Source organism: Pseudoduganella sp. jia 9, assembly GCF_055502615.1.
On sequence record NZ_JBUPWE010000022.1, the window covers coordinates 57,672 to 113,011 of the forward strand.

At 62.6% G+C, this 55,340-nt stretch carries 63 protein-coding genes (2 of these 63 cut by a window edge); 53 read left to right on the forward strand and 10 right to left on the reverse strand.

The features are described from left to right. On the reverse strand, positions 1–834 hold the beginning of the coding sequence (locus ACY34H_RS25700) for a phosphoethanolamine transferase (protein WP_464980304.1). The gene continues 999 nt to the left of window position 1, outside the view; only the first 834 of its 1,833 coding nucleotides appear in the window; its start codon is at positions 832–834; its stop codon lies beyond the left edge, outside the window. A gap of 338 nt (positions 835–1,172) precedes the next feature. Between ACY34H_RS25700 and rpsL the strand changes: the two genes are divergently transcribed. From rpsL to rpsJ, 5 genes are all read left to right on the forward strand, one after another. Further along, a complete protein-coding gene (gene rpsL / locus ACY34H_RS25705; protein WP_130186567.1) occupies positions 1,173–1,556 on the forward strand; it encodes a 30S ribosomal protein S12 in 384 nt (127 codons plus the stop codon). Between the two features lie 126 nt (positions 1,557–1,682). Then, positions 1,683–2,153, forward strand: coding sequence for a 30S ribosomal protein S7 (rpsG, locus tag ACY34H_RS25710; RefSeq protein WP_130186566.1), 471 nt, complete (start codon positions 1,683–1,685; stop codon positions 2,151–2,153). A gap of 99 nt (positions 2,154–2,252) precedes the next feature. Then, positions 2,253–4,358 (forward strand): elongation factor G, encoded by a 2,106-nt coding sequence (fusA, locus tag ACY34H_RS25715; protein ID WP_464980305.1) that lies wholly within the window; start codon positions 2,253–2,255, stop codon positions 4,356–4,358. 76 nt (positions 4,359–4,434) lie between these two features. Then, the gene (gene tuf, locus ACY34H_RS25720) at positions 4,435–5,625 is read left to right on the forward strand and encodes an elongation factor Tu (protein WP_464980306.1); all 1,191 of its coding nucleotides are present in this window, start codon (positions 4,435–4,437) and stop codon (positions 5,623–5,625) included. 158 nt (positions 5,626–5,783) lie between these two features. Then, positions 5,784–6,101, forward strand: coding sequence for a 30S ribosomal protein S10 (rpsJ, locus tag ACY34H_RS25725; protein WP_050409777.1), 318 nt, complete (start codon positions 5,784–5,786; stop codon positions 6,099–6,101). A gap of 116 nt (positions 6,102–6,217) precedes the next feature. On the opposite strand, the gene ACY34H_RS25730 is transcribed toward rpsJ, so the two are convergent. Next, complete coding sequence (locus ACY34H_RS25730) at positions 6,218–6,562, reverse strand: hypothetical protein (protein ID WP_464980307.1); 345 nt, start codon at positions 6,560–6,562, stop codon at positions 6,218–6,220. Positions 6,563–6,812: 250 nt separating this feature from the next. On the opposite strand from ACY34H_RS25730, the gene rplC reads away from it, so the two are divergent. The 29 genes from rplC (at position 6,813) to dsbD (ending at position 22,920) form a co-directional block, all read left to right on the forward strand. Then, the gene (rplC, locus tag ACY34H_RS25735; protein ID WP_464980308.1) at positions 6,813–7,469 is read left to right on the forward strand and encodes a 50S ribosomal protein L3; all 657 of its coding nucleotides are present in this window, start codon (positions 6,813–6,815) and stop codon (positions 7,467–7,469) included. A 3-nt stretch (positions 7,470–7,472) separates the two neighbouring features. Next, entirely contained in the window at positions 7,473–8,093 is a 621-nt protein-coding gene (rplD, locus tag ACY34H_RS25740) for a 50S ribosomal protein L4 (protein ID WP_131148100.1), read from the forward strand. Then, complete coding sequence (gene rplW, locus ACY34H_RS25745) at positions 8,090–8,404, forward strand: 50S ribosomal protein L23 (protein WP_131148099.1); 315 nt, start codon at positions 8,090–8,092, stop codon at positions 8,402–8,404. The genes rplD and rplW overlap by 4 nt, the downstream gene beginning before the upstream one ends. After that, complete coding sequence (gene rplB / locus ACY34H_RS25750) at positions 8,404–9,231, forward strand: 50S ribosomal protein L2 (protein WP_131148098.1); 828 nt, start codon at positions 8,404–8,406, stop codon at positions 9,229–9,231. Before rplW ends, rplB begins: the two co-directional genes overlap by 1 nt. Positions 9,232–9,240: 9 nt before the next feature. Then, positions 9,241–9,516 carry a 30S ribosomal protein S19 gene (gene rpsS / locus ACY34H_RS25755; protein ID WP_093556914.1) on the forward strand — a complete coding sequence of 92 codons (276 nt, stop codon included), beginning with the start codon at positions 9,241–9,243 and terminating at the stop codon, positions 9,514–9,516. Next, entirely contained in the window at positions 9,513–9,845 is a 333-nt protein-coding gene (rplV, locus tag ACY34H_RS25760) for a 50S ribosomal protein L22 (protein WP_175425006.1), read from the forward strand. Before rpsS ends, rplV begins: the two co-directional genes overlap by 4 nt. A gap of 9 nt (positions 9,846–9,854) precedes the next feature. Next, entirely contained in the window at positions 9,855–10,643 is a 789-nt protein-coding gene (gene rpsC, locus ACY34H_RS25765) for a 30S ribosomal protein S3 (RefSeq protein ID WP_131148097.1), read from the forward strand. A 14-nt stretch (positions 10,644–10,657) separates the two neighbouring features. Continuing rightward, on the forward strand, positions 10,658–11,077 hold the full coding sequence (rplP, locus tag ACY34H_RS25770) for a 50S ribosomal protein L16 (RefSeq protein ID WP_056337588.1): 420 nt from the start codon (positions 10,658–10,660) through the stop codon (positions 11,075–11,077). Between the two features lie 12 nt (positions 11,078–11,089). Beyond that, positions 11,090–11,281: a 50S ribosomal protein L29 gene (gene rpmC / locus ACY34H_RS25775; protein ID WP_130186550.1), complete on the forward strand. Its 192-nt coding sequence runs from the start codon at positions 11,090–11,092 to the stop codon at positions 11,279–11,281. Continuing rightward, complete coding sequence (gene rpsQ / locus ACY34H_RS25780; protein WP_130186549.1) at positions 11,278–11,550, forward strand: 30S ribosomal protein S17; 273 nt, start codon at positions 11,278–11,280, stop codon at positions 11,548–11,550. Before rpmC ends, rpsQ begins: the two co-directional genes overlap by 4 nt. Positions 11,551–11,809: 259 nt before the next feature. Next, positions 11,810–12,178 carry a 50S ribosomal protein L14 gene (gene rplN, locus ACY34H_RS25785; RefSeq protein ID WP_130186548.1) on the forward strand — a complete coding sequence of 123 codons (369 nt, stop codon included), beginning with the start codon at positions 11,810–11,812 and terminating at the stop codon, positions 12,176–12,178. Between the two features lie 9 nt (positions 12,179–12,187). Further along, the gene (rplX, locus tag ACY34H_RS25790) at positions 12,188–12,502 is read left to right on the forward strand and encodes a 50S ribosomal protein L24 (RefSeq protein WP_131148095.1); all 315 of its coding nucleotides are present in this window, start codon (positions 12,188–12,190) and stop codon (positions 12,500–12,502) included. A gap of 6 nt (positions 12,503–12,508) precedes the next feature. Next, on the forward strand, positions 12,509–13,048 hold the full coding sequence (rplE, locus tag ACY34H_RS25795; protein ID WP_130186546.1) for a 50S ribosomal protein L5: 540 nt from the start codon (positions 12,509–12,511) through the stop codon (positions 13,046–13,048). Positions 13,049–13,054: 6 nt separating this feature from the next. Continuing rightward, the gene (gene rpsN, locus ACY34H_RS25800) at positions 13,055–13,360 is read left to right on the forward strand and encodes a 30S ribosomal protein S14 (RefSeq protein ID WP_130186545.1); all 306 of its coding nucleotides are present in this window, start codon (positions 13,055–13,057) and stop codon (positions 13,358–13,360) included. A gap of 14 nt (positions 13,361–13,374) precedes the next feature. Beyond that, positions 13,375–13,770 (forward strand): 30S ribosomal protein S8, encoded by a 396-nt coding sequence (gene rpsH, locus ACY34H_RS25805; RefSeq protein WP_131148093.1) that lies wholly within the window; start codon positions 13,375–13,377, stop codon positions 13,768–13,770. Positions 13,771–13,780: 10 nt separating this feature from the next. Beyond that, positions 13,781–14,314, forward strand: a complete 534-nt coding sequence (rplF, locus tag ACY34H_RS25810) for a 50S ribosomal protein L6 (protein WP_131148092.1) — start codon at positions 13,781–13,783, stop codon at positions 14,312–14,314. A gap of 13 nt (positions 14,315–14,327) precedes the next feature. Beyond that, entirely contained in the window at positions 14,328–14,690 is a 363-nt protein-coding gene (rplR, locus tag ACY34H_RS25815) for a 50S ribosomal protein L18 (RefSeq protein WP_130186542.1), read from the forward strand. A 10-nt stretch (positions 14,691–14,700) separates the two neighbouring features. Further along, complete coding sequence (gene rpsE, locus ACY34H_RS25820; protein ID WP_050409755.1) at positions 14,701–15,219, forward strand: 30S ribosomal protein S5; 519 nt, start codon at positions 14,701–14,703, stop codon at positions 15,217–15,219. Between the two features lie 4 nt (positions 15,220–15,223). Next, on the forward strand, positions 15,224–15,406 hold the full coding sequence (gene rpmD, locus ACY34H_RS25825; protein WP_130186541.1) for a 50S ribosomal protein L30: 183 nt from the start codon (positions 15,224–15,226) through the stop codon (positions 15,404–15,406). 27 nt (positions 15,407–15,433) lie between these two features. Continuing rightward, entirely contained in the window at positions 15,434–15,865 is a 432-nt protein-coding gene (gene rplO / locus ACY34H_RS25830; protein ID WP_137315744.1) for a 50S ribosomal protein L15, read from the forward strand. Between the two features lie 27 nt (positions 15,866–15,892). Further along, positions 15,893–17,227 carry a preprotein translocase subunit SecY gene (gene secY, locus ACY34H_RS25835; protein WP_464980309.1) on the forward strand — a complete coding sequence of 445 codons (1,335 nt, stop codon included), beginning with the start codon at positions 15,893–15,895 and terminating at the stop codon, positions 17,225–17,227. A gap of 14 nt (positions 17,228–17,241) precedes the next feature. Then, a complete protein-coding gene (gene infA, locus ACY34H_RS25840) occupies positions 17,242–17,460 on the forward strand; it encodes a translation initiation factor IF-1 (protein ID WP_005663428.1) in 219 nt (72 codons plus the stop codon). A 33-nt stretch (positions 17,461–17,493) separates the two neighbouring features. Continuing rightward, positions 17,494–17,607: a 50S ribosomal protein L36 gene (gene rpmJ / locus ACY34H_RS25845; protein WP_005663407.1), complete on the forward strand. Its 114-nt coding sequence runs from the start codon at positions 17,494–17,496 to the stop codon at positions 17,605–17,607. A 14-nt stretch (positions 17,608–17,621) separates the two neighbouring features. Continuing rightward, positions 17,622–17,987: a 30S ribosomal protein S13 gene (gene rpsM / locus ACY34H_RS25850; protein WP_130186538.1), complete on the forward strand. Its 366-nt coding sequence runs from the start codon at positions 17,622–17,624 to the stop codon at positions 17,985–17,987. 14 nt (positions 17,988–18,001) lie between these two features. Continuing rightward, positions 18,002–18,406, forward strand: a complete 405-nt coding sequence (gene rpsK, locus ACY34H_RS25855) for a 30S ribosomal protein S11 (protein WP_028101645.1) — start codon at positions 18,002–18,004, stop codon at positions 18,404–18,406. A 294-nt stretch (positions 18,407–18,700) separates the two neighbouring features. After that, entirely contained in the window at positions 18,701–19,324 is a 624-nt protein-coding gene (gene rpsD, locus ACY34H_RS25860; protein ID WP_189442138.1) for a 30S ribosomal protein S4, read from the forward strand. A 117-nt stretch (positions 19,325–19,441) separates the two neighbouring features. Beyond that, a complete protein-coding gene (locus ACY34H_RS25865) occupies positions 19,442–20,419 on the forward strand; it encodes a DNA-directed RNA polymerase subunit alpha (RefSeq protein WP_137315746.1) in 978 nt (325 codons plus the stop codon). A 124-nt stretch (positions 20,420–20,543) separates the two neighbouring features. Beyond that, the gene (gene rplQ, locus ACY34H_RS25870; protein ID WP_464980310.1) at positions 20,544–20,942 is read left to right on the forward strand and encodes a 50S ribosomal protein L17; all 399 of its coding nucleotides are present in this window, start codon (positions 20,544–20,546) and stop codon (positions 20,940–20,942) included. 109 nt (positions 20,943–21,051) lie between these two features. Beyond that, complete coding sequence (gene dsbD / locus ACY34H_RS25875; RefSeq protein WP_464980311.1) at positions 21,052–22,920, forward strand: protein-disulfide reductase DsbD; 1,869 nt, start codon at positions 21,052–21,054, stop codon at positions 22,918–22,920. 183 nt (positions 22,921–23,103) lie between these two features. Here the strand turns inward: dsbD and ACY34H_RS25880 are convergent, their stop codons facing one another. Next, positions 23,104–23,565 (reverse strand): Spy/CpxP family protein refolding chaperone, encoded by a 462-nt coding sequence (locus ACY34H_RS25880; protein WP_464980312.1) that lies wholly within the window; start codon positions 23,563–23,565, stop codon positions 23,104–23,106. Between the two features lie 216 nt (positions 23,566–23,781). On the opposite strand from ACY34H_RS25880, the gene ACY34H_RS25885 reads away from it, so the two are divergent. The 5 genes from ACY34H_RS25885 (at position 23,782) to ACY34H_RS25905 (ending at position 31,499) form a co-directional block, all read left to right on the forward strand. Beyond that, a complete protein-coding gene (locus ACY34H_RS25885; protein WP_464980313.1) occupies positions 23,782–24,507 on the forward strand; it encodes a response regulator in 726 nt (241 codons plus the stop codon). 51 nt (positions 24,508–24,558) lie between these two features. Then, complete coding sequence (locus ACY34H_RS25890; RefSeq protein ID WP_464980344.1) at positions 24,559–25,914, forward strand: ATP-binding protein; 1,356 nt, start codon at positions 24,559–24,561, stop codon at positions 25,912–25,914. Between the two features lie 136 nt (positions 25,915–26,050). Beyond that, a complete protein-coding gene (locus ACY34H_RS25895; RefSeq protein WP_464980314.1) occupies positions 26,051–27,229 on the forward strand; it encodes an efflux RND transporter periplasmic adaptor subunit in 1,179 nt (392 codons plus the stop codon). Next, complete coding sequence (locus ACY34H_RS25900) at positions 27,226–30,345, forward strand: efflux RND transporter permease subunit (RefSeq protein WP_464980315.1); 3,120 nt, start codon at positions 27,226–27,228, stop codon at positions 30,343–30,345. The genes ACY34H_RS25895 and ACY34H_RS25900 overlap by 4 nt, the downstream gene beginning before the upstream one ends. Before the next feature lie 227 nt (positions 30,346–30,572). Continuing rightward, positions 30,573–31,499: a hypothetical protein gene (locus ACY34H_RS25905; protein WP_464980316.1), complete on the forward strand. Its 927-nt coding sequence runs from the start codon at positions 30,573–30,575 to the stop codon at positions 31,497–31,499. Positions 31,500–31,506: 7 nt separating this feature from the next. Here the strand turns inward: ACY34H_RS25905 and ACY34H_RS25910 are convergent, their stop codons facing one another. Beyond that, the gene (locus tag ACY34H_RS25910; protein ID WP_464980317.1) at positions 31,507–32,715 is read right to left on the reverse strand and encodes an MFS transporter; all 1,209 of its coding nucleotides are present in this window, start codon (positions 32,713–32,715) and stop codon (positions 31,507–31,509) included. A 181-nt stretch (positions 32,716–32,896) separates the two neighbouring features. Between ACY34H_RS25910 and ACY34H_RS25915 the strand changes: the two genes are divergently transcribed. Continuing rightward, on the forward strand, positions 32,897–33,823 hold the full coding sequence (locus ACY34H_RS25915) for a LysR family transcriptional regulator (protein ID WP_464980318.1): 927 nt from the start codon (positions 32,897–32,899) through the stop codon (positions 33,821–33,823). 125 nt (positions 33,824–33,948) lie between these two features. On the opposite strand, the gene hemB is transcribed toward ACY34H_RS25915, so the two are convergent. Continuing rightward, entirely contained in the window at positions 33,949–34,962 is a 1,014-nt protein-coding gene (hemB, locus tag ACY34H_RS25920) for a porphobilinogen synthase (protein WP_464980319.1), read from the reverse strand. A 13-nt stretch (positions 34,963–34,975) separates the two neighbouring features. Beyond that, positions 34,976–35,689 carry a ribosome biogenesis GTP-binding protein YihA/YsxC gene (gene yihA, locus ACY34H_RS25925; RefSeq protein ID WP_464980320.1) on the reverse strand — a complete coding sequence of 238 codons (714 nt, stop codon included), beginning with the start codon at positions 35,687–35,689 and terminating at the stop codon, positions 34,976–34,978. A gap of 158 nt (positions 35,690–35,847) precedes the next feature. On the opposite strand from yihA, the gene ACY34H_RS25930 reads away from it, so the two are divergent. The 5 genes from ACY34H_RS25930 to ACY34H_RS25950 all read left to right on the forward strand — a co-directional run bounded on the left by ACY34H_RS25930 (position 35,848) and on the right by ACY34H_RS25950 (position 41,909). Next, positions 35,848–36,507, forward strand: coding sequence for a c-type cytochrome (locus ACY34H_RS25930; protein WP_464980321.1), 660 nt, complete (start codon positions 35,848–35,850; stop codon positions 36,505–36,507). Positions 36,508–36,672: 165 nt separating this feature from the next. Next, positions 36,673–38,775 (forward strand): cytochrome c biogenesis protein ResB, encoded by a 2,103-nt coding sequence (locus tag ACY34H_RS25935; protein ID WP_464980322.1) that lies wholly within the window; start codon positions 36,673–36,675, stop codon positions 38,773–38,775. A 72-nt stretch (positions 38,776–38,847) separates the two neighbouring features. Next, a complete protein-coding gene (ccsB, locus tag ACY34H_RS25940) occupies positions 38,848–40,173 on the forward strand; it encodes a c-type cytochrome biogenesis protein CcsB (RefSeq protein ID WP_464980345.1) in 1,326 nt (441 codons plus the stop codon). A gap of 121 nt (positions 40,174–40,294) precedes the next feature. Next, complete coding sequence (gene msrP / locus ACY34H_RS25945) at positions 40,295–41,272, forward strand: protein-methionine-sulfoxide reductase catalytic subunit MsrP (protein ID WP_464980323.1); 978 nt, start codon at positions 40,295–40,297, stop codon at positions 41,270–41,272. Between the two features lie 13 nt (positions 41,273–41,285). Beyond that, positions 41,286–41,909, forward strand: a complete 624-nt coding sequence (locus tag ACY34H_RS25950) for a protein-methionine-sulfoxide reductase heme-binding subunit MsrQ (RefSeq protein ID WP_464980324.1) — start codon at positions 41,286–41,288, stop codon at positions 41,907–41,909. A gap of 128 nt (positions 41,910–42,037) precedes the next feature. Here ACY34H_RS25950 and lysA read toward each other — a convergent pair whose 3' ends face one another. Then, positions 42,038–43,315: a diaminopimelate decarboxylase gene (gene lysA, locus ACY34H_RS25955; RefSeq protein WP_464980325.1), complete on the reverse strand. Its 1,278-nt coding sequence runs from the start codon at positions 43,313–43,315 to the stop codon at positions 42,038–42,040. 42 nt (positions 43,316–43,357) lie between these two features. Beyond that, a complete protein-coding gene (lptM, locus tag ACY34H_RS25960) occupies positions 43,358–43,543 on the reverse strand; it encodes an LPS translocon maturation chaperone LptM (RefSeq protein WP_464980326.1) in 186 nt (61 codons plus the stop codon). 39 nt (positions 43,544–43,582) lie between these two features. On the opposite strand from lptM, the gene cyaY reads away from it, so the two are divergent. Beyond that, positions 43,583–43,924, forward strand: coding sequence for an iron donor protein CyaY (cyaY, locus tag ACY34H_RS25965; protein WP_137315764.1), 342 nt, complete (start codon positions 43,583–43,585; stop codon positions 43,922–43,924). An 89-nt stretch (positions 43,925–44,013) separates the two neighbouring features. Here cyaY and ACY34H_RS25970 read toward each other — a convergent pair whose 3' ends face one another. After that, a complete protein-coding gene (locus tag ACY34H_RS25970) occupies positions 44,014–45,519 on the reverse strand; it encodes a SulP family inorganic anion transporter (protein WP_464980327.1) in 1,506 nt (501 codons plus the stop codon). Between the two features lie 89 nt (positions 45,520–45,608). Continuing rightward, the gene (locus ACY34H_RS25975) at positions 45,609–47,942 is read right to left on the reverse strand and encodes a penicillin-binding protein 1A (protein ID WP_464980328.1); all 2,334 of its coding nucleotides are present in this window, start codon (positions 47,940–47,942) and stop codon (positions 45,609–45,611) included. A 318-nt stretch (positions 47,943–48,260) separates the two neighbouring features. On the opposite strand from ACY34H_RS25975, the gene ACY34H_RS25980 reads away from it, so the two are divergent. The 7 genes from ACY34H_RS25980 to ACY34H_RS26010 all read left to right on the forward strand — a co-directional run. Then, on the forward strand, positions 48,261–49,382 hold the full coding sequence (locus ACY34H_RS25980; RefSeq protein ID WP_464980346.1) for a pilus assembly protein PilM: 1,122 nt from the start codon (positions 48,261–48,263) through the stop codon (positions 49,380–49,382). Then, positions 49,382–50,038, forward strand: coding sequence for a PilN domain-containing protein (locus tag ACY34H_RS25985; protein ID WP_464980329.1), 657 nt, complete (start codon positions 49,382–49,384; stop codon positions 50,036–50,038). Before ACY34H_RS25980 ends, ACY34H_RS25985 begins: the two co-directional genes overlap by 1 nt. Before the next feature lie 7 nt (positions 50,039–50,045). Next, positions 50,046–50,741, forward strand: a complete 696-nt coding sequence (locus ACY34H_RS25990; RefSeq protein WP_464980330.1) for a type IV pilus inner membrane component PilO — start codon at positions 50,046–50,048, stop codon at positions 50,739–50,741. Between the two features lie 8 nt (positions 50,742–50,749). Next, positions 50,750–51,325 carry a pilus assembly protein PilP gene (locus tag ACY34H_RS25995; protein WP_464980331.1) on the forward strand — a complete coding sequence of 192 codons (576 nt, stop codon included), beginning with the start codon at positions 50,750–50,752 and terminating at the stop codon, positions 51,323–51,325. Then, positions 51,322–53,454 carry a type IV pilus secretin PilQ gene (gene pilQ, locus ACY34H_RS26000; RefSeq protein ID WP_464980332.1) on the forward strand — a complete coding sequence of 711 codons (2,133 nt, stop codon included), beginning with the start codon at positions 51,322–51,324 and terminating at the stop codon, positions 53,452–53,454. Before ACY34H_RS25995 ends, pilQ begins: the two co-directional genes overlap by 4 nt. Positions 53,455–53,653: 199 nt before the next feature. After that, positions 53,654–55,273, forward strand: a complete 1,620-nt coding sequence (gene aroKB / locus ACY34H_RS26005) for a bifunctional shikimate kinase/3-dehydroquinate synthase AroKB (RefSeq protein ID WP_464980347.1) — start codon at positions 53,654–53,656, stop codon at positions 55,271–55,273. Positions 55,274–55,276: 3 nt separating this feature from the next. After that, a protein-coding gene (locus ACY34H_RS26010; protein WP_464980333.1) for a deoxyguanosinetriphosphate triphosphohydrolase crosses the window boundary here: on the forward strand, positions 55,277–55,340 show its 5' portion. It continues 1,067 nt past the right edge of the window; the window shows 64 of its 1,131 coding nt (coding positions 1–64); the start codon lies at positions 55,277–55,279; its stop codon lies off the right edge, out of view.

Here is a 55,340-nt window from a genome sequence, read left to right on the forward strand (position 1 = left end):
GTCCTGGCGCGACGATTCGCCGATCACGAGCACGATCGTTTCCGGCACGTCGTCCGCCGCGCTCTGGTCGGCGCCGAACCTGAAATGGCGGCTGGTTTCGTTCAACTGCGCGAGGTAGCGCCGCTCGCGGTAGAAATCGATGCCGCGCGCGGCCAGCCCGAACGGCCAGGAATCGATGAAAGCGTCGAAATGCACGGGAGGCCTGGCCCATGGCGGCAGTGGCGCCAGCGGCCAGCCGGTGACGTGGGCGCCGCGGCTGCCATCGCCGCTGCCGGCCGATGCCGCGGCGGACGCGGACGCCGGCGCGGCCGGGGACTGGCCGGCACCGAATTCCCAGCCATAGGCCGTCAGCAGCGCGAAGCTGCCCAGCAGCCCGAGCGCAACCCAGCGCGACGGACCTTGCCAGTCCAGGCCGCGGGTCTGGCGCGCGGCACGGAACGTCATTACCCACCAGGCGGCCACGCATGCCATCACGCCCAGCATCGTCCACACCGTGCCGCCGAGGAATTCGAGTGCCTCGACCGGGCTGGTTTCGGCCAGGATGCCCAGGTGGTGCGTGGAGATGCCCTGCCCATAGAACACCAGCAGGTAGATCTCGGTGGGCAGCGCCATGAAGGCGGGAATCAGGAGCCAGTGGAAATAGGCCGGGCGTGTGAATACTGCCCAGACAGCGGTCCAGGCGGCGATTTCGATGCCGAGGATCTGCCAGCCGTCGTGGACAGGATTGCCCAGCAGCACGCGGATCCACGGCACCAGCGACAACGCCAGGTAACTGAGCAGAATGAACAGGTGGGCCGGGCGCGGGTACCGGAAATCAAATGGCAACGGAGGCATGCGGCGTTCTGGGCGGGGCGCGAAGAAATGGATACAGTACAGAGTCAGTACGGACGTGCAGGGCACGGGGCGCTATTATGCGGACTTTTCCCGCTGCCGGGCAGGCATTGCTTTGCCTAATTGATCGGCAAATGAGTTGACTGTGCCTTGCGCACCGTCTATACTCGCGAGTTCTCAATTTAGTCTGCACCTTGTATACGCCTTTTTCGGGCCGCCTTTTCAACAAGGTGGCTGTTTGCGTCCCTGCGATCCGGACTCTGGAGACTGGTTTTAGCCCCCGGGAACATGGTTCAGCCGCCCGGGTTGTCAATAGCAGTAATTTTGTTGGATTTAGAACGATGCCAACCATCAATCAATTGATTCGCAACCCACGTACCGCACTGGTCGTGAAGAGCAAATCGCCGGCACTTGAAAACTGCCCGCAAAAGCGTGGCGTGTGCACCCGCGTGTACACCACCACTCCTAAGAAGCCTAACTCGGCACTGCGTAAAGTCGCCAAGGTGCGCCTGACCAACGGTTTCGAAGTCATTTCGTACATCGGCGGTGAAGGCCACAACCTGCAGGAACACTCGGTCGTGCTGCTGCGCGGCGGTCGTGTGAAAGACTTGCCGGGTGTGCGTTACCACATGGTTCGCGGCTCGCTGGATACCCAGGGCGTCAAGGATCGTAAGCAGGCTCGCTCGAAGTACGGTGCGAAGCGCGCTAAGGCCGCCAAGAAGTAATTCTTGCAGACTTAGTAGCAAAACATAATGAGTTGAGGCGGTCGCGAGACCGAGTAAGTGTGAGGCCATGATGGCCCACGCGAGTGCCGAACGAGGCGCTCAACTGAAGACAGGAAGGAAATAGACATGCCACGTCGTCGTGAAGTACCCAAGCGCGAAATTCTGCCGGATCCAAAGTTCGGCAACACCGAAGTCGCCAAATTCGTTAACGTTCTGATGCTGTCCGGCAAGAAGTCGGTTGCAGAAAACATCATCTACGGTGCATTCGACCATATCCAGCAAAAATCCGGCAAGGATCCACTGGAAGTGTTCACCGCAGCAATCAACAACGCCAAGCCGATGGTTGAAGTGAAGTCCCGCCGTGTCGGCGGTGCCAACTACCAGGTGCCGGTTGAAGTGCGCCCAGTGCGCCGCCTGGCCCTGTCCATGCGTTGGCTGCGTGAAGCTGCAAACAAGCGCAGCGAAAAATCCATGCCGCAACGCCTGGGTGGCGAGCTGCTGGAAGCCGCGGAAGGCCGCGGCGGCGCAATGAAGCGTCGTGACGAAGTGCACCGTATGGCTGAAGCGAACAAGGCGTTCTCGCACTTCCGCTTCTAAACACTCCGGCCGGCAAGACCGGCCTTTGTTCAAGCCGGGCGCATTTTTGATTCAAAAATGTTGCTCGGTTTTGTCCATTCAAAGATTTAGGATCTCATTATGGCCCGCAAGACCCCCATCGAGCGCTACCGCAACATCGGTATTTCCGCTCACATCGACGCCGGCAAGACGACCACGACCGAGCGCGTGCTGTTCTACACCGGCGTGAACCACAAGATTGGTGAAGTGCACGACGGCGCAGCAACCATGGACTGGATGGAGCAGGAACAAGAGCGCGGCATCACGATCACGTCCGCGGCCACGACCTGCTTCTGGAAAGGCATGGCCGGCAACTTCCAGCCGCACCACATCAACATCATCGATACCCCGGGCCACGTCGACTTCACGATCGAAGTGGAACGTTCGATGCGCGTGCTGGACGGCGCCTGCATGGTCTACTGTGCAGTGGGCGGCGTGCAGCCGCAGTCGGAAACCGTGTGGCGCCAGGCTAACAAGTACAAAGTGCCGCGTCTGGCCTTCGTCAACAAGATGGACCGTACCGGTGCCAACTTCTTCAAGGTCTACGAGCAGATGCGCGCTCGCCTGAAGGCCAACCCGGTGCCGATCCAGATCCCTATCGGCGCTGAAGATTCGTTCGCCGGCGTGGTCGACCTGGTCAAGATGAAGGCGATCATCTGGGATGAAGCATCCCAGGGCATGAAGTTCGACTACAAGGATATTCCTGCCGAACTGCAAGCGACGGCCAACGAGTGGCGCGAAAAGATGGTGGAAGCCGCCGCCGAGTCCAGCGAAGAGCTGATGAACAAGTACCTGGAAGAAGGCGACCTGACCGAAGCCGAGATCAAGCAGGCGCTGCGCGCCCGCACGATCGCTTCGGAAATCGTGCCGATGATGTGCGGCACCGCGTTCAAGAACAAGGGCGTGCAGGCCATGCTGGACGCCGTCATCGAGTACCTGCCGTCGCCAGTGGACATTCCGCCGGTCGGCGGCACCGACGACGACGAGCAGCCTGTCACCCGTGCCGCTTCGGACGACGAGAAGTTCTCGGCCCTGGCATTCAAGATCATGACCGACCCGTTCGTCGGCCAGCTGGCGTTCTTCCGCGTGTACTCCGGTGCCGTGAACTCCGGCGACACCGTGCTGAACTCGGTGAAGAACCGCAAGGAACGCCTGGGCCGCATCCTGCAGATGCACGCCAACCAGCGTGAGGAAATCAAGGAAGTGCGCGCTGGCGACATCGCCGCCGCCGTGGGCCTGAAAGACGTGACGACCGGCGAAACGCTGTGCGACCCGACCGCGATGATCGTGCTGGAACGCATGGTCTTCCCTGAGCCGGTGATCCAGCAGGCCGTCGAGCCGAAGACCAAGTCCGACCAGGAAAAAATGGGCCTGGCGCTGAACCGCCTGGCACAGGAAGATCCGTCGTTCCGCGTGAAGACCGACGAAGAATCCGGCCAGACCATCATCGGCGGCATGGGCGAGTTGCACCTGGAAATTATCGTCGACCGCATGAAGCGCGAATTCGGCGTGGAAGCCACCGTCGGCAAGCCGCAGGTTGCTTACCGCGAAACGATCCGCAAGACCGTCACCGACGTGGAAGGCAAGTTCGTCAAGCAGTCCGGTGGTCGCGGCCAGTACGGCCACGCCGTGCTGACGATCGAACCGCAAGAGCCGGGCAAGGGCTTCGAGTTCGTCGACGCCATCAAGGGCGGTGTGATTCCTCGCGAATACATCCCTGCGGTGGAAAAAGGTGTGCGCGAAACGCTGAACACCGGTGTCCTGGCCGGCTACCCGGTCGTCGACGTGAAAGTAACCGTGACCTTCGGTTCCTACCACGACGTGGACTCGAACGAAAACGCGTTCCGCATGGCCGGTTCGATGGCGTTCAAGGACGGCTGCCGCAAGGCATCGCCGGTCATCCTCGAGCCGATGATGGCCGTGGAAGTGGAAACGCCGGAAGACTACGCCGGTAACGTGATGGGCGACCTGTCGTCCCGTCGCGGCATGGTGCAGGGCATGGACGAAATCCCGGGCGGCGGCGGCAAGATCATCAAGGCCGAAGTTCCGCTGTCCGAAATGTTCGGTTACTCGACCTCGCTGCGTTCCGCAACGCAAGGCCGTGCAACCTACACGATGGAATTCAAGCACTACTCCGAAGCGCCGAAGCACGTTATCGACGCAATCGTGACCGCGAAAGCGAAATAAATCAGAATAGCGTTTATCGGCCGGGGCAAAACCCCGGCCGGACAACCTTAAATCATAGTTCTAAGGAAGAAATAAAATGGCAAAAGGTAAGTTTGAGCGGACTAAACCGCACGTCAACGTCGGCACCATCGGTCACGTCGACCACGGCAAGACCACGCTGACCGCGGCAATCGCAACGGTGCTGTCGAAGAAATTCGGCGGCGAAGCCAAGGCCTACGACCAGATCGATGCTGCTCCGGAAGAAAAAGCACGCGGCATCACGATCAACACCGCGCACGTCGAGTACGAAACCGCTGCCCGTCACTACGCGCACGTTGACTGCCCAGGCCACGCCGACTACATCAAGAACATGATCACCGGCGCTGCCCAGATGGACGGCGCGATCCTGGTGTGCTCCGCAGCTGACGGCCCGATGCCGCAGACCCGCGAACACATCCTGCTGGCCCGTCAGGTTGGCGTGCCTTACATCATCGTGTTCCTGAACAAGTGCGACCTGGTCGACGACGCAGAACTGCTGGAACTGGTGGAAATGGAAGTGCGCGAGCTGCTGTCCAAGTACGAGTTCCCTGGCGACGACCTGCCAATCATCAAAGGTTCGGCACGTATGGCACTGGAAGGTGCGGCTGGCGAAATGGGCGAAGAGTGCATCATCCGCCTGGCCGACGCACTGGACACCTACATCCCGACGCCTGAGCGCGCTGTGGACGGCGCCTTCCTGATGCCTGTGGAAGACGTGTTCTCGATCTCCGGCCGCGGTACCGTGGTGACCGGCCGTGTCGAACGCGGTATCATCAAGGTCGGCGAAGAAATCGAAATCGTCGGCATCATCGACACCGTGAAGACGACCTGCACCGGCGTGGAAATGTTCCGCAAGCTGCTGGACCAGGGTCAAGCTGGCGACAACGTCGGCCTGCTGCTGCGCGGCACCAAGCGTGAAGACGTGCAGCGTGGCCAGGTTCTGGCCAAGCCGGGTTCGATCAAGCCGCACAACCACTTCACCGGCGAGATCTATGTTCTGTCGAAGGATGAAGGCGGCCGTCACACCCCGTTCTTCAACAACTACCGTCCTCAGTTCTATTTCCGTACGACGGACGTGACCGGCTCGATCGAGCTGCCAGCGGACAAAGAGATGGTCATGCCGGGCGACAACGTGTCGATCACCGTCAAGCTGATCTCCCCGATCGCCATGGAAGAAGGCCTGCGCTTTGCAATCCGTGAAGGCGGCCGTACCGTCGGCGCGGGTGTTGTAGCCAAGATCCTGGGCTAAGCTTCAGCGTTGATGCGGCGGGACAGGGCGTGATATCATGCCGGTCCCGCTGCTTTTATGTTGAGCAGTCGTTGCAGAGTTGTAAAGAGTTGCATATTTCCATATTGCCGGAGAAGTGTTCGTACACTGCGCCGGTTCGTTCTTTTTAAGGAATCAGCATGTCCACCCCGAATCAAAAGATCCGCATCCGCCTGAAGGCTTTCGACTACAAACTGATCGACCAGTCCGCACTCGAAATCGTTGACACCGCCAAGCGCACCGGCGCCGTGGTCAAAGGTCCGGTTCCCCTGCCGACCCGCATCCAGCGTTACGACGTGCTGCGTTCCCCGCACGTGAACAAGACTTCGCGCGACCAGTTCGAAATCCGCACCCACCAGCGCCTGATGGACATCGTGGATCCGACCGACAAGACCGTTGACGCACTGATGAAGCTGGACCTGCCGGCTGGCGTGGACGTCGAGATCAAGCTGCAGTAATCGTTTTATACGGATTCGTTGCATCGGGCGGCATTCAGTTCTGAACGCCGCCGGATGAAAGGACGGGCACTTCGCATTGGCGGGGTGCCCGTTTTGTTTTTGTGGTGCCGGTCGCCTCACGCCACCGGCTTGATCGCCGGCGGCGGCGGCGCGCCGACCTTCTTGCGGCAATTGGTGCGGGTGGCCCATTCGTCCTTGGCGAACTGCTCCTTGCTCGGTGCTGCCGCGCCGTTGAGTGCCTTCAGCGCCCGCTCCGCCCAAGGGACGGCGACGCAGTCGCAATAAGGTGACAGCTTGGCATGCCCCTTCAGGTCGCTTTCGCCGCCAATGTCGGCAGGGATGGCAACGGCTTGCTTGCACATGTCGGCATAGCCTTTTCGTACCTGCGCCAGATCCTGGGCATGGGCCCCGCCGCACAGGGCGGCAAGGACGAAAAGAGCGGTGGGGGAGGGGGTGCGCATCGTGGCTCCTGTGATCGAAAGGCGCCATGATGCCCGATTTTCATGGCATAAAAACATCGCTCTCGGCAGTGCGTGGCGGCTGTGCAAATTTCGCGCAACAGGCATCGACATACCCCGTACTAACTTGTTGCGTCAAGAGGCAAATCAAAGTACACTAGCCGGCTTCGGTATGGAAATGTCCTTTTTCGTCCTTACCACTTTTAGTAGTTCAACATAGCCCCGCCCAATCGTAGGTGGGAATGGAGAAAAAATGAGCCTTGGCCTCCTCGGTCGCAAGGTTGGCATGATGCGCATCTTCACGGACGACGGGGATTCGATCCCTGTGACCGTGCTGGACGTGTCGAACAACCGTATTGCGCAAATCAAAACTCCTGAAACGGATGGTTACTCCGCTGTTCAGGTCGTATTCGGTCAACGTCGCGCTTCCCGCGTGACCAAAGCCGCTGCGGGTCACTATGCCAAAGCTGGTGTCGAAGCCGGTACTCTGCTGAAAGAGTTCCGTGTCGACGCAGCCAAAGCTGCCGAACTGAAAGCTGGCGAAGTCGTCGCCGTTTCGCTGTTCGAAGTCGGTCAGAAGATCGACGTGCAGGGCACCTCGATCGGTAAAGGCTACGCCGGTACCATCAAGCGTTACAACTTCGCATCCGGCCGTGCTACCCACGGTAACTCGCGTTCGCACAATGTTCCTGGCTCCATCGGTATGGCGCAGGATCCGGGCCGCGTGTTCCCTGGCAAGCGCATGACGGGTCACCTGGGTGACGTCACCGTCACGACCCAGAACCTGGAAATCGCCCGCATCGACGCAGAGCGTCAGCTGCTGCTGGTGAAAGGTGCTGTACCAGGCGCGAAAAACGGTCAGGTGGTCGTCTCGCCAGCCGTTAAAGTCAAAGCTAAGAAGGGAGCTTAATTCATGGAACTCAAGCTCTTGAACGCTGAAGGTCAAGCCGCGTCCAACGTTGCTGCTGCAGACACCGTCTTCGGCCGTGATTACAACGAAGCCCTGATCCACCAGATCGTGGTTGCTTATGCAGCGAACGCCCGTAGCGGCAACCGCGCGCAGAAGGACCGTGAACAGGTTCACCACACGACCAAGAAGCCTTGGCGTCAGAAAGGCACCGGCCGCGCCCGTGCTGGTATGTCGTCGTCGCCACTGTGGCGTGGCGGTGGTCGCATCTTCCCGAACTCGCCTGACGAGAACTTCACCCACAAAGTGAACAAGAAGATGTACCGCGCAGGTCTGTGCTCGATCCTCTCCCAGCTGGCTCGCGAAGAGCGCCTGGTTGTGATCGAAGAACTGTCGATCGAAGCCCCGAAAACCAAGCTGCTGTCGCAAAAGCTGACCGGCCTGGGTCTGGATTCGGTCCTGATCATCACCGACAACATCGAAGAAAACCTGCTGCTGGCTTCCCGCAACCTGCCGAACGTGCTGGTCGTGGAGCCGCGTCATGCAGATCCAATGTCGCTGGTCTTCTACAAGAAGATCCTGGTTACCAAAGCGGCACTGGCCAAGATTGAGGAGTTGCTGGCATGAGCGCCGTCAAATTTAGCGAAGAGCGCCTGTTGAAGGTGCTGGTGGCGCCGGTCATTTCCGAGAAGGCCACCATGGTCGCGGAAAAGAACGAGCAGATCGTGTTCCGTGTTGCTCCGGACGCGACCAAGCCAGAAATCAAGGCCGCCGTTGAACTGCTGTTCAAGGTCGAAGTGGAATCGGTGCAGACCGTTAACCGCGAAGGTAAAGTCAAGCGTTCGGGTCGTTTCATCGGCCGTCGCAATGCTACCAAGCGTGCTTTCGTGTGCCTGAAGCCTGGCCAGGAAATCAATTTCTCCGAGGAGGCTAAATAATGGCACTCGTTAAGATGAAGCCAACCTCCCCAGGCCGTCGCGGCATGGTGAAGGTTGTCAACGCCGACCTGTACAAAGGTCGTCCGCTGGCAGCCCTGGTTGAGAAAAAATCGAAGACCGCCGGCCGTAACAACAACGGCCACATCACCACCCGTCATATCGGTGGTGGTCACAAGCAGCACTACCGTATCGTCGACTTCAAGCGCAACAAGGATGGTATCCCGGCGAAAGTGGAACGTATCGAATACGATCCGAACCGCACGGCGCACATCGCCCTGCTGTGCTACGCCGACGGCGAGCGCAAGTATGTCATCGCGTCGAAAGGCCTGTCCGTCGGCGATACGCTGATGAACGGCTCGGAAGCGCCGATCAAGGCCGGTAACACCCTGCCGATCCGCAATATCCCGGTTGGTACCGTGATCCACTGCGTCGAAATGCTGCCAGGTAAAGGTGCCCAGATGGCACGTACCGCCGGTGCCGCAGTCGTGCTGATGGCCCGCGAAGGTACTTACGCCCAGGTGCGCCTGCGCTCCGGCGAAGTGCGCCGCGTGCACATCGAGTGCCGCGCAACCGTGGGTGAAGTCGGCAATGCCGAACACAGCCTGCGCAAGATCGGTAAAGCCGGTGCGATGCGTTGGCGCGGTGTGCGTCCGACCGTCCGTGGTGTGGTCATGAACCCGATCGACCACCCGCACGGTGGTGGTGAAGGCCGTACCGCCGCTGGTCGTCACCCAGTGTCGCCATGGGGCCAGCAGACCAAGGGCAAGAAGACGCGTTCGAACAAGCGCACTTCTTCGATGATCGTCTCGCGCCGCGGCAAGAAATAAGGATAAATCATGACCCGTTCATTGAAAAAAGGGCCGTTCTGCGACGCCCACCTGGTGAAGAAAGTCGAAGCCGCGCAAGCGACCAAAGACAAGAAGCCAATCAAAACCTGGTCCCGCCGTTCGACGATCATGCCTGACTTCATCGGCCTGACGATTGCCGTGCACAACGGCAAGGTGCACGTGCCTGTGTACGTGTCCGAGAACATGGTTGGTCACAAGCTCGGCGAGTTCGCGCTGACCCGTACGTTCAAGGGCCACGCTGCTGACAAAAAGGCGAAGAAATAATGGAAACCAAAGCAATCCTCAAAGGCGTACGCCTGTCGGATCAAAAGGGTCGCCTGGTGGCTGACCTGATCCGCGGCAAGAAGGTTGACGCTGCGCTGAACATCCTGCAGTTCAGCCCGAAAAAAGGCGCGGCCATCCTGAAGAAAGTGCTGGAGTCCGCTATTGCGAACGCCGAGCACAACGATGGTGCCGATATCGACGAACTGTACGTGAAAACGATCTACGTCGAAAAGGGCCCGATCCTGAAGCGCTTCACCGCGCGTGCAAAGGGCCGTGGCGATCGTATCTCGAAGCAGTCCTGCCACGTCTACCTGACGGTCGGAAACTAAGGAGCCAAGATGGGACAGAAAATTCATCCAACCGGCTTCCGTCTGGCCGTTACCCGTAACTGGGCTTCCCGCTGGTACGCGACCAACGGTAACTTCGCTTCGATGCTGAACGAAGACCTGAAGGCACGCGCCTACCTGAAGAAGAAGCTGAAGAACGCCTCCGTCGGCCGCATCGTCATCGAGCGTCCTGCGAAGAACGCCCGCTTCACCGTGTACAGCTCCCGTCCGGGCGTTGTGATCGGTAAAAAAGGCGAAGACATCGAAGTGCTGAAGTCGGAACTGACCAAGATCATGGGCGTGCCGGTGCACGTCAATATCGAGGAAATCCGCAAGCCGGAAATCGATTCGCAGCTGATCGCCGATTCGATCGCCCAGCAGCTGGAAAAGCGGATCATGTTCCGCCGCGCCATGAAGCGCGCAATGCAGAACGCAATGCGCCTGGGTGCCGTCGGCATCAAGATCATGTCGTCCGGCCGTCTGAACGGCATCGAGATCGCCCGTACCGAATGGTATCGCGAAGGCCGCGTGCCTCTGCATACCCTGAAGGCGGACATCGACTACGGCACGTCCGAAGCATCGACCACCTACGGCATCATCGGCGTCAAGGTGTGGGTGTACAAGGGTGACCGTTCCGCCACCGGCGAAGCACCAGTCATCGACACCCCGGCCGACGAGAAGAAGCCACGCGGTCCGCGTCGCGACGACGGTAAGCCGGGCCGTGGCCCACGTCCAGGTCCGGGCGCCAAACCAGGCGCCCCAGCCGCTCGCCGCGCTGCGAAGCCGGCTGCAGCTGAATAAGCAGGAGAAAAAGCATGCTGCAACCATCTCGCAGGAAGTATCGTAAAGAGCAGAAAGGCCGTAACACCGGTATTTCGCATACGCGCGGCACCGCCGTGTCGTTCGGCGAATTCGGTCTGAAAGCCGTCGCGCGTGGCCGTATCACGGCTCGCCAGATCGAAGCTGCCCGTCGTGCCATGACCCGTCACATCAAGCGTGGCGGCCGTATCTGGATCCGTATCTTCCCGGACAAGCCGATTTCGAACAAGCCGGCTGAAGTCCGTATGGGTAACGGTAAGGGTAACCCGGAGTACTACGTGGCTGAAATCCAGCCAGGTAAAGTGCTGTACGAAATGGACGGCGTCGGCGAAGAGCTGGCACGCGAAGCGTTCCGCCTGGCTGCTGCCAAACTGCCGCTGGCAACCACCTTCGTGGTGCGCCAGGTTGGCCAATAATTGGAGTGAAATATGAAAGCATCTGAACTCCGTGGCAAAGACCAGGCTGCTCTGCAGAAAGAACTGAACGACCTGCTGAAGGCACAGTTCGGCCTGCGTATGCAAAGCGCCACGCAACAGCTGAGCAACAACTCGCAGCTGAAGAAGGTCCGCCGCGACATCGCACGCGTCAAAACGGTTATGAACACGAAGGAAGCCAAATGAACGAACCAGTGAAACAGTCGCTCAAGCGCACGCTGATCGGTAAAGTGGTGTCCGACAAGATGGACAAGACCGTTACCGTGCTGATCGAGCGTCACGTCAAGCACCCTCTGTACGGCAAGATCATCGTGCGTTCGGCTAAATACCACGCACATGACGAAACCAACCAGGTCAAAGCCGGTGATACGGTGGAAATCGCGGAAGGTCGTCCGATCTCCAAGACGAAGGCGTGGACGGTGACCCGTGTAGTGCAAGCTGCACAAATCGTCTAAAAAGAAAGCCGGGCGGGAACGTTGCGTTCCCGTCCGTTTTCCAATTAGTTCTTGCAGGCCCGCAGGTTGTATGTAATACTTGCGGGCTTCGTTCATGTATCGCCGCTAAGTGTCTATCCACAGACGCGGTTTCGCGGTCAGTACTGTATGAAGGTCAAGCACCCAAACAGCAATGCAGCAGCATGGCTGGCGGGACCAAGACTGACCGAGAGGTCCGCATTGTGTGGATTCTTCGGCTTAAGTTGGGAAAGAGAATACTATGATTCAAACTGAAAGCCGGCTCGAGGTAGCCGACAACACCGGTGCGAAAGAAGTTATGTGCATCAAGGTGTTGGGCGGTTCCAAGCGCCGTTACGCTGGCATCGGCGACGTGATCAAGGTCACGGTTAAGCAGGCGCAGCCTCGTGGCCGCGTCAAAAAAGGTGAAATTTATAACGCCGTGGTTGTGCGCACCGCTAAGGGTGTGCGTCGCCAGGACGGTTCCCTGGTCAAGTTCGATGGCAACGCTGCCGTCTTGCTGAACTCCAAACTGGAACCGATCGGTACCCGTATCTTTGGCCCGGTGACGCGCGAACTGCGCACCGAGAAGTTCATGAAGATCGTGTCCCTGGCACCGGAAGTCCTGTAAGGAGTCACAATGGATAAGATTCGCAAAAACGACGAAGTCGTCGTCCTGACCGGCAAGGACAAGGGCAAGCGCGGCGTAGTGACCCAGCGTGTAGACGCTGAGCACGTCGTGGTAGAAGGCGTGAACGTGGCCAAGAAGGCCGTCAAGCCGAACCCGATGACGGGCGTAACTGGTGGCATCGTCGACAAGACCATGCCGATTCACGTGTCCAACGTTGCTCTGTTCAACGCTGCGACCGGCAAGGCCGATCGCGTGGGCTTCAAGGAAGTGGATGGTAAAAAAGTCCGCGTCTTCAAGTCCTCCGGCGAAGTAGTGAAGGGGTAATTGAAAATGGCCCGTCTGCAACAAGTATACAAAGAGAAGGTCGTTTCCGAGCTGACCGAGAAATTCGGCTACAAATCGGTAATGGAAGTGCCGCGCCTGACGAAAATCACCCTGAACATGGGTGTGGGCGAAGCAATCGCTGACAAGAAGGTCCTGGAACACGCCGTTGGCGACCTGACCAAGATCGCCGGCCAGAAGCCGGTGACCACCAAGTCGCGTAAAGCTATCGCCGGTTTCAAGATCCGCGAAGGCTACCCGATCGGTACCATGGTGACCCTGCGCGGCGCCCGTATGTATGAATTCCTGGATCGCTTCATCACCGTGGCCCTGCCGCGCGTGCGCGACTTCCGTGGCGTGTCCGGTCGCTCGTTCGATGGCCGTGGCAACTACAACATCGGCGTCAAAGAGCAGATCATCTTCCCGGAAATCGAGTACGACAAGATCGACGCGCTGCGTGGCATGAACATCTCGATCACCACGACCGCCAAGACCGACGACGAAGCGAAAGCTCTGCTCGCCGCATTCAAATTCCCGTTCAGGAACTAACCGATCATGGCAAAACTCGCACTGATTAACCGTGAACAGAAGCGTGCCGACCTGGTGGAGAAATTCGCCGCCAAGCGCGCCGCCCTGAAAGCCATCATCGACGACCAGTCGAAGTCGGAAGAAGAGCGTTACGAAGCCCGCCTGAAACTGCAGGCCCTGCCGCGTAACTCCGCTCCGACCCGCCAGCGTAACCGCTGCGCCATCACCGGTCGTCCACGTGGCACCTTCCGTAAATTCGGTCTGGCCCGCACCAAGCTCCGTGAATTCGCCATGCGTGGTGAAATCCCGGGTATGACCAAAGCCAGCTGGTAATAGGAGAATAAGCAATGAGTATGAGCGATCCTATCGCCGATATGCTGACCCGTATCCGCAATGCACAGGGTGTGAAGAAGACCACCGTTGCAATGCCGTCGTCGAAAGTCAAAGTGGCGATCGCCTCCGTCCTGAAGGACGAAGGCTACATCGAAGATTTCGCAGTGTCCTCCAACGAAGGCAAAGCGGAACTGCAAATCGGCCTGAAGTACTACACCGGCCGTCCTGTCATCGAGCGCCTGGAGCGCGTGTCCCGTCCGGGTCTGCGCGTCTACAAAGGCAAGGATGAAATCCCGACCGTGATGAACGGCCTGGGCGTGGCTATCGTGTCGACTCCGCAAGGCGTCATGACCGATCGCAAAGCGCGCGCTACCGGCGTCGGTGGCGAAGTCATCTGCTTCGTGGCTTAAGGAGTAACACATGTCTCGAGTAGCTAAAATGCCGATCGCCGTGCCGGCTGGCGCCGAAGTCGCCATCTCCGCACAAGCGATCACCGTCAAGGGCCCGCTGGGCACCCTGACCCAGAGCCTGAACGGCCTGGTCAAAGTTGAAAACAACAACGGCACGCTGTCGTTCGATGTGGCCAACGAATCCCGTGAAGCGAACGCCATGTCCGGCACGCTGCGCGCACTGGTCAACAACATGGTTACCGGCGTCACCAAGGGCTTCGAGAAGAAGCTGTCCCTGGTGGGCGTGGGTTACAAGGCACAGGCACAAGGCGACAAGCTGAACCTGTCGCTGGGCTTCTCCCACCCGGTCGTGCATGCAATGCCGGCAGGTGTGACCGTGGCCACCCCGACCCCGACCGAAGTCGTGATCAAGGGTATCGACCGTCAACAGGTCGGCCAGGTTGCCGCAGAAGTTCGTGCTTACCGCTCCCCTGAGCCTTATAAAGGCAAGGGCGTCCGCTATGTGGACGAAGTGGTTAAGATCAAAGAAACCAAGAAGAAGTAATTAGGGGCTGACGATGGATAAAAAGCAATCTCGTCTGCGCCGCGGACGTCAAACCCGCATCAAGATCGCGCAACTGAAAGTGAACCGCCTGTCGGTCCACCGCACTAACCTGCACATTTACGCGAACCTGATCAGCCCGGACGCTAAAGTTCTGGTTTCGGCGTCTACCGTGGAAGCAGAAGTTCGCGCCGAACTGGCCGGCAAGTCGGGCAAGGGTGGTAACGCCGCCGCTGCCGCACTGGTGGGCAAGCGCGTCGCCGAAAAGGCAATCAAGGCAGGTATCACCGAAGTAGCGTTCGACCGCTCCGGTTTCCGTTACCACGGCCGTGTGAAGGCGCTGGCTGATGCCGCGCGTGAAGCCGGTCTGAAGTTCTAAGGGTACGATCATGGCAAAAATGCAAGCAAAAATGCAAAGCGACAAGCCGGATGACGGCATGCGCGAAAAAATGATCGCGATCAACCGCGTGACCAAAGTGGTCAAGGGTGGTCGTATCATGGGCTTCGCGGCGCTGACCGTGGTTGGTGACGGCGATGGCCGCATCGGCATGGGCAAGGGCAAGTCGAAGGAAGTTCCGGTCGGTGTGCAGAAGGCAATGGAAGAAGCCCGTCGCAACCTGATCAAGGTGCCTCTGAAGAACGGTACGCTGCAGCACACGGTTACCGGCCGCCATGGCGCCTCGCGCGTCATGATGAGCCCGGCCAAGCCAGGTACTGGCGTCATCGCTGGTGGCGCAATGCGCGCTATCTTCGACGTGATGGGCGTGACGGACGTGGTGGCGAAATCCACCGGTTCGAACAACCCGTACAACCTGGTGCGCGCCACCCTGGACGGCCTGTCGAAAATGAGCACTCCTGCCGAGATCGCTGCGAAACGCGGCAAGTCGGTAGAAGACATTCTGGCTTAAGGGGATGACCATGAGCACTATCAAAGTCAAACTGGTGAAGGGCCTGATCGGCACCCGCCAAGACCACCGCGCTACCGTGCGTGGTCTGGGCCTGCGCCGTGTCAACTCGGTTTCCGAGCTGCAGGACACGCCATCGGTACGCGGCATGATCAACAAGGTCGCTTACCTCGTTAAGGTTGTATCGTAAGCCCCGGCTTACGATCTGGAGAACACAATGGAATTGAATACCATTCAACCAGCCGAAGGCGCGAAACACGCCAAGCGCCGTGTTGGCCGCGGTATCGGCTCCGGCCTGGGCAAGACTGCCGGCCGTGGTCACAAGGGTCAGAAATCGCGTTCGGGCGGCTTCCACAAAGTCGGCTTCGAAGGCGGTCAGATGCCTCTGCAGCGCCGTCTGCCGAAGCGTGGCTTCAAATCGCTGAACGCAACCTTCAAGGCTGAAGTTCGCCTGTCCGACCTGAACGCCCTGGCCGTGTCCGAAGTGGACCTGCTGGTGCTGAAGCAGGCCGGCGTGCTGAACGTGCTGGCGCGCGACGTGCGCGTGATCGCTTCCGGCGAAATCACCAAGGCAGTGTCCATCAAGGGCCTGAAAGTGACCGCCGGCGCGAAAGCGGCCATCGAAGCGGCTGGCGGCTCGGTAGCCTGAGACGCTTAAGCTTGAACGGAGCGAAAATTGGCGACTAATCCGCAGCTTGCTAAAAGTGCCGCAGCCGGGTTCCCCTGGAACCGTCTGTGGTTTTTGCTGGGCGCTCTGGTAGTCTACCGCATCGGGGCTCACGTCCCGGTGCCGGGGATCGACCCGGTACAGCTGGCCGCACTGTTCAAGTCGCAAGAGGGCGGCCTGCTGGGCATGTTCAACATGTTCTCCGGCGGCGCCCTGTCGCGCTTCACGGTGTTTGCGCTGGGCATCATGCCCTACATCTCGGCCTCGATCATCATGCAGTTGCTGTCGATCGTGTCTCCGCAGATGGAAGCGCTGAAGAAGGAAGGGGAAGCTGGCCGTCGCAAGATCACCCAGTACACCCGTTACGCCACCGTGGGCCTGGCATTGTTCCAGGCATTCGGCATCTCCGTCGCGCTGGAAGCCCAGCCTGGCCTGGTGCTCGATCCGGGCCTGGCGTTCCGCTTCACCACCGTGGTAACGCTGCTGACCGGCACCATGTTCCTGATGTGGCTGGGGGAGCAGATTACCGAGCGCGGTCTCGGTAACGGCATCTCCATCATCATCTTTGCCGGTATCGCTGCCGGTCTGCCGAGCGCGATGGGTGGCTTGTTCACCCAGGTGTCGACCGGTGCGATCAGTGCGATCTCCGCCATCATCATCGTGATCCTGGTTGCAGCCGTGACCTATGTCGTGGTGTTCGTGGAACGTGGCCAGCGCAAGATCCTGGTGAACTATGCCAAACGTCAGGTCGGTAACAAGATCTACGGTGGGCAAACCAGCCACCTGCCGCTGAAGCTGAACATGGCAGGCGTGATTCCGCCGATCTTCGCATCGTCGATTATCTTGTTCCCGGCCACCATCGTGGACTGGTTCGCACGTGGCGCGGACAACAGCAACCCTGTTGTACGCTTCCTGAAAGATCTGGCTGCTTCGTTGAGCCCAGGCGAGCCCATCCATGCACTGCTGTATGCTGTGGCGATCGTGTTTTTCTGCTTCTTCTACACCGCACTGGTGTTCAACAGCAAGGAAACTGCGGATAACTTGAAGAAGAGCGGGGCCTTTGTGCCAGGGATTCGTCCCGGTGAGCAGACTGCCCGCTACATCGACAAGATCCTGACCCGATTGACCCTGGCGGGCGCCGTCTACATTACCCTGGTGTGCCTGTTGCCGGAGTTTATGCAAGCCCAGTGGAAAGTGTCCTTTGTATTCGGTGGCACCTCCCTGTTGATCATTGTGGTCGTGACCATGGACTTCATGGCCCAGGTCCAGAACTACGTGATGTCGCAGCAATACGATTCGCTGCTGCGCAAGGCTAACTTCAAAGGCGGCATTCCGACCCGCTAAGCGATAAGGTCACTATGGCAAAAGACGACGTTATACAGATGCAGGGCGAGATTCTGGAGAATCTCCCGAATGCAACGTTTCGAGTAAAGCTGGAAAACGGCCACGTGGTGCTTGGACACATTTCGGGTAAAATGCGGATGAACTATATCCGCATTCTCCCCGGCGACAAGGTGACGGTGGAGTTGACGCCGTACGACCTCTCCCGGGCCCGTATTGTGTTCCGGACCAAGTAATTTTAAGTATCGAATCCAAGAAGAGAGTGCAAAATGAAAGTTAACGCTTCAGTCAAGCGGATCTGCCGCAACTGCAAGATCATCAAGCGCAAAGGCGTCGTTCGTGTTATCTGCGTCGAACCGCGTCACAAGCAGCGTCAAGGTTAATCGAGGAATAACGAATGGCACGTATTGCAGGGGTTAACATCCCAAATCATCAGCACACCGTGATCGGCCTGACGGCAATTTACGGTATCGGCCGCCCGCGCGCGCAGTTCATCTGCGCACAAACGGGTGTTGCGACCAACAAGAAGATCAAGGACCTGGACGACAGCGAGCTGGAAAAGCTGCGTGATGAGATCGGCAAGTTCGTTGTTGAAGGCGACCTGCGCCGTGAACTGTCGATGAACATCAAGCGTCTGATGGACCTGGGTTGCTACCGCGGCATGCGTCACCGCAAGGGCCTGCCGGTCCGCGGCCAGCGCACCCGCACCAATGCACGTACCCGCAAAGGTCCGCGCAAAGCCGCTCAATCGCTGAAGAAATAATCTAGGAAACCACTATGGCTAAGCAACAAAGCAGCGCTGCAGCAGCACGCGTTCGCAAGAAGGTCAAGAAGAACGTCGCTGAAGGTATCGCTCACGTTCACGCTTCCTTCAACAACACGATCATCACGATCACCGACCGCCAGGGCAATGCCCTGTCGTGGGCAACTTCGGGCGGCGCCGGCTTCAAGGGCTCCCGTAAGTCGACCCCGTTCGCAGCGCAGGTTGCTGCTGAAGCGGCTGGCAAAGTGGCGCAGGAATGCGGCGTGAAGAACCTGGAAGTGCGTATCAAGGGCCCTGGTCCTGGCCGCGAATCCGCTGTTCGCGCGCTGAACAACCTGGGCATCAAGATCACCGAGATCCAGGACGTGACGCCAGTGCCGCACAACGGTTGCCGTCCGCCGAAGCGTCGTCGTATCTAATCCGTTAGATACCGGCATACGCTCGGTATGACAATGGCCGGTTCTCCGGAACCGGCCACCGTCACCCTGATGTAAAAATCGCTGGAACAGTTGATCGGAAACGGTTACACTGTCCGGCTATTTTTGCCTGTCGATTTTCGGTCGGCGGGCTTGTTGAGCCACCGTCTGACGGATTAGAGGGTCAGACTAGCGCCTGGTCGCTGCAGTTAGCCCGGTAGTTGGCTCGTCGCCAAATACGCGCGTTACCTGCTCCGATGCGACTCGGGGCGTCATTTAATATTTAAGGAAAACACCGTGGCACGTTATATCGGACCAAAAGCAAAACTCTCCCGCCGTGAAGGTACTGACCTGTTCCTGAAGAGCGCACGCCGTTCGCTGGACTCGAAGTGCAAGCTGGACATCAAGCCAGGCCAGCACGGCGTCAAGTCGGGTGCCCGCACCTCCGACTACGGCAACCAGCTGCGCGAAAAGCAGAAGGTCAAGCGCATGTACGGCATCCTAGAGCGCCAGTTCCGCCGCTACTTCGCCGAAGCCGACCGCCGCAAGGGCAACACCGGCGAAACGCTGCTGACGCTGCTGGAAACCCGCCTGGACAACGTTGCTTACCGCATGGGCTTCGGCTCGACCCGCGCTGAAGCACGCCAGCTGGTGTCGCACAAGGCGTTCACCGTGAACGGCAATGTCGTGAACATCGCTTCGTACGTGGTCAAGACCGGCGACGTGATCGCCGTGCGCGAAAAGGCCAAGAAGCAGACCCGTATCCTGGAAGCGCTGTCGCTGGCAGAACAAGTCGGCATGCCGGCATGGGTGTCGGTTGATTCCAAGAAAATGGAAGGTACCTTCAAGTCGTTCCCGGAACGTAGCGAAATCGCTGCCGACGTCAACGAATCGCTGATCGTCGAACTGTACTCGCGTTAATCGCGGTAAGTAGCAATCAGTAGCAATAATGCCCACTCCTAAGCAGAGTGGGCTTTTTCACTAATGCCATCAGCCTTATCGGTGTAACGAGCCGAGGGTAATGAAAAGGACATTTCAATGCAAAACAGTTTGTTGAAGCCACGTATCATCGACGTCGAAGCCCTGGGCGCCGGTCACGCAAAAGTCGTGATGGAGCCGTTCGAGCGCGGCTACGGCCACACGCTGGGCAACGCCCTGCGTCGCGTGCTGCTGTCGTCGATGATCGGCTACGCGCCGACCGAAGTCACGATCGCCGGCGTGGTGCACGAGTACTCGTCGCTGGACGGCGTGCAGGAAGACGTGGTCGACCTGCTGCTGAACCTGAAGGGCGTGGTCTTCAAGGTCCACAACCGCGATTCCGTCACGCTGACCCTGAAGAAGGAAGGCGAAGGCGCCGTGCTGGCCTCGGATATCGACCTGCCGCACGACGTGGAACTGATCAACCCGGATCACGTGATCGCTCACCTGACCGCCGGTGGCAAGCTGGACATGCAGATCAAGGTCGAAAAGGGCCGTGGCTACGTGCCGGGTAACGTCCGCCGCCTGTCCGAAGACACGAACAAGACGATCGGCCGCATCATCCTGGACGCATCGTTCTCGCCGGTCCGCCGCGTGTCGTACTCCGTGGAATCGGCCCGTGTTGAACAGCGTACCGACCTGGACAAGCTGATCATCAACATCGAAACCAACGGCGTGATCACGCCGGAAGAAGCGATCCGCCAGTCGGCACGCGTGCTGGTCGACCAGCTGAACGTGTTCGCCGCGCTGGAAGGCACGGAAGCCACCGCCGAAGCACCGTCGCGTGCTCCGCTGGTCGATCCGATCCTGCTGCGCCCGGTGGACGACCTGGAACTGACGGTTCGCTCCGCGAACTGCCTGAAGGCCGAGAACATCTACTACATCGGCGACCTGATCCAGCGTTCGGAAAACGAGCTGCTGAAGACGCCGAACCTGGGCCGCAAGTCGCTGAACGAGATCAAGGAAGTGCTGGCATCGCGCGGCCTGACCCTCGGCATGAAGCTGGAAAACTGGCCACCTGCCGGTCTCGAGAAATAAATCGTCGTACCCGTCCGGCGCATGTCGCGCCGGACGTTTTAACCTTAATTACCGACCCGCGCCGGGCCTATCAAGTGCCTGGCGATCGAAGAGTCCGGATTTAAACACCTAGAAAGGAAGTACCATGCGTCACCGTCACGGCCTCCGTAAACTGAACCGTACCTCGTCCCACCGTCTGGCAATGCTGCGCAACATGACCGTTTCGCTGCTGCGCCACGAAGCGATCAAGACCACCGTGCCGAAAGCCAAGGAACTGCGTCGCGTCGTCGAGCCGATCCTGACCCTGGGCAAGACCGACACGCTGGCCAACAAGCGCCTGGCATTCGCTCGCCTGCGCGACCGCGAAATCGTCCAGAAGCTGTTCGCTGAACTGGGCCCGCGCTACGCTGCCCGCAACGGCGGCTACCTGCGCATCCTGAAGATGGGCTTCCGCGTCGGCGACAACGCTCCGATGGCTTACGTCGAACTGCTGGACCGTCCGGAACCAAGCGACATCGAAGCAGCACCGACCGCTGAAGAGTAATCTTCGCGCAGTCATGAAAAAGCCGGGCTTGCCCGGCTTTTTTTATCCCCGTCGCATTGTTCGCGCATTCGGGATACCATCTCGGGGTTCTCTCCCGCCGAGTTGCCGCATGTCTCTCCTTTTTCGCCTGTCTCTCCTTTCCCGCCTGTTTCTCCTGTTCGTATCGTTCCTGTCGCTGCTGTCGCCGGCGCGCGCCGAGGAGGACTTCCTGCCCCCGAACGTGGCATTCCAGTTCTCCGCGCGCATGGCCGATGCGACGACGATCGAAGCCACCTGGCAGATCGCCGAGGGCTACTACATGTACCGCGAGCAGTTCAGGTTCCGGGCGGCGGGTGCGCAGCTTGGCGTGCCGCGGATCCCGCCTGGCAAGGTGAAGTTCGACGAGACCTTCGACAAGGAGGTGGAAACCTACCGCCATCGCGTGGCAATCCGGATTCCCGTCGACGCGGCCGGTGCATTCACGCTGACGGCGACCGGCCAGGGCTGTTCCGACAAGGGGCTGTGTTATTCGCCGCAGGATGCGACCGCACGGCTGTCGCCGGCCGGCGGTACGGCGGCGCCCGCCGGAGCGTTCGGCTTGTCGGCGATGAGCCGCCCGGGCGCCGCCATGATGGAGGTGCCCATCGCAACCCTGCCGGCCGGCGCGGAAGCCGGCACACCAAGCGCAGCAGCGGATCAAGGCGCAGCCGCAGCCGCTGGAGGCGCGGCGCCCGCCGCTCAAAGCGAGCTTGGCCGAATCGAAGGCGCCTTGCGGGGCGGCCAGTTGGCGGTCATCGTGCCGCTGTTCCTGCTGCTCGGGCTCGGCCTGGCATTCACCCCCTGCGTGCTGCCGATGGTGCCGATCCTGTCGTCGATCGTCGTCGGCGAAGGTGGCCGGCCGGGCCGGGGGCGCGGCCTGGCCTTGTCGCTGAGTTATTCGCTGGGCATGGCGATCGTCTACACCGCGCTGGGTGTTGCCGCCGGCCTGGCGGGCGAAGGCCTGGCCGCCGCGTTGCAGAATCCCTGGGTACTCGGCGCCTTCGGGGTGCTGATGGTGCTGCTCGCACTGTCGATGTTCGGCGTGTACGAACTGCAGGTGCCGGCTGCGCTGCAGACCCGTCTCGCCGCCGCATCCGGTCGCCGGCCGGGCGGCAAACTGGCCGGTGTGTTCGCGATGGGGGCGATCTCGGCCCTCATCGTCGGCCCCTGCGTTGCCGCGCCGCTGGCCGGTGCGCTCGTCTATATCAGCCAGACCCGCGACGTCATCACCGGCGGCACGGCGTTGTTTTCCATGGCGGCCGGCATGAGCGTGCCATTGATCCTGGTCGGCATATCGGCCAACGCGCTGCTGCCGAAAGCCGGCCCATGGATGGATGCGGTCAAGCGATTCTTCGGCGTATTGTTGCTGGCAATGGCATGGTGGCTGGTATCGCCGGTATTGCCGGGTGCCGTGCAAATGGCCGGGTGGACAGTGCTGGGCATCGCCTACGGTATTTATTTGTTGCGGCAGCATAAACGCTGGCCGGCGCAAACCATTGCCGCGTTATTCATCGGCTTCGGTATTGTCCAGATGGTCGGTGTCGCTACTGGAGCGCGCGATCCGTTTGCACCGCTGGCCTCCCTGCGCGATGGCGCCGTCGATGAGCTGCCATTCCGGCGAATCGGCAGCGTGGCCGAACTCGACCGCGTGCTGGAAAATACCGGCGGTAAAACCGTGATGCTGGATTTTTATGCCGACTGGTGCGTCGCCTGCAAGGAAATGGAAAAACTGACGTTTATCGATCCGGCGGTCCGCAAGGCATTGGAAAACACCCTATGGCTGCAGGTCGATGTTACCGCCAATAACGAGGACGACAAGGCGTTGCTGAAACGGTTCAATTTATTCGGGCCGCCGGGCATTATTTTCTTCGATGCCCGCGGCGACGAAATTGCCGATAGCCGGGTGATCGGCTTCCAGGATGCGAGTGCTTTCCTGGGATCGTTAAGCAGGCTGAAATAAGGTTGTGACAAACCCAGTAAAGCGCCCGTGTGGCGCTTTTTTTTCGACCCGGCTCCCAAGCAAGCAGCGCGTACGGACACTGACAGCGCCGGCGCACCAGGATACAGCGTGATCAAGCCAGAATCTGGCATGGGAAAGAGAGAAAAATAGGGCGACCCCGTCGCCCCGATGTCGAATCGCCGGTCAGCCGTGGCGACGATGGTGTCCCTTGCGCTTGCCGTGCGCGGAATGCTGGTCGAATACCTTCTGCTGTTCCGGCGTCAGCGCCGCATAGAAAGTCTTCATTGCTTCCAGTCGCGTTTCCTGGTGTGCCACGCGTGCCTTGGAAAACTCAAGCCGCTTTTCCGCACGCTGTGTCGCATTCAATTCCTTGTACGATACCCGGTCCACCCGGCCGATAGCCTGTTGTGGTTTGATGGCGGAAATATATGCATTCCAGGCCGATTCCTGAGTGGCAGTAATTTTCAGGGCGTCATGCAGTTTTTGCTGACGCTGTTCAATGCGCTCGGCACGTTTTGCCGGATCGAACTTGGTTTCCGCATAAGTACGATGTTGCGCGGTTTCCTGGGGCGGCGCGGCGATTGCAGCGGAGCCGATAGTGAGCATGGTCATGCCGACGATAATGCTCTTATGCAGGATGTTCATTTTTAAATCCTTTAGTGAGTAATTGATTGTGCCTGGTTCCCATGAAGCACTGCACGGAAAACAGTTTCTCAACGCAGTGTTTCCATGAAGTGTCGCGGGCGCCGCTTTTTGTATCCGTTTGTTTCCCTGCCGAAGTCAAACCAGTGCGGCCGCGCATATACAAGACGATACAAACCGCCGTTGGTCTTCGCCTGCCGAAGTGGCGATAATTGGAGGATGGAACCAACATCGAGCATTTTGATCGTCGACGACGATCGCGAAATTCGTACACTGCTGGCGGATTACCTGGAGTCCAACGGCTACCGTACCCATGGCGCGGCGGACGGCACCGCCATGTGGAAACTGCTGGACGAAACCAAGCCCGACCTGATCGTGCTGGACCTGAACATGCCGGGCGAGGACGGCCTCACGCTGTGCCGCAAGCTGCGCGCCCATTCGAACCTGCCGGTGATCATGCTGACCGCGCGCAGCGAACCGCTGGACCGCATTCTCGGCCTCGAGATGGGCGCCGACGACTACCTGCCGAAGCCTTTCGAACCGCGCGAACTGCTGGCGCGCATCCGCAGCGTGCTGCGCCGCAGTAACTCGATGCCGTCCGGCGGCATGGACAAGGCATCGCAGATCCGCTTCTCGAACTGGACGCTGGACCTCACCGCACGTCACCTGCTCAATCCCGATGGCGTGGTGATCATGCTGTCCGGCGCCGAGTTCCGCCTGCTGAAAGTTTTCCTCGAGCATCCGAACCGCGTGCTGAACCGCGACCAGCTGCTGAACCTGACGCAGGGCCGCGATGCCGATCCGTTCGACCGCTCGATCGACATCCAGATCAGCCGCCTGCGGCAGAAGCTGGGCGAAGATGCGCGGGTGCCGCAGATCATCAAGACCGTCCGCAACGGCGGCTATGTGCTGGCCGGTGCCGTCGCGGTCGAGCCGCGCGCGTGAACAACTTGCACGCCCGGATGGCCATGCGTGAGATGAGCTGAAGTGAGCACGCTGAAAAATTTCGTCAATTCGATGACCGGGCGGGTTTTCCTCGCGCTCATGGTCGGCATCGTTGCCTCGGCCGCGCTCACGCAGTGGCTGGCCATCAATGAACGCCAGCGCACGCTGGAACGTTATCGCACATTCCACTCGCTGGAGCGGGCCGAGCAGATCATCGAAACCACCGACGTGGTGCGCCCGGAATCGCGCGCGCAGTACCTGGCGGTCTCCAGCAAGAGCAGCATGCGGCTGGAAATCGCCACCGACAACGATCTCACGCTGCACCCTGCAACGGAATTTTCCACCGCGCTGGCGCAGCGGCTGCCGCGCGATTTCCAGGTGATCCCGATCGCGGAAAGGCCGCCGCAATGCGACCAGCGCACCAGCACGATGACGCTGTTCGGACCCGGCCCCTGGCGCGGCACGTGCGAGTCCGTCAAGGTCGTGATGACGGACGGGCAAGTGCTGAAGCTCTCGGTGCTGCCGCCGCGCGGCACGATTCCCACCGGCCACAATGAGTACGCCGTCTTCGTGCCGTTCCTGCTGTGCATCGCCGTGCTGGCCTACTTCGTCACGCGGATGGCGGTGCGCCCGGTCAAACAGCTGGCCCAGGCGGCCAAGGACCTGGGCAACGACATCAACAAGCCGCCGCTCGAACTGGCCGGGGCGGCGGAGATCCGGCAGGCAAGTGCGGCGTTCAACGCCATGCAGGGCCGCATTCGCCAGCACATCATCCAGCGTACCGAAATGCTGGCGGCGATCACGCACGACCTGCAAACGCCGCTGACGCGGATGCGCCTGCGGCTGGAGAAAGTCAGCGACGCGGACTTGCAGCACAAGCTGATCGGCGATTTGTCGGCCATGCAGCAGATGATCCGCGAAGGCCTCGACCTGGCGCGCAGCATGGACACCAACGGCACCATGCAGAAGCTGGACCTCGACTCGCTGCTCGACAGCGTATGCGCCGACGCCATCGACGCCGGCCAGGCCGTCGAGCTGAAAGGCAAGGCCGGCATGGCGCTGCTCGGCCGGCCGCTGGACGTGCAGCGCTGCCTCGTCAACCTGATCGACAACGCCGTCAAGTATGGCCAGAAGGCCCACGTGACGGTCGAACGGCTGGCCGGCGCGGCCCGCATCCGTATCCGCGACGAAGGCCCCGGTATTCCGCAAGACCAGATCGGGCGCGTATTCGAACCGTTCTACCGGGTGGAAACCTCGCGCTCTCGCGAATCCGGCGGCACCGGCCTGGGGCTGACGATCGCCCGCAACATCGCCGAACAACACGGCGCCACGCTGAGCCTGGCCAACGGCGATGCCGGCGGGCTGGAAGCCGTGCTGACCTTGCCCGAGTTCTATGCGGGTAAATAAGGAACGCCAGTGAGGCAGGTCTACGCGGCCGCAGGCGGGCCCGCCACGTAACAGGCCGGTAGCAGTTCGATGCGACAATGTCCGGTTAGTTCCGCAAGGAAATAAATCCATCATCTTCAAGCAGCAAATACAAAAAATGAAAAAATCCACTTTGGGAGTACTGGTTGCTGCCGCCGTCGCCGTTGGAGCCGGCGCCTGGCATTTCACGCGCGCACCGGAAGAAACGCAGCATGCCGCCGCAGGCAAGGGCCAGGAGAAAGGGCAGGGGCCGACCACCGTCAACGTGGTGGCGCCGAAGCGGCAGGACGTGCCCGTCATGCTGCAGGCGAACGGCACCGTGAGCCCGATCAGCACGGTCGACCTGCATCCGCAGACCACCAGCACGATCGTCAAGGTGCACGTGAAGGAGGGCGATTTCGTCAAGGAAGGCCAGCTGATGTTCTCGCTGGACAGCCGCAGCGAATCGGCCAATCTGCAGAAGGCCCAGGCCGAGGTGGCGCGCGACCGCGCCAACCTGGCCGACCTCGAGCGGCAGTACCAGCGCAGCATGGAACTGCTGGGCCAGAAGTTCATTGCCCAGGGCGCCGTCGATACGCTGAAGAGCCAGGTCGATGCCGCCCGTGCCGAGCTGGAAGCCAATATCGCCGCGGCCCGCGCGATCCAGGTGGGCCAGAGCTACACGACGATCCGCGCGCCGATGACGGGCCGGGTGGGCGGCATCAACGTCTACCCGGGCAGCCTGGTGCAGCTGTCCACGTCGCTGACGACGATCACCCAGCTCGACCCGATCAACGTCGCCTTCACGGTGCCGGAAACCAGCCTGGCCGCGCTGCTCGATGCGCAGCGGGCCGGCAAGGTGCCGGTGCAGGTATTCCACCGCGATTCAAAGACGCCGATCGAGGGCCATCTGTCGTTCATCGACAATACCGTCGACCCGCAGGCCGGCGTGATCCGCGTGAAGGCGCAGTTCGCCAACCGGGACACCCGGCTGTGGCCGGGCCAGTACGTCAACACCGAGGTCACCGTGCAGACGCTGCGCGATGCGCTGGTAGTGCCTCAGAACGCCATCATCACCAATACGCGCGGCACGTTCGTGTATACCGTGGGGCCGGACGGCACGGCCAGGGTCGCGAATGTCGAGCGGCTGCACGCCTTCGGGCTTGACGCCGCGGTGCGCGGCCTGGCGGGCAATGAACAAGTCATCGTCGAAGGCAAGCAGAACCTGCGCCCCGGCGGCAAGGTACGCGTCGCCGCGGCACGGGTGCCCGAAGCCCGGCTGGCCGAGCAGGGCAAGGCCAAGGGTGGCATCGAATGAATCTCTCCGAGCTCTCGATCCGGCGCCCCGTGATGGTGGTGCTGCTGTCGCTGTCGCTGATCCTGGCGGGCGTGCTGGCCTACCTCTATATCCCCGTTGCGGCGCTGCCCAGCTATAACACGCCGATCATCAACGTGTCGGCCGACCTGGCCGGCGCCAGCCCGGACACGATGGCGTCGTCCGTCGCGCTGCCGCTGGAAAAGCAGTTCTCCACGATTCCCGGCCTGTCGCTGATCACGTCGACCAGCACGCAGGGCAACACCTCGCTGACACTGGAATTCGATTCCAGCATCGACGTCAACGAAGCCGCCGTCGACGTGCAGGCCGCGCTGCTGCGCGCGCAGCGCCAGCTACCGCAAGAAATGACGGATCTGCCGTCGTACCGCAAGATCAATCCGGCCGATGCGCCGGTGCTGTTCATGGCGATGAATTCGCCATCGCTGTCGTTGTCCGAGCTGAACGACTATGCGGAAAACCTGATCGCGCCCAGCCTCTCCACCCTGCCGGGCGTGGCGCAGGTACGCGTCAATGGCCAGAAACGCTTCGCCGTGCGCGTGCGCGCGAAATCGGACCTGCTCAATGCGCGCGACCTGACCTTGGCCGAAGTGCAGGCGGCGATCCGCAGCGCCAACGCCAACACGCCGCTGGGCGTGCTCGACGGCCCCGACCAGACTCTGACGATCCAGGGCAATGCCCAGCTGATGAAGGCGGCCGATTACCGCGACCTGATCATCGCCACCCGCAACGGCGAGCCCGTAAGGCTCAAGGATGTGGCGATCGTCGAGGACAGCTTCCAGTCGATCAAGTCGGTCGGCAGCTACAACGGCGAGCGCTCGATCGTGCTGCTGGTGCAGCGCCAGCCGGATGCGAACACGGTGCAGGTGGTGGACAGCGTCAAGGCATTGCTGCCGCGCTTCCGCGCGCAGCTGCCGGAGTCGATCAGCATCAGTCTCGTCAACGACCGCTCGCTGTCGATCCGCGAAGCGATCCACGATGTCAATCTGACGCTGGCGCTGACCATCGTGCTGGTCGTGCTGGTGATCTTCCTGTTCCTGCGCCGCGCGGTGGCCACCGTGATCCCGGCCATCACGATGCCGATCTCGCTGCTGGGCGCACTGGCGCTGCTGTACGCGCTCGGCTACAGCCTCGACAATATCTCGCTGCTGGGCATCACGCTGGCCGTCGGCCTCGTCGTCGACGACGCCATCGTGGTGCTGGAAAACATCGTGCGGCACGTCGAGCACGGCAAGAAGCCGCTGCAGGCGGCGCTGGTCGGTTCGCGCGAGATGGGCTTCACCATCGTCTCGATCTCGATCTCGCTGGTGGCCGTGTTCATCCCGATCTTCTTCATGCCCGGCGTGATGGGGCTGATGTTCCGCGAATTCGCCGTCATCGTGGCGCTGGCCGTGCTGGTGTCGGCGCTGGTCTCGCTGACGCTGGTGCCGATGATGGCGGCGCGCTTCCTGCCGGCCGATTCCCATGAAGCCGCCGGCGACGACACCTTCCTCGGCCGTCATTTCGAACGCGGCTTCAACGCCGTGCTGAAGGGCTATGGCCGCACGCTGGACGCGGCGCTGCGCCACCGCTACATCGTGCTGGGCGTGGCCGTGGGCACCTTCGTGCTGACCGTGGTCATGTATGCAACGATGCCGAAGGGTTTCTTCCCGGAAGAAGACATCGGCCAGTTCCGCGTCAACACGGAAGCTTCGGAAGATATTTCAAGCACGGCGATGGTTGCCCTGCAGGACCGCGTGGCCGCCATCATCAAGGCCGATCCGGCCGTGGACAGCGTGGTGTCGTTTACCGATGGCGGCAACACCGGCCGCATGTTCGTGGTGCTGGTGCCGCGCGGCGAGCGCAAGGCAATGCCCGAGGTGCTGGAAGGCCTGCGCAAGAAGATGCGCGACGTGGCCGGCATCCAGGTGTACATGTCGCCGGTGCAGAACCTGCAGCTGGGCGGCCGCCCCAGCAAGAGCCGCTACCAGTACACGCTGCAGTCGGTCAGCCCGGATTCGCTGAATGACTGGTCCGAACGCTACCTGGAACGCATGCGCGCCGATCCGGATTTCCGCGACGTGACCAGCGACTCGCAGAACAAGGGCCTGCAGGCCACCCTGAACATCGACCGCGATAAGGCCAGCACGCTGGGCGTGGCGATCGGCGACCTGCGCACCGCGCTGTATCTCGCCTTCGGCGAACGGCAGGTATCGACGATCTATTCGTCCGCCGCCAGCTACTACGTGATCCTGGAAGCGGCCGACGAAGACCGCCGCTACGAGGATGCGCTGAACAAGGTCTCGGTGCGCAACGCGGCCGGGCAGTTGATCAAGCTGTCCAGCTTTGCCACGGTGCAGCGCACGGTCGGGCCCACCGCCGTCAACCACCAGGGCCAGCTGCAGGCGGTCACGGTGGCGTTCAACCTGGCGCCGGGCGTGCCGCTGGGCCGCGCCACGGCGAAGATCGATGCGATGGGCCAGGAATTCGGCCTGCCGCCGTCGATCATCACCAACTACGGCGGCGATGCGGCAGTGTTCGAGAAATCGCAGGGCAGCCAGGTGATCCTGATCGTGGCCGCGCTGGCCGTCATCTACGTGCTGCTGGGGGTGCTGTACGAAAGCTTCATCCACCCGCTGACGATCCTGGCCGGCCTGCCGTCCGCCGCGGTGGGCGCGCTGTTCACGCTGTGGCTGTTCGACATGGACCTAACGATGATCGCCATCATCGGCATCCTGATGCTGATCGGCATCGTGAAAAAGAACGCCATCATGATGATCGACTTCGCGTTGCAGGCGCAGCGTGAACAGGGCGTGGCCCCGGCGGCGGCGATCCGCGAAGCGTGCATCCTGCGCTTCCGCCCGATCATGATGACCACGCTGGCCGCCTTCATGGGCGCATTGCCGATCGCACTGGGCCTGGGCGCCGGCGCCGAACTGCGCCAGCCGCTGGGCCTGGCCGTGTGCGGCGGCCTGATCTTCTCGCAGGTGATCACACTGTACGTCACCCCGGTCATCTACCTGTTCCTCGACCGTTACAGCGGCAACGGCCCGATGAGCGACGCCGAACTGGCCGAGCCGCCGCCGGAACCGCAGAAGGTGGAGCTGAAAGCCGTCTCCTGAAAAATCCGGGTCAGACCCTGTTTTTGAGGAAAGTTACCTCAAAAATGGGGACGGACCCTGTTTTCCAGGCAATGGCGACCATTAGGATCGCCTGAAGGCCGCGTTTCCCGGTCCCAACTGGCTCACATGAAGCGGATACATACGGTAACATCCGTTAACTGCAAGCTCGCGTAAGCTTGCCCGACCAGGCCCGGCATTGCCGGTTTGCGCATAAAAAACGGTTAATCTTGCTCCAGCACAGCCATACCCACGGTCCCGACGAAGTCTGCCCCACCTGTGGCCAGGTCGTTCCGCCCGCCGGCCTCCCGCTCCGCTATGGCGACAACAAGCCGAACCGCACTGGCCTGGCCATTGCGATCGGCTTGCACGTCCTGATCCTGGCGCTGGCCTTGATGAATCCGCAAATGATCGTCAAGCTCAACCCGCCGTCGAAAGCCGGCGAGATGGTGTGGATCGCCCCTACGGCGCCCACCCCGACGCCGCCGAAGCCGCAGCCGAAGCCGACACCGGAAAAGCCGTCGCCGCAACAGCAACCGAAAGTAGCCCAGGCCAAGCCGCGTCCGACACCGCCACCGATCAAGCGCACCAATAACGACGCGATTACCGATCCGAACCGGCAGGAAACACCGCCGCCGCCGGTGAAGGCCGACATGACGCCGCCGCCGCCGGACGTGACCGACATGTCGCAGATGGTGGAAGCCGCCCGCCGCCGCCGCGGCGCCGTCGAAAGCCCCACCACGGAAAGCGCGGAGAGCGCCGATGCGAAAGCCAAGGCCCGTGCGGTCGCCAACATCATGGGGGCCCAGGGGCGCAACTCGGCCGGTGAGCGGGAGGATTCGGGCGGCATCTTCGACGTGCAAAACCAGACGTTCAACAGCGCCGACCTGAAATTCCGCGGCTGGAATACCAATTTCAAACGCCGCTGGCTGTCGCAGGTGAAGGTCGAGCTGGGCAGCGAGATCGACATCGAGAACGCCGTCGTCACGAAGATGATCGAGCTGATCCGCAAGGAAAAGCCGGGCGACTTCGAATGGGAATCGCACCGGCTGGGCCGCGTCGTGAAGATGAGCGCCCGGAAGGAAGACGAGGCCGAATTGCGCGCCTTCCTGCTGCGTGAAATGTATCCCCGCTATATCCGCCCGGCGGGGCGCTAGCAAGCCATCAGGCCCGCTGCGGGGAGCGTTCCAGCGCTTCCCCGATCCAGTACAGCAGGGCCGCGGCCGGCATCGCCATGCCGGCCAGCAGCGCGGCATGCCAGCCGTAATGGGCGTACACCCAGCCGCCCAGCGCGGAGCCTACGGCCCCGCCGGCAAAGAACACGGCAAAGTACAGGCCGTTCAGGCGGCTGCGCACTTCGGCGCCCAGCGTGAAGATGGCGCGCTGGCCCAGCACCAGGTTGGCGGCCACGCCCATGTCCAGCACGATCGAGGCGATCACGAGAATGGCAAGCGCCACGTCGCGTGAACCCGGCACCAGCAAGGGCAGGGCGAACCCGACGATGCCCAATCCCAGCGCGGCGGCTGTTGCCATCAGGCTGTGGCCCGCATCGGCCAGCTTGCCCGCGATCGGCGATGCGATCGCCCCCGCCATGCCGACCAGCGCGAAGATCGCGATGCCGGTCTGCGACAGGCCGAACATCGGCCCGGCCAGCGCCAGCGGCACCACGGTCCAGAACAGGCTGAACGAGCCGAACAGGCCGGCATGGTAGGCGGCGCGGCGGCGCAGGACGGGCGTGGTCCTGAACAGCGTCCACAGCGAGCCGATCAGCTTTGCATACGACGTGCGCGACTGCGGCACCCGCTGCGGCAACTTCACGCGCAACAAGAGCGCCAGCAGCGCGATGAGCACGGCCGCGCCGGCAAAGACCACGTGCCAGTTGGTATGGTCGGCGATCAGGCTGGCCACCGGCCGCGCCAGCATGATCCCCAGCAGCAGCCCGCTGACGACCTTGCCCACCGTGTGCCCGCGCTTCGATTCATGCGACAGGTGGGCCGCGAACGGCACCAGGATCTGTGCCGCCACGGAGCCGAGCCCGATCGCCAGTGCCGCGGCCAGGAAGACCGACGCGCTGGTGGCGAATGCGGCAACGGCCAGGGCGGCGGCCGTGGCGGCCAGCGCGGTCACGACCAGCCGGCGGTTTTCCAGCAGGTCGCCCAGCGGCACGATGAAGAGCAGCCCCAGCGTATAGCCGACCTGCGTCAGCGTGACGATCAGTCCGGCCGCACCCGCCGACAGCCCGGTGGCCGCCGCGATCGGTCCCACCAGCGTTTGCGCGTAATACAGGTTGGCGACGATCAGTCCGGCCGCTGCCGCCAGCAGCAGCACCATCGAGGGTGCGATATGTTCATGCGGTTCTTGATGCGATGTCATGGTTTTCCCCATGTGAGTGGATCGGACCAGTCTACGGAGCGGTCGATGGCCTGTGATCCGCCATCGGACGCGCCGGGAACCGGCTGGATTGGATGGGGAAAGTGTACGCAGCGAAAGGGAGAAGATAATCCACCAATAATCGTCCTATACTTTTCGCTTCATGTGAACAATAGGCGCCACCATGGACAAACTTCGCGCAATGCAGGTCTTCGTGCGGATCGTCGAAGCAAACAGTTTTACCAGGGCCGCCGAAACGCTGGGCCTGCCGCGCGCGGCGCTGACCGCCACGATCAAGAACCTGGAAGCCTATCTCGGCACCACGCTGCTGCAGCGGACCACGCGGCGCCTGGCGCTGACACCGGAGGGCGCCGGCTACCACGCCCAGTGCGTGCAGATCCTCGATGCGGTGGCGGCTGCCGAACAGGCATTCCGGGCCGGCGCTGCCACGCCGCGGGGTACGCTGCGGGTCGACCTGCCGGATGCCGTCGGGCGCCACGTGATCCTGCCGCACATTGCCGGCTTTGCCGATGCCTGGCCGGAGCTGGCGCTGACGCTCAGCTTTTCCGACCGTCTCGTCGACCTCGTGCAGGAAGGCATCGACTGCGCACTGCGCGTCGGCGACCTGCAGGACTCTTCCCTGGTAGGGCGGCAGGTCGGCAGCATGCGCTTCGTGACGTGCGCCGCGCCCGCGTATCTCGCGCAGCACGGCACGCCCCGCGCGATCGACGACCTGCGCAGCCACCAGGGCATCGTGCACTTTTCCGGCCGCACGGGCCGGCCGTTCGAGTGGGACTTCATGGTCGACGGCCAGGCGGTCAAGGCACAGGTACCGGGCCGCATCGCGGTCAACAACGCCGATGCCAACGTCACCTGCGCGCTGCAGGGCCTCGGCATCACGCAGGCGGCCCGCTACCAGGTGGGCGGCTACCTCGAGCGGGGCGAACTGGTGGAATTGCTGGCCGATACGCCGCCGGCACCGATGCCGGTCTCGCTGCTGTATCCGCGCGGGCGGATGGCGGCGCCGAAGTTGCGCGTGTTCGCCGAGTGGATCACGGAAAGACTGGCCGCGGAGCCCGACCTGCGGCTGGCGCCGGCCTCCGTCCCATGAATGCAGGATGTGTTGCTAAAAACTTGGGGACAAAAACTTGGGGACTGTCCCGGTGTTGTTTTGCGACCAGCTGAACAATAAAAAAGCGGGCCGGAGGCCCGCTTGATCGGTGGCAGAGCGTCGGGTTACCGGGCCTTCAGCTTGCGCGCGATGTCCAGCGCGAAGTAGGTCAGTACGCCATCGGCGCCGGCGCGCTTGAAGGCCAGCATCGATTCCATCATCACCTTGTCATGGTCGAGCCAGCCGTTCTGCGCGGCGGCCTTGATCATCGCGTACTCGCCGCTGACCTGGTAGGCGAACGTCGGTACCTTGAACTCGTCCTTCACGCGGCGCACGATGTCCAGGTACGGCATGCCGGGTTTGACCATCACCATGTCCGCGCCTTCCTGCAGGTCGCCGGCCACTTCGCGCAGCGCTTCGTCGCTGTTGGCGGGGTCCATCTGGTACTGGTTCTTGTCGCCCTTGCCGAGGTTTTTCGCGGAACCGACGGCATCGCGGAACGGGCCGTAGAACGCCGAGGCATACTTGGCCGAGTAGGCCATGATGCGCGTATGAATGTGGTCCTTGCCTTCGAGCGCGTGGCGGATCGCGCCGATGCGGCCATCCATCATGTCCGACGGTGCCACGACATCCACGCCGGCTTCAGCCTGCGTCAGTGCCTGGCGCACCAGCATGTCGGTGGTGATGTCGTTGATCACGTAGCCGGCGTCGTCGATCAGGCCGTCCTGGCCGTGGCTCGTGTACGGATCGAGCGCCACGTCGGTGAGGATGCCCAGCTCGGGGAAATTCTTCTTCAGTTCGCGCACCGCGCGCGGCACCAGGCCTGCCGGATTGGTGGCCTCGATGCCGTCCGGCGTCTTCAGCGACGTGTCGATGACAGGAAACAGCGCCAGCACCGGAATGCCCAGCGACACGCACTCTTCGGCCACCTTCAGCAGCAGGTCGACCGATACCCGCTCCACGCCCGGCATCGACAGCACCGGCTCGCGCACGTTGCTGCCTTCGAGGATGAAGACCGGATAGATCAGGTCCGCCGCGGTGACGACGTTTTCGCGCATCAGCGCGCGGGAGAACGGATCGCGGCGCATGCGGCGCATGCGCATGGCGGGGAACTGGGCGGAGAAGTGGGAGCTGTGCATCGCTAAAGATTCCTTATTCGGGGTCGGACTCGGGGTCGGACTCAGGTTCGGGCGCGGGGGGATCGATGTTCAGCCCGACCAGCTCCTCGATCTTCGCGGTCGCCTCGTCGATGCCGACGCGCTTGAGCGCGGAGAACAGCTGCACGGTGAACGGGAATCCTTCGCCTTCCTCGTCGACATAACTGTCGAGCTTGGCCTGCGCCTGCCGCAGCGTGTTCACCGCTTCGCTGCGGGTCAGCTTGTCGGACTTGGTCAGGATGCAGTGGATCGGCTTGCCGGTCGGGGCGAACCATTCGAGCATCTGGATGTCCAGGTCGGTAAACGGGCGGCGGGCATCCATCATCAGCACCAGCGCGGCGAGCTGGTCGCGGCGCTGCACGTAGTCGCCCAGCAGGCGCTGCCAGTGCAGCTTGGCGTCGCCCGACACTTCCGCGTAGCCGTAGCCAGGCAAGTCGGCGATCAGGCAGCGCACCTCGTCCATGTTGGTGGGGTCGTGCCGGTGCATCGCCACGTGCGCGCCGCCCACGCTGAAGAAGTTGATGTGCTGGGTGCGGCCCGGCGTCTTCGACGCGAACGCCAGCCCCTTCTGGTTGCACAGGATATTGATGGCGGTCGATTTACCCGCGTTGGAACGGCCGGCGAAGGCGATCTCGGGCACCGTGGTACGGGGCAGGTCGCGCAGGTGGTTGACGGTCGTGAAGAAGCGGGCTTGCCAGAGCTTGGACATGAAGAATTGCTACGAGAACAGGCAGTCGTGCCGGGAAGCTATTGTACAATAAGGAGTTACGGCCCGCTTCCGGGTGTGCCGGAGCACTCGAACATTGCGACATTTTTTTGACTCGTTTCCTTGACTCGTTTCCTTAAGCTGGCTAAATGAGGTGCTGAATGAATCGTAGGTATTCACCAGTAGTACGCTCGATGTTCCTGGCAATGATGGCGGTCTTCGCGGGGACGGCCAGCGCCGCGACTCCGCAGGCGCCGAAAGTGGATCCGGCCAAGGGCGCCACGCTCTATGCCGACGGCGATCCCGCCCGCGGCCTGCCTTCCTGTCTGTCCTGCCACGGCGCCGCCGGCAATTCCACGATCGTCGCCAATCCCAAGCTGGCCGGCCAGCCCGAGGGCTACCTGTACAAGCAGCTGGTGGATTTCACGAAGCCCGAGCGCGCGCAGCCGATCATGACGACGTACGCGAAGATGCTGACGGACGAGGAAAAGAAGAACATTTCCGCCTACCTGGCCGCGCAGTCGCAGAAACCGGGCGCGGCGAAGGTCCGCGAGTCGATCGAACTGGGCAAGAAAATCTATCGCGGCGGCCTGGCCGAGAAAGCCGTGCCGGCCTGCGCCAGCTGCCACGGCCCCGCCGGTGCCGGCAATCCGTCCAAATACCCGCGCATCGGCGGCCAGCACCAGGATTACACGATCGCCCAGCTGGGTCTGTTCAAGGGCCATGGCCGCAAGAACAGTGCCGAGATGACGACGATCGCGCAGCGCATGTCCGACGACGAAATCAAGGCCGTGGCCGATTACGTGGCCGGACTGAAATGAGCGGGTGCCTGGCTTGACCGCCGGCGCACGCGCGGCTGACAGGCAGGAACCACGAAAAAAGGCGGCTACCTCGACGGTGCCGCCATTTTTTTTGTTACTATGCCAGTCAAAATTGTATACAAAAAGCCGGGTTTTACATGAGCACAGCAACATGAGCACCACCGCATGAGCACCACCTCCACCACGGGCATCCGTCTCAACACCCGCCGCCAGGCGTTCAACGAAGCGGTCGAACTGCTGTCCTCGATGCGGTTCGCGATCGCGCTGCTGGTGATGATCGCGATTTCCGCCATCATCGGCACGATCATGCAGCAGAACCAGCCGATGCCGAACTACGTAAACCAGTTCGGGCCGTTCTGGTTCGAGGTCTTCGGCAGGCTGGGGTTGTACGCGGTGTATTCCGCCTGGTGGTTCCTCGTGATGATGGGCATCCTCGTCGTGTCCACGTCGCTGTGCATCGTGCGCAATGCGCCGAAGATGGTGAAGGACATGCGCAGCTGGCGCGAGAACGTGCGCGAACAGTCGCTGCGCAACTTCCACCACAAGGCCGAATGGCAGTCGCCCCTGCAAGCGGACGCGCTGGCCGGCCAGATGGCGCAGCGCCTCGTCCACGCGGGTTACCAGGCCAAGGTGGTGGAGAAGGAGGGCGGCCTGCTGGTGGCGGCCAAGCGCGGCGCCGCCAACAAGTTCGGCTACATCTTCGCGCACAGCGCGATCGTCATCATCTGCGTGGGCGGCCTGCTCGATTCGGACATACCGATCCGCGTGCAGGAATGGGCGCTGGGCAAGACGCCATTCACCGGCGACGGCCTGATCGCGGCCATTCCCGAACAGCACCGCCTGGGCGTATCGAACCCCACGTTCCGCGGCAATACCGTGATTCCGGAAGGGCAGGCCAGCAGCTCGGCCGTGCTGTCGCGGCCGGACGGCGTGCTGATCCAGGACCTGCCGTTTACCATCCAGCTGAAGAAGTTCACGATCGATTTCTACAGTACCGGCATGCCGAAGCTGTTTGCCAGCGATGTCGTGGTGCGCGACAACGCCACCGGTGAAACGCAAACCGCCACGATCGAAGTCAACAAGCCGTTCATCTGGAAGGGGCTGGCCGTGTACCAGGCCAGCTTCGAGGATGGCGGCAGCAAGCTGAAGCTGACGGGCTTCCCGATGCAGGGCACGAAGGGCAGCCAGTTCGCGCTCGACGGCATCGTCGGCAATACCACGAAGCTGGACGACGCGCACACGATTGAATGGACCGATTTCCGCCCGTTCAACGTGGAAAACACGGCGAACCAGGACGTGCGCGACGTGAAGCAGGGCGAGAAGCTGGGCAATGCCTTTGCCCGGGGCCTCGACAAGCACCTGGGCTCGGCGGCCAAGAACGCCAACAACAAGGATCTGCAGAACGTCGGCCCCAGCATGCAGTACAAAGTGCGCGACAGCACCGGCCAGGCGCGCGAATACCAGAACTACATGCAGCCGGTCACGCTGGAAGGCGTGCCGATGTACCTGTCCGGCGTGCGCGCCAGCCCCGGCGATCCGTTCAGCTACCTGCGCATTCCCGCCGACGACGAGCACAGCGTGCGCGACTGGATGCGCCTGCGCGCCGCGCTGCACGATCCGGCGCTGCGCGAGCGGGCCGCGAATTCGTATGCGGCGCGCATGTCGCCGGCAAGCGGCAAAAGCGCTGGCGGCAACAGTGATGCGGTGCAGGCGCAGCTGGCGCTGTCGGCCCTGAAAAGCCTGGAAATCTTCGCCGGCGACAAGGAAGCGGGCGGCTACATGTCGGTCAGCCGCTTCCTGGAGAAAGTGCCACAGGCGGAGCAGGAAAAGGCTGCCGACATCTTCATGAAGATCCTCAACGGCACGTTGTGGGAGCTGTGGAACGTGGCGCGCGAGCGCGACGGCCTGGCCGCCATCGTGCCGGACGAAGCGCATGCGCGCTGGCTGCAACTGGCGATGAACGGCCTGTCCGACAGCTTCTTCTACGGCGCACCGGTGTACCTGCAGCTCGACGAATTCGAGCAGGTCAAGGCTTCGGTGTTCCAGGTCACGCGCTCGCCCGGCAAATCGGTGGTCTACCTGGGCTGCCTGTTCCTCGTGCTGGGCGTGTTCGCGATGTTCTACATCCGCGAGCGGCGGCTGTGGATCTGGATCCGTGGCGAGGATGACGGCGCGCATGCGCTGATGGCAATGAGCACGCAGCGCCGCACGCTCGATTTCGACCGCGAATTCGACGAACTGAAGCAAAAGCTGCCGCTGAAGGCGTAAGCTGGCGGGATGTGCCGAAACCAGCCGGAACAAGCCGAAAGAACGCTGCAGACATACAAGCAGGAGACCATGATGGACATTACGCAACACCAACCCTACGCGGCCACCCCCGGCTATTTCCGCCGGCTGTCGGCCTTCGACTGGCTGTTCGGCCTGGCACTGCTGGCCGGCGCGCTGTTCGGCCTGAACCGCTACGGTGCCTACATGGACGTCTACGAAAAGGCGATCCTGCTGCTGTCGGTGCCCACGTTCGCGGCGCTGGGCTGGCACTGGAAGCCGCTGCGCGGGCTGATGCTGGCGATGACGGTGCTGGCGCTGGGCGCGATCGCCATGTATGGCGGCGACCTGGCATCGGGCGAGAAACGCTTCTGGCTGCGCTACATGCTGTCGAGCCAGTCCGCGATCCTGTGGATGAGCGTGTTCTTCTTCCTGTCCACGCTGTTCTACTGGATCGGGCTGGTGGCCCGTTCCGCCGCCGGCGGCGCGATCGGCGCCCGGCTGTGCTGGGGCGGCCTGCTGCTGGGCTGGACCGCGATGATGGTGCGCTGGTACGAGTCCTACCTGATCGGGCCCGACGTCGGCCATATTCCCATCTCGAACCTGTACGAAGTGTTCATCCTGTTCTGCCTGATCACGGCGATGTTCCACCTGTACTACGAGGGACGCTACGCTACCCGCCAGCTGGGCCCGTTCGTGATGCTGATCGTCTCGGCGGCGGTGGGCTTCCTGCTGTGGTACACCGTCACGCGCGATGCGCACGAGATCCAGCCGCTGGTGCCGGCGCTGCAGAGCTGGTGGATGAAGATCCACGTGCCGGCCAACTTCATCGGCTACGGCACGTTCGCCCTGGCGGCCATGCTGGGCTGGGCGTTCCTGCTGAAGTACGAACGGCCGCGCACCATGTGGATCTGGCTGGTGGCCGTGCCGCTGGGGTTCATCGCCATCATCAACCTGGTTGCCTTCGTTACCGGCGCCAGCGAGGCGATCCGCAATTCGACGGTGGGCACCAGCAAATTCATCCTCGGCCTCGTCGTGCTGTTCGCCGTGACGAACCTGCTGCGCAACCGGCTGGCGGAACGCATTCCCGATGCCGAAGTGCTGGAAGACATCATGTACAAGTCGATTTCGGCCGGCTTCGCCTTTTTCACGATCGCCACGATCCTGGGCGCGCTGTGGGCCGCCGAGGCATGGGGCGGCTACTGGTCGTGGGACCCGAAGGAAACCTGGGCGCTGATCGTGTGGCTGAACTATGCGGCATGGCTGCACATGCGGCTGATGTCCGGCCTGCGCGGCCGCGTGGGGGCCTGGTGGGCGCTCGTCGGCCTGGTGGTCACCACGTTCGCCTTCATGGGTGTCAACATGTTCCTGTCGGGCCTGCATTCCTACGGCGAGCTGTAATCACGCGAGCTGTAATGACGCCAGCTGAAATACTGTTTTAATGCTGTCCTAAACGAATGGTTTCCGGGTTTGGTGTAAGGTCGCAGTAACGTATCCTTATAAATTACCGCCCGGAGCCATCATGCTGATCAAACGGTCCCCCAACGGCATCGACCTGCCGTTTTCCTCGGAAATCACGCCGCGCCACGTGTTCGAAGCGCGGCGCGATTTCATCCGGCAGATCGCCGCGGGCACGATCGCCAGCGGCGCACTGATCGACATGCTGACGCGCGAAGCCTTCGCCCAGGGTACCAGCCAGAAACTGGCGGCAAAGCTCAATCCCTCGTATTCCGCGCTGGACAAGCAAACCCCGCGCAAGGATGCGACCAGCTACAACAATTTCTACGAATTCGGCACCGACAAGAGCGACCCGGCCGAGAATGCCGGCACCCTGCGCACGCGGCCCTGGACGGTGGCCATCGAAGGCGAAGTGAAGAAGCCGATGACGCTCGACATCGACTCGCTGCTGAAGCTGGCGCCGCTGGAAGAACGCGTGTACCGGCTGCGCTGCGTGGAAGGGTGGTCGATGGTGATCCCGTGGGTGGGCTATTCGTTCTCGGAGATCATCAAGCGCGTGGAACCCACCGGCAACGCGAAATACGTGGAATTCGTCACGCTGGCGGACCGCCAGCAGATGCCCGGCATCCGCAGCCGCGTGCTGGACTGGCCTTACGTGGAAGGTTTGCGCATCGACGAGGCGAACCATCCGCTCACGCTGCTCACGCTGGGCATGTATGGCGAAGTGCTGCCGAACCAGAACGGCGCCCCGGTGCGCATCGTGGTGCCGTGGAAATATGGCTTCAAGTCGGCCAAGTCGATCGTCAAGATCCGTTTTACGCGCGACATGCCGCGTACCGCATGGAACAAGTCAGCCCCGTCGGAATACGGCTTCTACTCGAACGTGAATCCCGACGTGGATCACCCGCGCTGGTCGCAGGCTTCCGAACGGCGCATCGGCGAGGATTCGTTCCTGTCGCGCAAGCGCAAGACGCTGCCGTTCAACGGCTACAACGACGTGGCGTCGTTATACACCGGCATGGACCTGAAAAAATGGTTCTGACGGGGAGGCCGTGATGCAGCCCAACGCCCGACAACTCACGGGAATCAAGGCGCTGGTGCACGTGCTGGCGCTGGTGCCGCTCGCCCGGCTGGTGTATCTCGTCTTTACCGACGCGCTGGTCGAGCCGCTGCAATACATCACCCATTCGACGGGCGACTGGACGCTGTACTTCCTGTGCATCACGCTGGCGGTGACGCCGCTGCGGCGCCTGTCGACATGGAACTGGCTGCTGAAGCTGCGGCGCATGCTCGGGCTGTACGCCTTCTTCTACGGCCTGCTGCACTTCATCACCTTCCTCTGGTTCGACCATTTCTTCGACGTGGCGGCCATGCTGAAGGACGTGGCGAAGCGGCCGTTCATCCTGGTCGGCTTCATCGCCTTCGTGCTGCTGATTCCGCTCGCCGCGACGAGCACCAATGCCATGGTGAAGCGGCTGGGCGGCAAGAAGTGGCTGTGGCTGCACCGGCTGGTCTATGCGATCGTGCCGCTGGGCGTGCTGCACTACTGGTGGATGAAGGCCGCCAAGAACGACCTGGCGCAGCCGCTGCTGTTCGCCTGCATCGTTGCCGCGCTGCTGCTGATGCGGGTGTGGTGGGCGCGGCAGAAAAGCAAAGCGCCGGCTCGCGCCAGCGCCTGAATGTTGCTCGAAAAATAGGACGAAAAAATGGGGACGGACCCTGTTTTACAGGAAATTTCCTGTAAAACAGGGTCCGTCCCTAATTTTGGAGCAGCATTGCCTGAGGTCTCGAAAGTTTCCTCAATTTTTCAGCGGATCACCGATTCCAGCGCGAACAGTTCTTCCGGGGTCTCGCGCCGGCGCACCAGGTGCACCTGGCCGCCGTCGACGATCACCTCGGCGGCGCGGCCGCGGGTGTTGTAGTTGGACGCCATCGTCATGCCGTAGGCGCCGGCGGTCTTCATCACCAGCAGGTCGCCCGCTTCGACAGGCAGTTCGCGGTCGCGCGCCAGCCAGTCGCCGGATTCGCAGATCGGGCCGACCACGTCGAACATGGCGCCGGCGGCTTCGCTTTTCACCACCGGCTGCATGTCCATCCACGCCTGGTACAGGGCCGGGCGGGCCATGTCGTTCATCGCCGCGTCGACAATGCAGAAGTTCTTTTCCTCGCCGTGCTTGATGAACTCCACCTTCGTCAGCAGCACGCCGGTATTGCCGACGATCGAGCGGCCCGGCTCGAAGATCACCTTGATGCCGCGTCCCGCATGCTGTTCGGCGCGCCATGCCTCGACACGCTGGAACACGCGGTTCACGTAGTCGCCGGCCGGCGCGGGCTGGTCTTCGCCGGCCACGCCGTAGTCGATGCCCAGGCCGCCGCCGATGTCGAGGTGGTGCAGGTGGATGCCTTCGGCCGCCAGCGTGTCGATCAGCTCGATCAGGCGGTCCAGCGCTTCCAGCAGCGGCGTGTCGTCCAGCAGCTGCGAGCCGATGTGGCAGTCGATGCCCACCGGTTCCAGGTTCGGCAACTGCGCGGCGGTGCGGTAGGTGGCCAGCGCATCGTCGAATGCCACGCCGAACTTGCTTGCCTTCAGGCCGGTGGCGATGTACGGGTGCGTCTTCGGGTCCACGTTCGGGTTCACGCGCAGCGACACGCGCGCCTTCTTGTCCAGCGCACCGGCCACCGCGTTCAGTCGGTGCAGTTCGGGGATCGATTCGACGTTGAAGCACAGGATGTCATGCTCGAGCGCCAGGCGCATCTCCGCCTCGCTCTTGCCCACGCCCGAGAAAATCACCTTTTTCGGATCGCCGCCGGCGGCGATCACGCGCAGCAGTTCACCGCCCGACACGATGTCGAAGCCGGCGCCGCGGCGCGCCAGCAGGTCGAGGATCGCCAGGTTCGAATTGGCCTTCATCGCGTAGCATACGAGGGCATCGCGGCCGGCGCAGGCATTGGCGTAGGCATCGAAGTTGTCCAGCAGCTGGGCCTTGGAATACACGTAGGTCGGCGTGCCGAAGGTTTCTGCGATGGCGGGCAAAGAAACGCCTTCGGCGTGCAGCACGCCGTTCTGATAGTCGAAGTGGGACATGGTTGACTGAGGATTTACTGAGTGAGGGGGCTACCGAGGGATTTACTGTTGTGATGCGGGAGGCGTCGCAGGAACCGGAGCGGAAGGCGGCGCCACGCCGGGCTTGCCGGTCGGCGAATCGGTCTTCACGGGTTGCTTGGGCAGGTACAGTGCACCGGTCTGGCCGCAGGCGGCGAGCGACACGGCAATCAGCATGGAAATCAAGACACGCGCTGGAGTGGACTTCACGATTAGAATCTCGTTATTACTGAACCCTTGGAGTGTAGCATGACCGAAACCGAATTCCTGGACCTGGCCGACAGCACGCTGAACGCGATCGAAGCCGCGCTGGACCGCCTCAACGACGACAACCGGCTCGATGTCGAATGCAGCCGCAACGGCAACGTGCTGGAGATCGAATTCCTGCACAACGGCTCCAAGGTCATCGTCAACAGCCAGGCCGCGATGCAGGAACTGTGGGTGGCCGCGCGCTCCGGCGGCTTCCACTACCGCCGCGTCGATGGCCGCTGGATCAACACGCGCGACGGCGGCGAGCTGTTCGACGCGCTGTCGCAGATCGCCACCGAACAGTCCGGCGGCGCCCCGGTGATCGTCAGCGAGAATCCGTAACGCAAGCCCTCGGGAAGTACCGAAAAACAAAACCGGTGACTGTCACCGGTTCTGCGGTTTGTTTTACGGCGCTCTGCGAGTACTTTCCTTCATCCCAGCCGGTTATCCGCGATGTGATAGTGCGGATCCTCGAACTCGTTCACCTCGACCATGCCCTTGGCGTTCGTGAGGATCTCCAGGCAGTCAGGGCTCAGGTGCCGCAGGTGCAGCGTCTTGCCGGCCGCCTGGTAGCGCGTGGCCAGCGTATCGATCGCCTCCACGGCCGAGTGGTCGACCACCTTGGCATCGCGGAATTCGATCACCACGTGCTCCGGGTCGTTCTTCGGGTCGAACAGGGCGGCGAAATTGGCCGTCGAGGCGAAGAACAGCGAGCCCTTCAGCGTGTACACCTTCCAGCCACGGCCATCGGTCGACACGTCGGCGCGGATTTCCCTGGCGTGCTGCCATGCGAACACCAGCGCGGCGAACACCACGCCGGCCAGCACCGCCACCGCCAGGTCCGTCAGCACGGTGATCAGCGTGACGCCGACCACGATCACGGCATCCTGCCGCGGGATCTTGCGCAGCGTCTGCAGGCTGCCCCACGCGAATGTCTTTTCGCAGACGACGAACATCAGCCCGACCAGGGCCGCCAGCGGAATCATCTCGATCCAGCGCGACAGCAGCACGATGAAACCCAGCAGGAACACGGCCGCCGTGATGCCGGAAATGCGGTGCCGCGCGCCGTTGTCGATGTTGATCATGCTTTGCCCGACCAGCGCACAGCCGCCCATCGAGGCAAAGAACCCACTGGCGATATTGGCGAGCCCCTGCGCCATGCTTTCGCGGTTCGGCCTGCCGCGCGTATCGGTGATGGCGTCGATCAGGTTCAAGGTCAGCAGCGTTTCGATCAGGCCGATGGCGGCCAGGATCAGCGAATACGGCAGCACGATCGATAGCGTTTCCAGTGTCAGCGGCACCTGCGGCAGGTGGAACGACGGCAGGCCGCCGGCGATCGAGCCCATGTCGCCGACCGTCTTCGTGTCGATGCCCAGCGCGGCCACGAGGCCGGAGACGATCAGGATCGCCGCCAGCGAAGCCGGCAACGCCTTTGTCAGGCGCGGCAGCACGTAGATGATCGCCATCGTCAGCACCACCAGTCCCAGCATGGTCCACAGCGCATTGCCTTGCAGCCACTGTCCACCCACCTTGAAGTGCCCGAACTGGGCGATGAAAACGACGATCGCCAGACCGTTGACGAAGCCCAGCATGACCGGATGCGGCACCATGCGGATGAACTTGCCCAGCCTGAACGCGGCGAACAGCAGCTGGAACACTCCCATCAGCACCACGGCGGCGAACAGGTATTCGGCGCCATGCGTGACGACGAGGCTCGTCATCACCACCGCCAGCGCGCCTGCCGCGCCGCAGATCATGCCCGGCCGGCCACCCAGCGCGGATGTGACGAGGCACACGATGAAGGCCGCGTACAGGCCGGTCAGCGGGCTGACCTGGGCCAGCAGCGCGAAGGCGATCGCCTCGGGCACGAGGGCCAGGGACACGGTGATGCCCGACAGGACATCGGTGCGCAGCTGCGCCGGATTTGATACAGACATATCGATGCTCGGTAAAAAAAACCGGGGACGTACCCCTGTTTAGAAGAAATTTCCTCTAAACAGGGGTACGTCCCCGGTTTTGCTTCAAATTAGAACAGCTCGTTCTTGACGGCGTCGCGCGCCTTTTCTTCTTCCGGGGTGCCGCGTGTCGCGCCTTCCAGGCTTTCGACGCCGACGCCCGGCGGATTCTCGGCGTAGTAGTAATCGCCATTGGCCATCACGATCCCATCCGGCACCGGCCGTTCCTCGACCGGGATGGTCTTCAGCGCCTTCTGCATGTAGCCGATCCAGATCGGCAGCGCCAGGCCGCCGCCGGTTTCGCGGTTGCCCAGGTTCTTCGGCTGGTCGTAGCCGATCCAGGCAATCGCCACCAGCTTCGACTGGTAGCCAGCGAACCAGGCGTCGATCGAATCGTTCGTGGTGCCCGTCTTGCCGGCCAGGTCCGGGCGCTTCAGGATTTGCTGGGCCTTCGCGGCGGTGCCGTAGCGTGCCACGTCGCGCAGCATCGAATCCATCACGAAGGCGTTGCGCTCGTCGATCACGCGGTTACTCTCCACGCCGGCGCGATCGGGCGCGGCCTGCGACAGGATGCGGCCGTTGGCGTCGGTGACTTTCGAGATCAGGTAAGGCGTGACCTTGTAGCCGCCGTTCGCGAACACGGCGTAGGCACCGGCCATCTGCAGCGGCGTCACGGCGCCGGCGCCCAGCGCCAGCGTCAGGTAAGGCGGATTCTTGTCGGCCTCGAACCCGAAGCGGGTGGTGTATTCCTGGCCATACTTGGCACCGATCTTGTGCAGGATGCGGATCGAGATCATGTTCTTCGACTTCGTCAGGCCGCGCCGCATCGTCATCGGGCCTTCGTAGCGGCCGTCGTAGTTCTTCGGTTCCCAGGCCTGGCCGCCGGTCTGGCCGGCATCGAACGAGATCGGCGCGTCGTTGATGATGGTGGCCGGCGACAGCCCGCGCTCCAGCGAGGCCGAGTAGATGAACGGCTTGAACGAAGAACCCGGCTGGCGCCATGCCTGCGTGACGTGATTGAACTTGTTGCGGTTGTAGTCGAAGCCGCCCACCATCGCCTTGATCGCGCCATCCTCGGTGCTGGCGGCCACGAAGGCCGATTCGATCTGCGGCATCTGCGTGATCTGCCAGTCCTTTTCCTCCTGCATCACGCGGATCACGGCGCCGCGGCGAATGCGCTTGTTCGGCGCCGCCTTCTCGGACAGCCAGGCCTTGCCCATCGCCAGTCCGGCGCCGGTCATGGTGATTTCCTCGCCGGAGGCGGTCATCGCCGTCACCTTTGTCGGCGATGCCGACAGCACCATTGCCGCGACGATGTCGTCGCTGTCCGGGTGCTCTGCCAGTTCGGTCTCGATCACCTCGTCGGCCTCGGCGCGGTTCGACGGCAGGTCCACGTAGGCCTCCGGTCCGCGGTAGGCGTGGCGGCGTTCGTAATCCATCACGCCCTTGCGCAACGCCAGGTAGGCGGCGTCCTGGTCGGCCTTGGTGATCGTGGTGAACACGTTCAGGCCGCGGGTATAAGTATCTTCCTTGAACTGTTCGTAGACGAGCTGGCGCGCCATCTCGGCCACGTATTCGGCGTGCACGCCGAACTCGCTGCTGTCGGTCTTCACCTTCAGCTGTTCGTTCTTTGCTTCTTCATACTGCGCCGGCGTGATGTAGCCCAGCTGCGCCATGCGCTGCAGGATGTATTGCTGGCGGGTCCTGGCCCGTTTCGGGTTCACCACCGGGTTGTAGGCGGACGGCGCCTTCGGCAGGCCGGCCAGCATCGCCGCCTCGGCGATCGAGATGTCGCGCAGGTCCTTGCCGAAATAGATCTGCGCCGCCGAGGCGAAGCCGTAGGCACGCTGCCCCAGGTAGATCTGGTTCATGTAGACCTCGAGGATCTGGTCCTTGGTAAGGTTCTGCTCGATCTTCCATGCCAGCAGCGCCTCATAGGCCTTGCGCTTCAGGGTCTGTTCGCTGGAGAGGAAGAAGTTGCGCGCGACCTGCTGCGTGATCGTCGACGCGCCCTGGCGCGCACCGCCGGTGGCATTGTGGAAGGCCGCGCGCAGGATGCCGAGGTAGTCCACCCCGCCATGCTCGTAGAAGCGGTCGTCCTCGATCGCCAGCACGGATTTCTTCATCACGTCTGGGATGTCCTTGAAGCGCACCAGGTTGCGGCGTTCCTCGCCGAATTCGCCGATCAGCACGTTGTCGGCCGAATAAATCCGCAGCGGCATCTTGGGGCGGTAATCGGTCAGCGTATCGAGCGACGGCAGGCTCGGGTAAGCCAGCGCCAGCCCGAACACGACGAGCAGCACCACGACCAGTACCAGCCCGATCACGGAGCCCAGCGCCATCAGCAGCAGATTCTTCGGGGACTTGGACTTGGCCTTCTTGGCAGCGTTGTTCGAAGCAGTCATGCGGGGTAAACCTCTGAAATTTTGTGCAGGCATTATAAGCGAGCCGCTTCCGCTGGCGCGCTTGTCAGGCAGGCAATGAACAGGCCGACAACTGTGTTATCCGGCCGGCTACATACCCATGAAATAGTGTGGTTTCCCACGCACATCAAAATAATTGTGCCTTACGGAAATTCTTTACAGTTGCCCTGAGGAATTGCTAGCATCCATCTTGCTGTAAGGAATTTTTTCATGTAAGCGACGGTTTTCAAACGTTTTTTTCACTTTTTGCCAATATTCCGGACCGGTTCTTTACCGTGCCGGGCGGGGAACGCATCGATGATGCCAGACTGGAAGACGCTGTTCGGCGGCGCCGCGCCGCCGCTCGTGGGGCTCGACATCAGCAGCTCCGGCGTGCGCCTGGTCGAACTGGCCGATGCCGGCAAGGAAGGGCTGCGGGTCGAGCGCTGCGCGGTCGAGGCGCTGCCGCGTGGCGCGGTTACCGATGGCAACATCGAAAACCTCGACCAGGTAGTCGACGCGGTGCGCCGCCTGCTGAAGAAAAGCGGGACGCGGGCGCGCCACGTGGCGCTGGGCATGCCGCCGGCCGCCGTCATCACGAAGAAGATCGTGCTGCCCGCCGGCCTCTCCGAAGAGCAGCTCGAAGTGCAGGTCGAGTCCGAAGCCAGCCAGTACATTCCGTTCGCGCTGGATGACGTGAGCCTGGACTTCGATGTCATCGGCCCCGTGGCCAGTTCGCAGGACGATATCGAAGTGATGCTGGCCGCGGCCCGCCGCGAAAAGATCGAGGACCGCGTTGCCGTGGCCGAGGCCTCCGGCCTGAAGGCTTCGGTGATGGACATCGAATCGTATGCCGCGCGCGCGGCGGTGACCCGCGTTGCGGCGCAGGTGCCGGGTGCCGGCGCGGGACAGGTGATCGCCCTGTTCCAGATTGGCGCCTCGGCCACCCACGTGTCGGTGCTGATCGATGGCGTGACCGTGTGGGAACGCGAGCAGCCCTTCGGCGGCAATTCGCTGACGCAGGACATCGTGCGGGCCTACGGCCTGGCGTTCGAGGAAGCGGAGGCGCGCAAGAAGGCCTGGAGCCTGCAGGCGGCAGGCCAGGTATCGAACCTGCAGGACGCTGGCGACCTGCCGGCCACCTACGCACCCGATGTGCTGCAACCCTTCCTGGAATCGGCCGCGCTGGAAGTCACGCGCGCGATCCAGTTCTTCTTTACCTCCACGCCCTACACGAAGATCGACCGGATCTTCCTGGCCGGCGGCTGCGCGATGCTGCCCGGCCTGCTGGACATCGTGGCCAGCCGCACGCGCATCGCCAGCGCGGTGGTGTCGCCGTTCCATGGCATGGCGCTGGCGCCCGGCGTGCGCGAACAGCAGTTGCGCGCCGACGGGCCGGCCTACCTGGTCGCCTGCGGCCTTGCCTTGAGGAGGTTCGACTGATGGTCCGCATCAACCTGCTGCCGCACCGCGAGGAAAAGCGCAAGCAGCGCAAGGCCGCGTTCATGGCGCTGATGGTGCTGTCGGCCCTGATCGGGATCGGCATCGTGCTACTGGTGGGCGGCTACAACGCGCGCGCCATCGCCGTGCAGGAGCAGCGCAACACGGTATTGCAAACCGCGATCGCGGCACTGGACGGCAAGATCGCCCGGATCGCCACGCTGAAGCAGGAAATCGAAGCGCTGAAAGCGCGCCAGCAGGCCGTCGAGGACCTGCAGGGCGACCGCAACCAGCCGGTCTACCTGCTCGACGAGCTGGTGCGGCGGACGCCGGAAGGCGTTTACCTGAAAGGCTTCCGGCAGGACGGACAGCGCGTCGCGGTCGACGGTTACGCGCAGTCGCAGGAGCGCGTCTCCGAACTGCTGCGCAACCTGTCGAGCGCTTCGCCCTGGCTGGAGCGGCCCGACCTGATCGAGGTGAAGGCGGGCGTGATCGGCCAGGCGAAGAATCCGCGCAAGGTGGTGGAATTCTCGCTCATCGTCGGCATCAAGCGGCCGCGCGACAAGGATGGCGAAGGTGGCGACGGCGGCGGCAAGGATGCCGGCAAGCGCGGCGGCAATACAGACAACGGCGGCAACGGTGCCGCGAAGGCAAGCTGAGATGGCCATGGCGAAGACAATCGACAAGGCGGGCGACAAGGGTATCGACGCCAGGCGCCTGGCAGGCTCGCTGGGCGCGCAATTCCATGGCCTGAACGGCGTGCACCCCGGCCAGTGGCCGCTGGCGCCGCGCATCCTGTGCGGCATCGGCGTGGCGATCGGCGTGCTGGTGCTGGGCTATTTCGGCTACTGGAGCAGCCAGTTCGAGGAACAGGAAGCGGGTGCCGTCCGCGAACAGCAGTTGCGCGACCAGTACCGCATGAAGACCGCGCAGGCGGTGAACCTCGAAGCACTGACCGCGCAGAAGGCGCAGGTGGACCGTTACGTGGTGCTGCTCGAGAAACAGCTGCCCAGCAAGGCCGAAATGGCGGCGCTGCTGTCGGACATCAACCAGGCCGGCGTCGGCCGCGGGCTGCAGTTCGAGCTGTTCAAGCCCGGCCAGGTGGTCGCCCGCGATTACTACGCCGAGCTGCCGATCGACATCAAGGTGACGGGCAGCTACCACGACATCGGCGCCTTTGCCGGCGACATGGCGAACCTGCCCCGCATCGTCACGCTGAACAACATGGAACTGGTCACCAACAAGGATGGCGCGCTGACGCTGAATGCGGTCGCCAAGACCTTCCGCTACCTCGACCAGGATGAAGTGGCGGCGCAGAAGAAGGCCGCGGCCGCGAAGAAGAAGAAGGGCGCGAAGAAATGAAGCCCAGCATGATGACGATGACGACCATGACGCCGGTGATGGCCCCGGCGAGGATGCCCGCCGTGCTGCTGTTCGCGTTCCTGGCCGTCCTGTTGACCGGTTGCGGCGACCGCGACGAACAGGAAGTGCGCCAGTGGATGAAGGAAGTGGACGCGACGACCCAGGTCGCCGTCAAGCCGCTGTCCGAACCGAAGACATTCGTGCCGTTCGCCTACGCGTCGGCGGAGTCGCCGGATCCGTTCGACCCGAACAAGCTGGTGACGGACCGTGCCGCCGCGCGTCCCGGCACCGGCGTGGCGCCGGACACGAACCGGCGCAAGGAACTGCTCGAGGGCTTCCCCCTCGACACGATGCGCATGGTCGGCATGCTGAAGAAGGGCCGATCGGTGCTCGCGCTGCTGCAGATCGACCGTTCCGTCTACCAGGTGCAGGCCGGCCAGCGGCTGGGCCAGAACTACGGCGTCGTGACGTCGGTGTCGGAAACCGCCGTGAACGTGAAGGAAACGGTACAGGATGCGAGCGGCGAATGGGTCGAACGCATCGCCACGTTGGAACTGCAGGAAAGCAAGGAGAACCCCCAATGATCGCAATGGACACCGTGCGCCGCGTCGGCGCCGCGCTGGCAATCGCATTGACCTGCGCATGTGCCAGCGCCCCGGCCCACGCGCAGGCCGGCAATGCGATCGAATCCGTGACCGCCAGCCGGCAGGGCGCGAACGTGATCGTGAAGATCGCGCTCGACCATGCGCCCGCCGCGGCGCCGGTCGGCTTCGCCACCGCGAATCCGCCGCGCATCGCGCTCGATTTCGGCAAGACCGCCAACGCCACCGGCAAGACCGCGCAGGAGATCGAAATCGGCGACCTGCGCAGCGTGAACGCGGTGCAGGCGGGCGACCGCTCGCGGCTCGTGTTCAACCTGAAGCGTGCACTGAACTACGCGACGCTGGTGGACGGCAGGAACGTGATCCTGACGATCGAAGGTTCGGGCGGCGTGGCCACGGCGCTCGATGCGCGCGGCGTGCCCGCCGCCGCCCCGGTGGCCCCGAAGGCGGCCGGCAAGCCCGTGCTGCGGGCTGTCGATTTCCGCCGCGGTACCGGCGGCGAGGGCCGCATCGTCGTCGACCTGCCGAACAACGCCGTGGCGGTCGACGTGAAGCAGAACCCGAAGGGCGTCACCATCGACTTCCTGAAGACGGGCCTGCCGGAAGCGCTGCGCCGCCGGCTGGACGTGACCGATTTCGGCACGCCGGTCACCCGCGTTACCACGGCGCCGCAGGGCGACAACGTGCGCCTGCAGGTCGAGGCCAGCGGCCTGTGGGAACAGAATGTGTACCAGAGCGATACGCAGCTGGTGGTGGAAGTCAGGCCGATCAAGGAAGACCCGAACAAGCTGGTGCAGGGCACCCAGGGCTACCGCGGCGAGAAGGTATCGTTCAACTTCCAGAACATCGAAGTGCGCGCGGCGCTGCAGGCGGTGGCCGACATCTCGGGCCTGAACATCGTCTCGTCCGACAGCGTGACGGGCAGCCTGACGCTGCACCTGAAGGAAGTGCCGTGGGACCAGGCGCTGGACGTGATCCTGCAGGCCAAGGGCCTGGACATGCGCAAGAACGGCAACGTGATCTGGATCGCGCCGAAGGAAGAGCTGCTGACCAAGGAAAAGCTGGAACTGGAGCAGCGCGCCCAGATCGCCGACCTGGAACCGCTGAAATCGGAAATCTTCCAGCTCAATTACCAGAAGGCCGAGGCGTTCAAGATGGTGTTCGGGCTCGATGGCGCCAGCGATGCGAAGAACCGCATCCTGTCGCGCCGCGGCAGCGCGATCATCGAGCCGCGCACCAACCAGCTGTTCGTGACCGACATCCCGTCCCGGCTGGAGGAAGTGCGCAAGCTGATTTCCAAGACCGACATCGCCACCCGGCAGGTGCTGATCGAGGCGCGCATCGTCGAAGCCAACGATGGCTTCACGCGCAACCTGGGCGCCAAGCTGGGCTTCTCCGACTTCAAGGGCACGGCGGGCGGCAACCATGCATTGGTCTCCGGTAACATGATCGGCGCGGGCCGGCTGACCGGGCAGGTGGAGTCGTCCGAAACGTCCAGCGATTTCGTCAACAGCCAGTTCATCAACCTGCCGGCGGCGCCGATCAACGGCGTGGCGGCGGGCAGCCTGGCCGTGAGCCTGTTCAACTCGGCCGCGAACCGCTTCCTGAATCTGGAACTGTCGGCCCTGGAGGCCGACGGCACCGGCAAGATCATTTCCAGCCCGCGCGTGGTCACGGCCGACAAGTCGGTGGCCACGATCGAGCAGGGCCTGGAGCTGCCCTACCAGGTGGCGACCAGCAGCGGCGCCACGTCGATCGTGTTCCGCAAGGCCAACCTGCGCCTGGAAGTGATCCCGCAGATCACGCCGGACGGCAACGTGGTCATCGACGTGGACGTCAACAAGGACAGCGTGGGCGCCGAAACCCGCGCCGGCTTCGCGATCGACACGAAGCACGTGAAAACCCAGGTGATGGTGGAAAACGGCGGTACCGTCGTGCTGGGCGGCATCTACCAGCAGACCGAGCGCAACACCGTATCGAAAGTGCCGCTGCTGGGCGACGTGCCGGTGCTCGGCCACCTGTTCAAGAACACCAGCCGCACCAGCGAAAAAACCGAACTGCTGGTGTTCATCACGCCGAAGATCGTGGCCGAGAAGCTGTCGTCGCGCTAGGAAGCCCGCGGCAGGCCGCCACGGCGTGCCCCGAAAACCGGTGACAGGTTCCAATTTTGAGGAAATATTTCCAAAGAATCGGAGCCTGTTAGCGGCTTTGCATTCACTTTGCACGCGGGCATATCTTGCCACTCGGATTACAATGGTGTGATATGCACTAATCTGATCCGCGATGCAAAATGTATTTTTGGTAGGACTGATGGGGGCGGGCAAGACCACGATCGGCCGCCTGCTCGCCCGCAAACTGGGCATGCGCTTCGTCGATTCCGACCACGAGATCGAGGAGCGCACCGGCGCCACGATCCCCTGGATCTTCGAGATCGAGGGCGAGGCAAGCTTCCGCCGCCGCGAAGCCGAAGTGATCCGCGACCTGTCCGGCCAGGAAGGCATCGTGCTGGCCACCGGCGGCGGCGCCATCCTCGATCCCGAATCGCGCGCGCTGCTGCAGGAGCGCGGCACCGTGATCTACCTGCGTGCCAGCATCACCAACATCCTCGCCCGCACCGGCCACGACAAGAACCGGCCACTGCTGCAGACCGCCGACCCGCGCAGGAAACTCGAGGAACTGCTGGCCCAGCGCGAGCCGCTGTACCTGGCGATGGCGCGCCTCGTCGTCGATACGGGCCGGCCTAACGTACAATCGATGGTCCAGATCATCCTCAACCAGCTGGACGCCCTGGCTTGCCAGGACGCCCCGAACTGTATCACCCAGGCACAGGCTTCCATGAACGAACAGACCAATATCCTCCTGAACGTGGACCTCGGCGAGCGCAGCTACCCGATCTCGATCGGCCCGGCCGTGCTCGACGACGCCACCATGCTGGCGCGCCACGTGGGCGGCCGCAAGGTCGCGATCGTCACCAACACCACCGTCGCGCCGCTGTACCTGGAGCGCCTGGCCGCGCCGCTGGCCGCGGCCGGCAAGGACGTGATTTCCGTGGTGCTGGACGACGGCGAGGAATACAAGAACTGGGCCAGCCTGATGCAGATCTTCGATACGCTGCTGGCCAACAAGTGCGACCGCAAGACCACGCTGGTCGCGCTCGGCGGCGGCGTCATCGGCGACCTGACGGGCTACGCGGCCGCCTCGTACATGCGCGGCGTCGACTTCATCCAGGTACCCACCACGCTGCTGTCGCAGGTCGATTCCTCGGTCGGCGGCAAGACCGGCATCAACCACCCGCTCGGCAAGAACATGATCGGCGCGTTCTACCAGCCGAAGGTGGTGCTGGCCGATACCACCACGCTGGAAACCCTGCCGCAGCGCGAGCTGGCGGCCGGCCTGGCCGAAGTGATCAAGTACGGCCCGATCATCGACGAGGCGTTCTTCGACTGGATCGAGGCCAATATCGGCAAGCTGGTGGCGCGCGACCGCGCCGCGCTGGCCTACGCGATCGCCCGCTCGTGCGAAATCAAGGCCGACGTGGTGCGCCAGGACGAGCGCGAAGGCGGCCTGCGCGCGATCCTGAACTTCGGCCATACCTTCGGCCATGCGATCGAGGCCGGCATGGGCTACGGCGCCTGGCTGCACGGCGAAGCCGTCGGCTGCGGCATGGTGATGGCGGCCGACCTGTCGCACCGGCTGGGCTACATCGATGCCGGCACGGTGGAACGCATCCGCAACGTCGTCGCCGCGGCCGGCCTGCCGGTCAAGGCGCCGGACCTGGGCACCGGCCGCTGGCTGGAGCTGATGGAAGTCGACAAGAAGAACGAGGGCGGTGCCATCAAGTTCATCCTCATCAAGCCGCTGGGCACGGCCATCGTGACCAACGTGCCGGAAGAGGCGCTGCTGGCCACGCTGGCCGCCTGCGTGGAGTAAGGCATGGAAGAATCGCTCGCTCCCTACGCCGCACATTCGGACAAGGGGCGCGGGCGCCGCTATGCCG

Coding starts and splice junctions, on each gene's coding strand:
- rplC (WP_464980308.1), top strand. CDS start 6,813: ATGAGCCTTGGCCTCCTCGGTCGCAAGGTTGGCATGATGCGCATCTTC.
- rpsG (WP_130186566.1), top strand. CDS start 1,683: ATGCCACGTCGTCGTGAAGTACCCAAGCGCGAAATTCTGCCGGATCCA.
- msrP (WP_464980323.1), top strand. CDS start 40,295: ATGCTGATCAAACGGTCCCCCAACGGCATCGACCTGCCGTTTTCCTCG.
- ACY34H_RS25910 (WP_464980317.1), bottom strand. CDS start 32,715: ATGACATCGCATCAAGAACCGCATGAACATATCGCACCCTCGATGGTG.
- rplD (WP_131148100.1), top strand. CDS start 7,473: ATGGAACTCAAGCTCTTGAACGCTGAAGGTCAAGCCGCGTCCAACGTT.
- ACY34H_RS25985 (WP_464980329.1), top strand. CDS start 49,382: ATGGTCCGCATCAACCTGCTGCCGCACCGCGAGGAAAAGCGCAAGCAG.
- ACY34H_RS25895 (WP_464980314.1), top strand. CDS start 26,051: ATGAAAAAATCCACTTTGGGAGTACTGGTTGCTGCCGCCGTCGCCGTT.
- cyaY (WP_137315764.1), top strand. CDS start 43,583: ATGACCGAAACCGAATTCCTGGACCTGGCCGACAGCACGCTGAACGCG.
- fusA (WP_464980305.1), top strand. CDS start 2,253: ATGGCCCGCAAGACCCCCATCGAGCGCTACCGCAACATCGGTATTTCC.
- rpsJ (WP_050409777.1), top strand. CDS start 5,784: ATGTCCACCCCGAATCAAAAGATCCGCATCCGCCTGAAGGCTTTCGAC.
- rplP (WP_056337588.1), top strand. CDS start 10,658: ATGCTGCAACCATCTCGCAGGAAGTATCGTAAAGAGCAGAAAGGCCGT.
- rpsE (WP_050409755.1), top strand. CDS start 14,701: ATGGCAAAAATGCAAGCAAAAATGCAAAGCGACAAGCCGGATGACGGC.
- rpsC (WP_131148097.1), top strand. CDS start 9,855: ATGGGACAGAAAATTCATCCAACCGGCTTCCGTCTGGCCGTTACCCGT.
- rpsH (WP_131148093.1), top strand. CDS start 13,375: ATGAGTATGAGCGATCCTATCGCCGATATGCTGACCCGTATCCGCAAT.
- lysA (WP_464980325.1), bottom strand. CDS start 43,315: ATGTCCCACTTCGACTATCAGAACGGCGTGCTGCACGCCGAAGGCGTT.
- ACY34H_RS25880 (WP_464980312.1), bottom strand. CDS start 23,565: ATGAACATCCTGCATAAGAGCATTATCGTCGGCATGACCATGCTCACT.
- rplE (WP_130186546.1), top strand. CDS start 12,509: ATGGCCCGTCTGCAACAAGTATACAAAGAGAAGGTCGTTTCCGAGCTG.
- rpmJ (WP_005663407.1), top strand. CDS start 17,494: ATGAAAGTTAACGCTTCAGTCAAGCGGATCTGCCGCAACTGCAAGATC.
- rplW (WP_131148099.1), top strand. CDS start 8,090: ATGAGCGCCGTCAAATTTAGCGAAGAGCGCCTGTTGAAGGTGCTGGTG.
- ACY34H_RS25995 (WP_464980331.1), top strand. CDS start 50,750: ATGATGACGATGACGACCATGACGCCGGTGATGGCCCCGGCGAGGATG.
- rpsN (WP_130186545.1), top strand. CDS start 13,055: ATGGCAAAACTCGCACTGATTAACCGTGAACAGAAGCGTGCCGACCTG.
- aroKB (WP_464980347.1), top strand. CDS start 53,654: ATGGGGGCGGGCAAGACCACGATCGGCCGCCTGCTCGCCCGCAAACTG.
- ACY34H_RS25975 (WP_464980328.1), bottom strand. CDS start 47,942: ATGACTGCTTCGAACAACGCTGCCAAGAAGGCCAAGTCCAAGTCCCCG.
- ACY34H_RS25915 (WP_464980318.1), top strand. CDS start 32,897: ATGGACAAACTTCGCGCAATGCAGGTCTTCGTGCGGATCGTCGAAGCA.
- ccsB (WP_464980345.1), top strand. CDS start 38,848: ATGGACATTACGCAACACCAACCCTACGCGGCCACCCCCGGCTATTTC.
- ACY34H_RS25970 (WP_464980327.1), bottom strand. CDS start 45,519: ATGTCTGTATCAAATCCGGCGCAGCTGCGCACCGATGTCCTGTCGGGC.
- ACY34H_RS25950 (WP_464980324.1), top strand. CDS start 41,286: ATGCAGCCCAACGCCCGACAACTCACGGGAATCAAGGCGCTGGTGCAC.
- ACY34H_RS25885 (WP_464980313.1), top strand. CDS start 23,782: ATGGAACCAACATCGAGCATTTTGATCGTCGACGACGATCGCGAAATT.
- yihA (WP_464980320.1), bottom strand. CDS start 35,689: ATGTCCAAGCTCTGGCAAGCCCGCTTCTTCACGACCGTCAACCACCTG.
- rpsQ (WP_130186549.1), top strand. CDS start 11,278: ATGAACGAACCAGTGAAACAGTCGCTCAAGCGCACGCTGATCGGTAAA.
- pilQ (WP_464980332.1), top strand. CDS start 51,322: ATGATCGCAATGGACACCGTGCGCCGCGTCGGCGCCGCGCTGGCAATC.
- infA (WP_005663428.1), top strand. CDS start 17,242: ATGGCAAAAGACGACGTTATACAGATGCAGGGCGAGATTCTGGAGAAT.
- ACY34H_RS25980 (WP_464980346.1), top strand. CDS start 48,261: ATGCCAGACTGGAAGACGCTGTTCGGCGGCGCCGCGCCGCCGCTCGTG.
- rpmC (WP_130186550.1), top strand. CDS start 11,090: ATGAAAGCATCTGAACTCCGTGGCAAAGACCAGGCTGCTCTGCAGAAA.
- rpmD (WP_130186541.1), top strand. CDS start 15,224: ATGACCATGAGCACTATCAAAGTCAAACTGGTGAAGGGCCTGATCGGC.
- ACY34H_RS25865 (WP_137315746.1), top strand. CDS start 19,442: ATGCAAAACAGTTTGTTGAAGCCACGTATCATCGACGTCGAAGCCCTG.
- rplX (WP_131148095.1), top strand. CDS start 12,188: ATGGATAAGATTCGCAAAAACGACGAAGTCGTCGTCCTGACCGGCAAG.
- rpsS (WP_093556914.1), top strand. CDS start 9,241: ATGACCCGTTCATTGAAAAAAGGGCCGTTCTGCGACGCCCACCTGGTG.
- ACY34H_RS25900 (WP_464980315.1), top strand. CDS start 27,226: ATGAATCTCTCCGAGCTCTCGATCCGGCGCCCCGTGATGGTGGTGCTG.
- rpsM (WP_130186538.1), top strand. CDS start 17,622: ATGGCACGTATTGCAGGGGTTAACATCCCAAATCATCAGCACACCGTG.
- ACY34H_RS25990 (WP_464980330.1), top strand. CDS start 50,046: ATGGCGAAGACAATCGACAAGGCGGGCGACAAGGGTATCGACGCCAGG.
- ACY34H_RS25930 (WP_464980321.1), top strand. CDS start 35,848: ATGAATCGTAGGTATTCACCAGTAGTACGCTCGATGTTCCTGGCAATG.
- rpsL (WP_130186567.1), top strand. CDS start 1,173: ATGCCAACCATCAATCAATTGATTCGCAACCCACGTACCGCACTGGTC.
- rpsK (WP_028101645.1), top strand. CDS start 18,002: ATGGCTAAGCAACAAAGCAGCGCTGCAGCAGCACGCGTTCGCAAGAAG.
- rplO (WP_137315744.1), top strand. CDS start 15,434: ATGGAATTGAATACCATTCAACCAGCCGAAGGCGCGAAACACGCCAAG.
- rplN (WP_130186548.1), top strand. CDS start 11,810: ATGATTCAAACTGAAAGCCGGCTCGAGGTAGCCGACAACACCGGTGCG.
- rplR (WP_130186542.1), top strand. CDS start 14,328: ATGGATAAAAAGCAATCTCGTCTGCGCCGCGGACGTCAAACCCGCATC.
- tuf (WP_464980306.1), top strand. CDS start 4,435: ATGGCAAAAGGTAAGTTTGAGCGGACTAAACCGCACGTCAACGTCGGC.
- rplQ (WP_464980310.1), top strand. CDS start 20,544: ATGCGTCACCGTCACGGCCTCCGTAAACTGAACCGTACCTCGTCCCAC.
- ACY34H_RS25935 (WP_464980322.1), top strand. CDS start 36,673: ATGAGCACCACCTCCACCACGGGCATCCGTCTCAACACCCGCCGCCAG.
- hemB (WP_464980319.1), bottom strand. CDS start 34,962: ATGCACAGCTCCCACTTCTCCGCCCAGTTCCCCGCCATGCGCATGCGC.
- ACY34H_RS25730 (WP_464980307.1), bottom strand. CDS start 6,562: ATGCGCACCCCCTCCCCCACCGCTCTTTTCGTCCTTGCCGCCCTGTGC.
- dsbD (WP_464980311.1), top strand. CDS start 21,052: ATGTCTCTCCTTTTTCGCCTGTCTCTCCTTTCCCGCCTGTTTCTCCTG.
- rplF (WP_131148092.1), top strand. CDS start 13,781: ATGTCTCGAGTAGCTAAAATGCCGATCGCCGTGCCGGCTGGCGCCGAA.
- rplB (WP_131148098.1), top strand. CDS start 8,404: ATGGCACTCGTTAAGATGAAGCCAACCTCCCCAGGCCGTCGCGGCATG.